This window comes from Pseudomonas mendocina (assembly GCA_037482215.1).
In the GTDB taxonomy this organism is placed as follows: Bacteria; Pseudomonadota; Gammaproteobacteria; order Pseudomonadales; family Pseudomonadaceae; genus Aquipseudomonas; species Aquipseudomonas mendocina_E.
Genome location: CP148074.1, coordinates 692058 through 748085, shown reverse-complemented (window position 1 = coordinate 748085; position 56028 = coordinate 692058). Strand labels below are relative to the sequence as shown.

Genomic DNA, 56028 nt, shown 5'->3' with positions numbered 1-56028 from the left:
GATCTGAATTCATCGTTGACCTTTTGCGGGCTCGCGGGACAGACGTTCGATTTCCTCACGGAACTCATTGAGGTCCTGAAAACGTTTATAGACTGAGGCGAAACGGATATACGCCACTTCATCGAGCTTTTGCAGCTCGGTCATCACCAACTCACCCAGCACCAGCGATTTGACTTCACGCTCGCCGGTGGCACGCAGCTGGCTCTTGATGTGGGCAATGGCCGCCTCCAGACGTTCAACACTGACCGGACGCTTTTCCAGTGCCCGCTGCATGCCAGCACGCAGCTTGTCTTCATCAAAGGGCTGACGGCTGCCGTCCTGTTTGATCAGTCGGGGCATTACCAATTCGGCAGTTTCAAAGGTGGTGAAACGCTCACCACAGGCGACACATTCACGCCGACGACGTACCTGATCACCCTCGGCAACAAGCCGCGAGTCGATCACTTTGGTGTCGTTGGCCGCGCAGAAGGGACAATACATAAAATAAGACCAGAAAGAACGGAAGCCCCCATGGTAGCGCAACCCTCTGGCAAGACAAGCCTCGGTCTTTGCGGTATATAAGCCACCGAAAAAATGTTCAGCGGACGACACCATGAAACTCGCGACACCCGCCAAATTTCTGCTCAGCAGTGCACTGTTGTGCCTGCTCAGCGCCTGCTCAAGTGATGTGCCCAAACCTGCCGAGCCGGTTGCTCCGGCCAAGATTATTAAGGAAGAGCAACCCACAGCCCTGCCTGCGCACCTGCGCGAATTGTCGGGCAGCCTGCTTAATGTCCCAGCAGCTGCCGAGGTAGAGATGGCGCTGCTCGCCGTTGATCAGCGTGGCCGCCCCCGCACGCTGCTGGGCGATATCCGCCTGCGCGGCACCGGTAATCCATTGCCGTTCAACCTGCGTTTCAACCCCGAAGCTTTTGGCCAGTTCCAAAGGGTTGAGCTGCGGGCGCGGGTCAACCAGTCCGGACGACTAATTCTACGATTGCCGCCGAAAACCATCGCACAGCCTGAGTCCCAGGTGTTAGGCGCACTGACACTGGTGCCTGCTCCGTGAGTGCACCCGCCGCTCTGCAACACGCCCTGAATAGTCTGCTGGGCGATGCAAAACTGACTGCGACCCCGTTACCCGGCACGGACATTCGTCTGTGGCTGATTGATGCGGAAAATATGGACCGCGCATTTAGCCCAGAAGAAACCCGACTGATTCTGGAAGAACCGCCCTACTGGTGCTTTTGCTGGGCCAGCGGACTGGTACTGGCTCGCTGGCTGGCCGAACGCCCTGAATGGGTGCGCGGCAAGCGCGTCCTCGACTTTGGCGCAGGCTCCGGTGTGGCGGCTATTGCGGCCGCTAAAGCGGGCGCGGCCGAAGTGGTCGCGTGCGATCTGGACCCACTGGCCATTGCCGCCAGCCGAGCCAACGCCGAACTCAATGACGTTGAGCTGAGCTACTCCGCGGACTTTTTTCAAGAAGCGGATCGCTACGACCTGATCATCGTCGCTGATGTGCTTTACGACCGAGCCAACCTGCCACTGCTGGACGAGTTCCTGAGCCGGGGTCGCGAAGCACTGGTTGCCGACTCCCGCGTGCGCAACTTCCAGCATCCGCTGTACCAGCGCCTGGATGTACTGGAGGCCAGCACATGGCCCGACTTGGCTGAGCCTGCCGAATTTCGCCATGTCAGCCTGTATCATGCGGTACGAACGTAAAACCTGCACATAACGTGACTCTCGTGCAGAAAAACCCATCCATATTCAGCAATGGCGCTCACCTCTTGTATTCGAGGTTCGCGCCCACATTTATAGTGCATCCCGTATTTCGCCCAGCCGAGACCGATCATGAGTGACAGCCCTTATATTTTTGATGTTTCCGGCAGCGCCAGCTTCGAACAACTGGTGATCGAGAACTCCTTCCACAAACCGGTGCTGGTCGATTTCTGGGCCGACTGGTGCGCCCCCTGCAAAGCGCTCATGCCGATTCTGGCGAAACTCACTGAGGAGTATCGCGGCGAGCTGCTGTTGGCAAAGGTTAACTGCGATATCGAGCAGGAAATTGTCGCCCGCTTTGGTATCCGCAGCCTGCCGACTGTGGTGCTGTTCAAGGATGGTCAGCCGGTGGACGGTTTTGCCGGTGCGCAACCGGAATCGGCTATTCGTGAGCTGCTCAAGCCACACGTCGCAGAACCGACAGCGGTAGCTGAAGACCCAATGGAAGCGGCCCAAGCGGCCTTCAATGATGGTCACTTCGCCGAGACGGAAGCCCAGCTTAAAGCCGTCCTGACTGAGAACAACGAAAACGCTGCGGCGCTGATTCTGTATGCCCGCTGCCTGGCAGAGCGTGGCGAATTGGGCGAGGCCGATGCTGTGCTCAACGCCGTCAAAGGTGACGAACATAAACAGGCCCTGGCTGGCGCCCGTGCGCAACTGACTTTCCTGCGTCAGTCAGGCGAGCTGCCTGACAGCGCTGAGCTTAAATCTCGACTGGCGCAAAACCCGGAAGACGACGAGGCCTGCTATCAGTTGGCGATCCAGCAGCTGTCCCGCCAGCAGTACGAGCCTGCGCTAGACGCACTGCTCAAATTGTTCGTACGCAACCGCAGTTACGCCGATGGTTTGCCACACAAGACGCTGTTACAGGTGTTCGAGCTACTGGGCAACGACCATCCGCTGGTGACGACCTACCGCCGCAAGTTGTACCAGGCCATTTACTAAGCGACTCAAGCAGGCGCGCCAAGCGCGCGCCTGCCTTCACCCAACCCAGCGGTATACGGGGGCATCCACCCCGGTTTCCATCTGCACCAATGGGCTGTGACGCAAGCGCACCAGCAGACGCTTGCCCGCTACCTCACCACCCGCCAATGCCGCCAACTGACTCAGCAACTGTGGCCCTTCCATGCTGCCCGCCTTGCGTAACAGTTCCTGAGTGGTTTGCCACAATGGATCATCCACTGTCGCGGCAGTCGTCTTGATGGCAGCTGACTGCGGCGGCGTGTCCAGCGCTAAATGCCCAGCCAGCTGCACCCAGTCCTGATCATCCAGTTCAACCGTTAAATCCACCGGCCACTGACCGATAGTCCCTCTTATCCGCACCATCATCACGCCCTCACAAACCGAAAGCCATGCTCCCATGCGGCTCGCATTCCGCCAAGTGCAGACTCTCTTGGAACGCGGCCTGGCACTTTTCATCCGAAGCCTAGCCGACAACAAATAAATCCTGTTATAACGTAACGATTACTTGAATCCCTCGGAGACATCCATGCGCTGCTTACTGACCGCCACCCCCTTTGCGCTACTCCCAATGACCCTGACGGCTCTCGCCCACGACCACTCGCATGAAGAGCATGGCAGCTTGGACGCCCACGTTCATGGCGTTGCCGAATTGAACGTGGCACTGGATGGTTCAACCCTCGAACTGCAACTTAAAACTCCTGCCATGAATTTTGTTGGCTTTGAGCATGAGGCAGAAAGCGAAGCGGATAAGGCTAAAGTTGCTTCGGCCAAAAATGAACTCAGTAAGCCCGTTGCGCTGTTTGGCATCTCACAAGGCCAGTGCACCCTGGCCAGCCAGGAACTTGAAAGCCCATTGTTTGAAGAGGCTCACGCGCATGAGCATGAGCATGAGCATGAGCACAGCGATCATGAAGGGCACAGCCATGCACACAATGACATCCAGGCCCATTATCAATTGAACTGCCAACAACCGGATAATTTGAAACAACTTGATCTGACAGAACTGTTCAAGCGCTTCCCAGCCACTGAGAAAATTAATGTACAACTGATCGGTCCTAATGGTCAGAAAGGCCAGGAAGTGACAGCATCCAACCCAACGCTGAGCTTCTGATTCCTCTTTTTGCAGTAGAACGACCAGGGCAACCTGGTCGCTGAGGCCATGACACAGACCCTGATTCACCTCTCCGAACTCGGCTTTGCCTGGCCTGGCCAACCCGAGCTGTTGGATATCCCAGAGTTCACCCTGCACAAGGGCGAAAGCCTGTTTCTCAAAGGCCCCAGCGGCAGCGGTAAAACCACCCTGCTAGGCCTGTTAGGCGGCGTACAAAAGCCGGGACGGGGCAGCATCCGCCTGCTGGATCAAGAGCTGAGCACGTTGCCCGCCTCACGACGGGATCGTTTTCGCGTCGATCACATCGGCTATATTTTTCAGCAGTTCAATTTGCTGCCGTTTCTCTCCGTACAAGAGAACATCGAACTGCCTTGCCACTTCTCCAAAGCCCGCGCCGAGCGTGCCCGCCAACGTTACGGCAGCGTGCATGAGGCCTGTAAAGCACTGCTGGAACATCTTGGCCTGAACAGAAGCGAGTTACTGCAGCGCAAGGCCGGTGAACTCTCCATCGGCCAGCAGCAGCGAGTTGCCGCCGCCCGAGCACTGATCGGCCAGCCAGAATTGGTGATTGCCGATGAGCCAACCTCGGCGCTTGATGCCGACACCCGCGAGGCATTCATCAACTTACTGTTTGCCGAATGCCGCAACGCAGGCTCCAGCCTGCTCTTTGTCAGCCATGATCAAAGCTTGGCCCCCCTGTTCGACCGCAACGTGTCACTGGCCGAGTTGAACCGTGCCAGCCGTAAGACGGAGGTTTAAGGCATGTACCTACTGCGCCTGGCCCTGGCCAGTCTGAGCAACCGCCGTTTTACTGCACTGCTGACGGTATTCGCCATTGCCTTGTCCGTGTGCCTGCTGCTGGCCGTAGAACGGGTGCGAACTGAGGCCCGCAGCAGCTTTGCCAATACCATCAGTGGCACAGACCTGATTGTCGGTGCGCGCTCTGGGAGCGTGAACCTGCTGCTGTATTCGGTCTTCCGAATCGGCAATGCCACCAACAATATCCGCTGGGACAGCTATCAACAGATCGCCTCGCACCCGCAGGTGAAATGGGCGATCCCCATCTCGCTCGGTGACTCCCATCGTGGCTATCGCGTGATGGGCACTAGCTCTGACTACTTCGAACACTATCGCTATGCCCGCAGCCAGCCGCTGCAGCTCAAGGAAGGCCGCCCCTTTGCTGAGGATCCCTTTGAGGTTGTGCTCGGGGCGGAAGTCGCCCAGGCGCTAAATTACCACTTGGGCAGCGAGCTGGTTCTCGCCCACGGCGTCGCCACAGTCAGTTTGGTTAAACACGACGACAAACCCTTCACCGTGGTCGGCATTCTTGAGCGCACCGGCACACCGGTGGACCGTACGTTGCACATATCCTTGGCAGGCATGGAAGCGCTGCATATCGATTGGCAAAATGGAATGCCTGCAAGGGGGGCAGCGCGAGTAAGTGCGGATCAGGCTCGTCATATGGACCTGGAGCCCAAGCAAATCACCGCCATGATGCTCGGCCTAAAGAGCAAAATTGCCACGTTTACCCTGCAAAGGCAGATCAACGAATTTCGCGGTGAACCCTTGCTGGCCATCCTTCCCGGAGTCGCCCTGCAAGAACTCTGGAGCCTGATGGGCACGGCCGAACAAGCACTGTTCGTGATCTCTCTGTTTGTGGTGCTGACCGGTTTGATCGGCATGCTCACCGCCATCCTCACCAGCCTCAATGAGCGCCGCCGGGAGATGGCCATCTTGCGCTCAGTAGGTGCCCGGCCTTGGCATATCGCCTCGCTGCTGATCGTCGAAGCCTTTGCGCTGGCACTGGCCGGCGTCGTGTTGGGATGCGCGCTGCTCTATCTCGGTATTGCGGGCGCACAGAGCTTTGTCCAATCCAACTACGGGCTGTACCTGCCCCTCAGCTTGCCAACACCCTATGAGTGGACGCTGCTCGGCGCTATTCTGCTGGCAGCCTTGCTGATGGGAGTCCTTCCGGCCTGGCGGGCGTACCGCCAATCCCTGGCGGACGGTTTGTCGATTCGTTTATGAGGCCGCTTATGCACCGCTACTTATTCATTGCGCTGACGCTGGCCTTTAGCATCCCTCAGGCCATGGCGGATGCTCGCCTGCTGAAGTGGGACGAAATGGTGCCCGCTGATGCACCGCCCCAAACCGTGGAACCCACGCCGCTACACGACCTTTCGCAACTGGCCAACGCCTTGAGCGAATCTGGGCCAGCCGCGCTGCAACAACTCCCCGATGCACCAGTGGTACAAGCCCTAGATGGCCAAGAAGTCAAACTGCCGGGCTACATCGTTCCGCTGGATGTGACAGAGGAAGGGCGTGTTACCGAGTTCCTGCTCGTGCCGTATTTCGGCGCGTGCATTCACGTTCCCCCTCCGCCTTCCAACCAGATCGTCCATGTCACCAGCGAACTGGGTGTGTTACTTGATGCGCTCTATCAGCCCTTTTGGATTGAAGGCCCTATCAAAGTGGAACGCAGCAGCAGCGAGCTCGCTGAAGCGGGCTACACGATGGACGCAGAGAAAATTTACCCCTACGAGCTGTCGTCAGAATAACTCCCGTAATGGCCTGATTTGTCGGTAAGCCCACAGCAATTTAGTACGAACGCTGCAAAAGTTAGATAGCTTGCTACTTTATTGAGTTAGATCAACTGCTACCTTCGTTCACCCTACTAATATCCAAATCAGCCAATACGAACCGATGTTTACGGGAGCTAACCATGCGTACTTCTCTTTTTACTGCCTCTTTGCTGGCTTTGGCTGTTGCCGCCCCGCTGGCACAGGCACACCAAGCGGGCGACATCATTGTGCGCGCTGGTGCTATCACCGTTGACCCACGCGAAGACAGCAGCGATATCTGGGTAGGCGCACTGCAGACTTCTGTTGCAGGTACCAAGGCAACTCTGGACAGCGACACTCAGCTGGGTCTGAACTTTGCTTACATGGTCACCGACCACGTCGGTATCGAGCTGCTGGCTGCGACCCCGTTTAGCCACAGCGTTGGCGTAAAAGGTATGCCAGGCATTTACTCTGGCCTGAATGGCAAGCTGGGCGACATCAAGCACCTGCCGCCAACCCTGAGCGTGGTTTATTACCCGCTGGACGCCAAGTCCGCCTTCCAGCCTTATGTCGGCGCAGGCATCAACTACACATGGTTCTTTGACACCGAGCTGACTGGCGCTGCTGAAGGCAAAGGCTTCAACGGTTTGGACATGCAAGACTCCTGGGGTCTGGCCTTCCAGGTTGGTGCTGACTACATGCTGACTGACAACATCATGATCAACGCCCAACTGCGTTACATCGACATCGACACCAAAGGCACCACCAGCTTCGGTGGCGAGAAAGTCAAAGTCGACGTGGACGTAGACCCGATGGTTTACATGGTTGGCCTGGGCTACAAGTTCTAAGCCACCTTTAAACAAAAAACCGGCCAAGAGCCGGTTTTTTGTTGTGTGTAGGTTTTATTAACCTTGTGCCAATAAACGGCGCAAACCTTCTGCCACTGACGTCTTTGACGGCAACTGATAGTACTCACGCAATCGTTGATTCTGCGCACGGGAATGGCGAATGTCCCCCGCTCGCGCTGGCATGTAGCTCACCTCTGGTAGAGCGCCACACAGATTGCCGATTTCCTGTAACAGTTGATTGAGGCTGACCGCCTCATTCCACCCCACATTGACTGCGCCCGTCACAACATCGGGTGCATCCACAGCTTGTAGCAACAGCTGCACCAAGTCTTCAACATAGAAGAAATCACGGGTCTGCTCGCCATCGCCAAACACCTGAATAGGCAGCCCCATCTGTGCGCGCTGAGTGAAAATACTGATAACGCCTGAATAGGGTGAACAGGGATCCTGCCTAGGGCCAAAGATATTGAAGAAGCGAAAAATCGCCGGAGTCAGGCCGTGTTCACGTCGATAAAAGTCCAGGTAGTACTCACTGGCCAATTTATCTGACGCATAAGGCGTAAGCGGTGCCTTGGCGGCATCCTCCGAAACGGCAGTGCCTTCGCCATTGTTGCCATACACCGCAGCACTGGAAGCAAACAGAACGCGTTTTACACCCTGTATACGCATGGCCTCGCACACATTGAGTGTGCCGACAAAATTACTTTGATGGGTCGCAACAGGATCATCGACAGATGCCTGAACCGAAGCGACAGCCGCTAGGTGCACCACTGCAGAGCACCCCGCCACCAACTTATCAACCAGCTGGGCATCCGCCACATCGCCCTCTACAAACCGCAAACGGGGATGATCGGCTGGCAAGTTGTCGAGCTTACCCATGGAAAGGTTGTCGAGCACACGCACGTTGCGCCCCTGCGCCAACAACGCATCAACCAGGTGAGAGCCAATAAAACCGGCACCACCGGTCACAAGAACAGTTTCAGAATCAGACATGGCGATAATAACGATCCAACAGTGCCGGCAACCCGGAGCGCCATGCGCGTGGCTTAATACCAAACGTATGGAAGATTTTCTTGCAGGCCAGCACTCCATGCTGAGGCTCTTCTGCCGCATCAGGTTGAGCACTGTGGGCTTGTGGACAGACCTCCTCAAGCAAGTTGCTACGGAAATTCCGCGCCTCGCTGATGACAGCCTGTCCCAAGGCGACAACGGTAGTCGCTTCATGACCACCGTAATGGTAGGTTCCCCAAAGCGGCGAATCGCAATCAAGCTGCTTCAAAACAGCCAGAATGACTCGCGCGGCATCATCTACCGGTGTCGGGTTGCCACGCCGGTCATCGGCCAGAAGTAAAGGTTCAGATTCAGCTGCACGGGTGAGGAAACGCCCCAACACGCCATCGACACTGTCATCCATCAACCAGCCAAAGCGAAGCAGGATATGGCGCGGGCAAATTGAACGCACCGACTGCTCGAATCGCCACAGCGCCTGCCCACGAATGCCCAGAGGTTGCGGGTCTTCCTTCTCGGAGTAAGCCGTTGCACGGCTACCATCAAAAACCCGGTAACTGGAGGGCTGGAGCAAACGAATCTCGTGGTACTGGCACAGTTCAGCCAAACGCTCTACCGCCCTCGCCTGAGCAGACAATTGCGCCTCACTGACAGAGCCGGCCTGAAACCAGTCGTAGTAATAGGCAAGATTGATCACCGCATCCGGACGCGTTTCATCCAGAAGCGCAGTCAGACTGGCCGGATCCCAACCGGTCTCGGGAGGTTTGGGCGCAAGAAAACCGATGTCCTCCTCCGCACCAAGGCGTATCAGAGCCTGCCCCAGCGAGTTACCACCACCTAGCAGCATCAGCCGCATTCGCATAAATCTAAACTCTGAAAATTAAAACAAGTAATTAAAACCTGATATTCAGCAGCCTATGGCTGACCCGTTCTAATCCCGAGCACCTTGGCATATCGGGATGGACGCTCTGAACGTCACACAACTCGGACATCAGTCAGACTCAGGGCATTAGTGCTTACATTCTACATGCTACCACTGGCTGATTTCATACCACATCCAAGCCCGCCTATTGCCTGAGGCCACATTCTTAAATAACAAGACGCAAAAGATAAAGACGGTCAAGTCACAGCACGCCCTTGAATCACTGGCCGCATTACATTCTAGGAAGATGCTTAAAGATCAGAGGCCAGCGACGCCCGCACAACGCCCACCACCTGCGCTAATTACACTCACACCGCACGACAGAAATCGCGCCCGAAAGGTGCGGTTACGTTAAACTAGCCAGTCTTGAGCAATGATGGAAAGCCCGCCACAACCAGTGATGGACTTTACATTTCCAGAACCCATACCATTGCTTCTAACAGTCACCTTGGACAATTTAATTGCCCCTTGGACAAGTAAATTGCCTCCACCCAATAGGAGAACGATATGGCCCGTGGGGTTAACAAAGTCATTCTGGTCGGCACCTGCGGCCAGGACCCGGAAACGCGCTACCTGCCTAACGGAAATGCGGTGACCAACCTGAGCCTGGCTACCAGCGAACAGTGGACTGATAAGCAAACCGGTCAACGTGTTGAAAAAACCGAGTGGCACCGCGTTGCCCTGTTCGGCAAAGTTGCTGAGATTGCCGGTGAATACCTGCGCAAAGGTTCGCAGGTATATATAGAAGGCAAACTGCAAACCCGCGAATGGGAAAAAGACGGCATCAAGCGCTACACCACCGAAATCATTGTCGACATGCAAGGCACTATGCAGTTGCTCGGCGGTCGTCCTGACAATGCTGGCGGTGACTCCGCACCACGCCAGGCTCGCCCGGCAGCCCCTGCCCGTCCACAACAGCAGGCCGCCCCGCGTCCAGCACCGCAGCCCGCCGCGCAACCTGCACCGGACTACGACAGCTTTGATGACGACATTCCGTTCTAGGGGTTACCTGAGATTATTTTGTAAAGATCAGGTCTGGAGCCCCCGCATTTGCGGGGGCTTTCGTTTATGGGCTATTGAAAACGGGAAGACATACTCAGCGCAGCGTCCATCCACACGTGTAAGTCTAGGGGCGTTATTAATCCATGAACGCCACTGAAAACAGTAGCCAGCCGTTACAGACTGGCTCCTGCTGAAGCGAAAGGATTGTCCCTGAGCCCCTACCTACGCACGATCCCGATCAAGCAAAGGCTTGAGGAAGTGACCGGTATGGGATTGGGGCATTTCGGCGACCTCTTCGGGTGTACCACTGGCGATGATCTGACCGCCTTTTGAGCCCCCCTCTGGGCCGAGATCCACCAGCCAGTCGGCCGTCTTAATGACATCCAGGTTGTGCTCAATAACCACCACCGTGTTGCCATGGTCACGCAGCCGATGGAGCACATCGAGCAACTGCTGAATATCAGAAAAATGCAAACCAGTAGTAGGCTCATCGAGGATATACAGGGTCTTGCCGGTATCCCGCTTACTCAACTCACGACTGAGCTTCACGCGCTGAGCTTCACCACCAGATAGCGTCGTCGCGGATTGCCCCAACTTGATGTAGGAAAGCCCCACATCCATCAGCGTTTGCAGTTTGCGCGCCAAGGCTGGAACCGCATCGAAGAACTCTCGCGCATCCTCAATGGTCATCTCCAGCACTTCATGGATGTTCTTGCCCTTGTATTTGATCTCCAGCGTCTCGCGGTTGTAGCGCTTGCTCTTACAGACATCGCAAGGCACGTAGATATCGGGCAGAAAGTGCATTTCGACCTTGATCAGCCCGTCGCCCTGACACGCCTCACAGCGGCCACCTTTGACGTTGAAGGAGAATCGCCCCGGCCCGTAACCACGGGAGCGCGACTCCGGCACACCGGCAAACAGCTCACGAACCGGTGTGAAGATACCGGTGTAGGTTGCCGGGTTAGAGCGCGGTGTACGACCGATAGGGCTCTGGTCGATATCAACGACTTTATCCAGATGCTGCAAGCCGTCAAAGCTGTCGTAAGGCGCGACCTCTAGCGTCGTAGCGCCGTTAAGGGCCGTGGCTGTGATCGGAAACAACGTATTGTTGATCAGCGTGGATTTACCTGACCCTGACACACCGGTAATACAGGTGAGCAGGCCGACCGGGATTTCCAAATTGACCTTTTGCAGGTTGTTGCCGCAAGCACCCTTGAGCTTAAGCAACTTTTTCTTGTCACGGGGCGTGCGCTGGGCCGGAACCGCAATCTTTTTCCTGCCGGACAGATAGGCGCCCGTTACCGAGTTGGGATCAGCCATGACCTCATCCGGCGTGCCCTGGGAGACGATCTGACCGCCATGCACACCTGCCCCCGGGCCGATATCCACAACGTAGTCAGCCAAACGAATCGCATCCTCATCGTGTTCGACCACGATAACGGTGTTGCCGATGTCCCGCAGGTGCTTGAGCGTGGCTAACAGGCGCTCGTTATCACGCTGGTGCAGACCGATACTCGGCTCATCGAGGATATACATGACGCCTACCAGGCCAGCACCAATCTGACTGGCCAGGCGGATACGCTGAGCTTCACCTCCAGACAAGGTGTCGGCACTGCGATCCAGAGTCAGGTAATCAAGGCCGACGTTGACCAAGAACTCCAAGCGCTCACGAATTTCTTTGAGAATCTTTTCGGCAATCTCGCCTTTGCGGCCTGGTAGCGTGAGGTGCGCAAAATAATCCATAACATCGCCAATGGGCATGCCAGTGACCGCTGGAAGGTTCTTCTCACCCACCCACACATGGCGGGCCTCACGGCGCAAACGCGTACCACAGCAATCCGGGCAAGGCTGCGTGCTGAGGAACTTGGCGAGTTCTTCGCGGACTGTAGTGGACTCAGTCTCGCGGTAGCGGCGCTCAAGGTTTGGAACAATGCCCTCAAACGGATGCGAGCGCTTAACGATATCACCACGGTCATTGAGGTATTTAAAGTCAACATTCTGGCTACCACTGCCGAACAGAATGCATTTTTGATGCTCAGCACTCAGCTCATCGAAGGGCACCTCAAGGCTAAAGCCGTAGTGATTGGCCAAGGAGCCCAGCATCTGGAAGTAATAGACATTACGCCTATCCCAACCGCGAATAGCCCCTTCAGCCAGCGTCAGCTCCCCGTTAACCAACCGCTTAGTATCGAAAAACTGCTTAACACCCAGGCCATCGCACGTCGGGCAAGCGCCCGCAGGGTTGTTGAAAGAAAACAGCTTGGGCTCCAGCTCACTGATGGAGTGGCCGCAGACAGGGCAAGCAAAACGAGCGGAGAAGATGATTTCGTCCCCCTCTTCGCCTTCCATTGGCGCAAGCAGTGCTAAGCCATCAGCCAACTTGATGGCCGTCTCGAAAGACTCAGCTAAGCGCTGTTGCAGGTCACTGCGTACCTTAAAGCGGTCAACGACCACATCAATGCTGTGCTTCTTCTGTTTATCGAGCTTGGGCAACTCATCGAGTTCATAGACTTTGCCGTCGACACGTGCTCGCACAAAGCCTTGCGCCCGCAGCTCATCAAACACCGCCAAGTGCTCACCCTTGCGCTCACGAATGACCGGGGCCAGCAACATCAGCTTACTGCCCTCAGGCAAAGCAAGAACCTGATCCACCATCTGGCTGACGGTTTGTGCCTCCAACGGCAAGTCGTGATCCGGGCAGCGAGGCGTGCCGGCACGAGCATAAAGCAGGCGCAAGTAATCGTAGATTTCAGTGATGGTGCCGACCGTGGAGCGCGGGTTGTGTGAGGTCGACTTCTGTTCGATGGAAATCGCCGGAGACAGCCCTTCGATCGTGTCGACATCGGGTTTTTCCATCATCGAGAGGAACTGCCGGGCATAGGCAGAAAGCGACTCTACGTAACGGCGCTGCCCCTCGGCATAGAGGGTATCGAAAGCCAGGGAGGATTTGCCTGAGCCAGACAAGCCCGTGATCACGATCAATTTGTCACGGGGAAGAGTCAGGTCGATGTTTTTCAGGTTATGGGTGCGCGCACCCCGAATCAAAATCTTGTCCACAACCACTGGCCTCGTTCGGCGTGCGGGAAAACCATCGATTATACGTTTTGTCCGGACAGCGCCGCAAAGCGCCTGCGGCATTGAATGACCTGTGGTCGCCAGCTGAATTTGCCGCAGCACGACAGCTCGCAGAGAGTGTCGAACAAGCTCTATAATCACCGGCTATTTTTCACAGGGCGTTTTAAATGCACGATCCGCACAGCGAGCGCATGAGTGGCAGCGAAACCCGCGCTGCCAGTGGTCTGGCGCTGGTCTTCTCGTTTCGTATGCTCGGCATGTTCATGGTGCTGCCAGTTCTGGCCACCTACGGCATGGACCTCAAGGGCAGCACCCCTGCCCTGATCGGACTGGCGATCGGAGCATATGGCCTGACCCAGGCTTTCCTGCAGATTCCTTTTGGCATGATCAGCGACCGTATCGGCCGCCTGCCCGTGATTTATGCAGGGCTACTGATCTTTGCTGCCGGCAGCTTGCTTGCAGCAGGCGCGGACACGATCTGGGGCGTGATTGCCGGACGTGTACTACAGGGCGCTGGCGCAATATCCGCAGCAGTAATGGCCCTACTCTCCGACCTGACCCGCGAGCAACACCGCACCAAAGCCATGGCCATGATCGGCATGAGCATAGGCCTGTCGTTTGCGGCAGCAATGGTGATCGGCCCGGTACTGACAAGAGCGTTTGGCTTATCCGGTTTATTCTTGGTCACTGCGGCCATGGCCCTTCTTGGCATCTTAATCATAGCGTTTATGGTGCCTAGCGCCCCTGAACTAACTCGCCACCGTGAGTCTGGTGTCAGTAGCCAAGCATTATTGCCCTCGCTAAAGAACCCTGACTTGCTGCGCCTGAACTTCGGCATCTTTGCCCTTCACGCCATTCTCATGGCTAGCTTTGTGGCGATCCCACTAGCCCTTGTTGAATTAGGCGGACTGCCCAAGGAAGAACACTGGTGGGTCTACCTGACCGCCCTGCTTGTCGGCTTTTTCGGCATGGTGCCGTTCATCATTTATGGCGAAAAAAAGCGCCGCATGAAGCAGACGGTGTTCGCAGCGGTACTGGTTATCTTGCTCTGCGAACTGTTCTTCTGGTGGTTCGGGAACAGCCTGCGGGCATTAGTGCTGGGTTTGGTGGTGTTTTTTACGGCCTTCAACTTGCTTGAAGCCTCTTTACCGTCATTGATCAGTAAAGTAGCGCCAGCTGCAGGCAAGGGCACTGCAATGGGCGTGTATTCCACCAGCCAGTTCCTCGGAGCAGCCTTGGGCGGAATCATTGGTGGTTGGCTGTATCAACACATTGGCTTAGCAGGTGTATTCGCAGGATGTGCAGCGCTTTGCCTAATCTGGCTATCACTAGCCTTTACCATGCGTGAGCCACCGTATGTAACAAGCATGCGTTTTCCACTTTCAATGGAGCAGTCACAAGACGCCGGATTGGTCGCACGCATACTGGCAGCCCCCGGTGTTTCGGAAGCAGTTGCTATACCCGCTGAAGGTGCGATTTACATCAAGGTGGACTCTAAGCAGCAAGACCGCACTAGTCTTCAACAACTACTGGATCAAACTGATTAGAACCCAGATACAACTTTGAAGGGGTGGGGCGCGTACGGCCGCAAGGGGCTTCCATGCATTAGGCTGAGAGCAATACCGTACGCTCTCAGCTCAGCATAAATCACTACACAACAAAACCCTGAGTTCAGTGGCTTATAGGCGGTCGTGATAAAACAGACGGCACGGCAGCTAGCAATAAGCAGACACTAAAGGTTAGTCCACTACATCTGATTTTGCAGATAGTTCTCAAGACCGACCTTATTGATCAGATCCAGCTGGATCTCGAGCCAGTAGGCATGATCTTCCTCGGTATCCTTGAGCTGCAGTAGCAACATATCCCTCGACTGAAAATCCTGATGCTGTTCACACAGGGCGATCCCCTTACGCAGTGCATCACGAACGTGATATTCCAACTGCAAATCCAGCTTCAGCATCTCAGGGACACTCTGCCCGTAGGTGAAGCTGTCCGGCACCATATCTGGCGCCCCCTCGAGAAACAGAATGCGCTTCAGGATCGCGTCAGCATGCTGGGTCTCTTCTTCCATTTCATGATTGATACGCTCATAGAGCTTCGTGAAGCCCCAATCCTCGTACAGACGCGAGTGAATAAAGTACTGATCGCGGGCGGCCAACTCGCCTTTGAGTAGTACTTTGAGGTACTCAATCACCTCAGTATGCCCCTTCATGATGACTCCTTAGCAACGATTTGATCCCTAACCTGTTTAGTACTGTAGCAAAACAGGATTACACAGCACGGCCCCTGGTCAAACCAGTACCCGCCAACTCCGAGGCGAAACTTAACGCGAAACACAATCGCGCCAAGAACGCTTATCAAACACCTTGAAAGCAAAAAACCGGGCCTATGGCCCGGTTTTTCATACAACCTACAACTTACTCTGCAGCTTCTACTGTGCCGCCGACCGGACGGTCAACCAGCTCAACATAAGCCATAGGAGCGTTGTCGCCAGCGCGGAAGCCGCACTTGAGGATACGCAGGTAACCGCCCTGACGGGTGGCATAGCGCTTGCCCAGGTCGTTGAACAGTTTACCGACGATTGCTTTCGAACGGGTACGATCGAAAGCCAGACGACGGTTAGCAACGCTGTCTTCTTTAGCCAAAGTGATCAGCGGCTCAGCAACGCGACGCAGTTCTTTAGCTTTCGGCAGAGTAGTTTTGATCAGCTCATGCTCGAACAGCGAAACCGCCATGTTCTGGAACATGGCCTTGCGGTGTGCGCTGGTGCGGCTGAGGTGACGGCCACTTTTACGATGACGCATGGTTCAATTCCTTACCAAACTCACGTTCGGTGATGATGACGATCAGGCAGTAGCCTTATCGTCTTTCTTCAGACTTGCCGGCGGCCAGTTGTCGAGGCGCATACCGAGGGACAGACCACGAGAGGCCAGAACATCCTTGATCTCAGTCAGGGATTTCTTGCCCAGGTTCGGGGTTTTCAACAGTTCTACTTCAGTGCGCTGAATCAGATCACCAATGTAGTAAATGTTTTCTGCCTTGAGGCAGTTAGCCGAACGTACAGTCAGTTCCAGGTCATCAACCGGACGCAACAGAATAGGATCGATCTCATCTTCCTGCTCGATAACAACTGGTTCGCTGTCACCTTTCAGGTCAACGAACGCAGCCAGTTGCTGCTGCAGAATGGTGGCGGCGCGGCGGATAGCCTCTTCCGGATCCAGAGTACCGTTGGTCTCCAGGTCGATCACCAGTTTGTCCAGGTTAGTGCGCTGCTCGACACGAGCGTTTTCCACCACGTAAGAAACACGGCGTACCGGGCTGAAAGAAGCGTCCAGCTGCAAGCGACCGATGCTGCGGCTTTCATCTTCATCGCTCTGACGAGCGTCAGCCGGCTCATAGCCGCGACCACGAGCTACAGTGAGCTTCATGTTCAGCGAGCCAGTGCTGGCCAAGTTTGCAATAACGTGGTCGCCATTGACGATTTCGACATCGTGATCCAGCTGAATATCGGCAGCGGTAACTACACCCGAGCCCTTCTTCGCCAGAGTCAGAGTCACTTCGTCACGACCGTGCAGTTTGACAGCCAGACCTTTCAGGTTGAGCAGGATCTCAATAACGTCTTCCTGAACACCTTCGATAGCACTGTACTCATGGAGTACGCCATCAATCTCGGCCTCGACTACTGCACAGCCAGGCATGGAGGACAACAGGATGCGACGCAGCGCGTTGCCCAGGGTATGGCCAAAACCACGCTCGAGAGGCTCAAGCGTAATTTTCGCGCGGGTCGGACTGACCACCTGCACATCAATGTGACGGGGGGTCAGGAACTCATTTACCGAAATCTGCATGGATGCACCTATTTTCTAGCCCTTACTTGGAGTAGAGCTCGACAATCAGGCTTTCGTTGATGTCAGCGGAGAGATCACTGCGAGCCGGAACGCTTTTGAAAACGCCAGACTTTTTGTCAGTGTCAACTTCGACCCATTCAACGCGGCCACGCTGGGCACACAGCTCAAGAGCCTGAGCGATACGCAGCTGATTCTTCGATTTCTCACGAACTGCAACAACGTCACCAGCTTTAACTTGGTAGGACGGAATGTTTACAGTCTTGCCGTTTACTGTGATCGACTTGTGCGATACCAGCTGACGGGATTCAGCGCGAGTAGCACCAAAGCCCATACGATAAACGACGTTATCCAGACGGCACTCAAGGAGTTGCAGCAGGTTTTCACCAGTAGCGCCTTTTTGACCGGCAGCTTGCTTGTAGTAACCGCTGAACTGACGCTCAAGAACGCCATAGATGCGACGGACTTTCTGTTTCTCACGCAGCTGGGTGCCGTAGTCGGACTGACGGCCACGGCGCTGACCGTGGATACCTGGGGCTGCTTCGATGTTGCACTTAGATTCCAGAGCGCGTACGCCACTCTTCAGGAACAGATCAGTGCCTTCACGACGAGACAGTTTGCATTTGGGACCAATGTAACGAGCCATTTCTCACTGTCTCCTGATTACACGCGACGCTTCTTCGAAGGACGGCACCCGTTATGCGGGATTGGCGTCACATCGGTGATGCTGGCGATCTTGTAGCCGCAGCCGTTCAATGCACGGACAGCAGACTCGCGACCTGGACCTGGGCCCTTGACGTTAACGTCGAGGTTTTTCAGGCCATATTCCAGCGCAGCTTGACCAGCACGCTCAGCAGCCACCTGGGCAGCGAACGGGGTGCTTTTACGCGAACCGCGGAAACCCGAACCACCGGAGGTAGCCCAGGACAGAGCGTTGCCCTGACGGTCAGTGATGGTCACGATAGTGTTGTTGAAAGAAGCGTGGATGTGGGCGATGCCATCAACCACCGTCTTTTTGACTTTTTTACGAGTACGAGCAGCAGGTTTTGCCATGACTAGATTCCTGTCGATGCGCGAATGCGATTACTTGCGGATCGGCTTGCGCGGACCCTTACGGGTACGAGCATTGGTCTTGGTGCGCTGACCGCGAACCGGAAGACCACGACGATGACGCAGACCACGGTAGCAACCCAGGTCCATCAAGCGCTTGATTTTCATGTTTACTTCACGACGCAGGTCGCCTTCGGTATTAACCTTGGCTACTTCGCCACGCAGCTGCTCAATCTGCTCGTCAGAGAGATCTTTGATTTTTGCCGCCGGGTTTACACCGGTAGCAGCACAGATTTTCTGTGCAGTGGTGCGACCAACACCATAGATGTAGGTCAGCGAGATAACAGTGTGCTTGTTATCCGGAATGTTAACGCCTGCAATACGGGCCATTCAGTGGAACTCCAATTGACAGCTACCTACGCCCCGGAAGCCAAGAAATAGGGCGCGAGATATTAACGCTGTAAAAACAAATAATCAACCCGGCAGCACACTAGCTGCCGGGCTTAAACGCTTTTATCACACTCAGCCTTGGCGCTGCTTGTGACGCGGTTCTGCGCTGCAGATCACTCGCACGACACCTTCGCGACGAATGATTTTGCAGTTGCGGCACAGTTTTTTCACCGATGCACGAACTTTCATTACCAACTCCTCGAACCTTATGGACACATCAGCGGAGCATGCCGCCGCCGTAGCCCTTCAGGTTAGCTTTCTTCATCAGGGATTCGTACTGGTGCGAAACGAGGTGCGATTGTACTTGGGACATAAAGTCCATCACAACCACAACTACGATCAGCAGCGAAGTCCCGCCAAGATAGAACGGTACGTTGGCAGCCACCACCAGGAACTGGGGCAGCAAGCATACGGCCGTCATGTACAGAGCACCGAACATGGTCAAGCGGGTCAACACGCCATCAATATAGCGCGCCGATTGCTCGCCGGGACGGATACCCGGAATAAAGGCACCGGACTTCTTCAGGTTTTCCGCTACGTCTTTCGGGTTGAACATCAACGCTGTATAGAAGAAACAGAAGAACACGATCCCTATACTAAACAGCAGAATGTTCAACGGCTGACCAGGAGCGATAGCCTGTGAAATATCCTGCAGCCAGCCCATACCTTCGGACTGACCAAACCAGGCACCCAGCGAAGCCGGGAACAACAGAAGGCTGCTGGCGAAAATGGCAGGAATTACACCCGCCATATTCACCTTCAACGGCAAGTGGCTGGTCTGCGCAGCGAAGACCTTACGACCTTGCTGACGCTTAGCGTAATGCACCGCAATGCGACGCTGACCGCGCTCAATGAACACCACAAAACCGATAATCGCTACTGCCAGCAGACCGATGGCAATCAGGGCGAAAATATTGATATCACCCTGGCGCGCAGACTCAAAGGACTGCCCGATTGCCGACGGCAGACCGGCTACGATGCCCGCAAAAATCAGCATCGAAATACCGTTGCCAACACCACGCTCAGTGATTTGCTCACCCAGCCACATCATAAACATCGCGCCTGCCACGAAAGTGGTAACCGCCACGAAGTGGAAGCCGAAATCAACTGAAAACGCTACGCCCTGACTCGCCAAGCCAACGGACATACCGATAGCTTGTACAACAGCCAGAACGAGGGTGCCGTAGCGGGTGTACTGGCTGATCTTACGACGGCCAGCTTCACCTTCCTTCTTCAACTGCTCCAGCTGCGGGCTGACAGCGGTCATGAGCTGCATGATGATCGACGCCGAAATATACGGCATGATCCCCAGTGCAAAAATACTCATACGCTCCAGCGCGCCGCCGGAAAACATGTTGAAAAGGCTAAGAATGGTCCCCTCATTCTGTCTGAACAGATCCGCCAGACGGTCAGGGTTAATTCCTGGAACTGGGATGTGCGCACCAATTCGATAGACGATGATCGCCATCAACAGAAAGCGCAAACGAGCCCAGAGCTCGGATAACCCGCCATTGCTGAGCGCTGAGAGAGCACCTTGCTTAGCCATTTATTCCTCGAACTTACCGCCAGCTGCTTCGATAGCCGCACGCGCACCCTTGGTGGCTGCGATACCTTTCAGGGTGACCGCCTGAGTAACTTCACCGGACAGCATCACTTTGACGCGCTGTACGTTTTGGTTGATCAGGTTGGCATCCTTCAGCGACTGCAGAGTAACAACGCCGCCTTCGATCTTGTTCAGCTCGGAAGTACGCACTTCTGCGCGATCCATAGCTTTCAGAGATACGAAACCGAACTTAGGCAGACGACGGTGCAGAGGCTGTTGACCACCCTCGAAGCCCGGAGCAATAGAGCCACCGGAACGGGAGGTCTGACCTTTGTGACCACGGCCACCAGTCTTACCCAGACCGCTACCGATACCACGGCCCGGACGGTGCTTCTCGCGACGGGAACCCGGCGCAGGACTCAAATCGTTCAGGTACATGTATTAACCCTCCACACGGAGAAGGTAGTAAGCCTTGTTGATCATTCCGCGGTTTTCCGGAGTATCCAGAACCTCAACGGTATGATTGATGCGACGCAGGCCAAGACCTTTGACGCAGGCTTTATGGTTAGCCAGACGGCCATTGGTGCTCTTGATCAGAGTCACTTTGATGGTGTTAGCCATGATCAGAGAATCTCCTCGACGCTCTTGCCACGCTTGGCTGCAACGGAAGCCGGCGACTGCATGGACTTCAGACCATTGAATGTGGCGTAAACCACGTTCACTGGGTTAGTCGAGCCGTAGCACTTGGCCAGAACGTTCTGCACACCAGCCACTTCCAGAACAGCACGCATAGCGCCACCAGCGATGATGCCGGTACCTTCGGAAGCAGGCTGCATGAACACTTTAGAAGCGCCATGAGCAGACTTCATTGCGTACTGCAGGGTTGTGCCGTTGAGGTCAACCTGAATCATGTTGCGGCGAGCAGCTTCCATCGCTTTCTGGATAGCAGCAGGTACTTCGCGGGACTTACCACGGCCGAAACCTACGCGACCTTTACCATCACCCACTACAGTCAGCGCAGTGAAAGTGAAGATACGGCCACCCTTAACGGTTTTGGCTACGCGGTTAACCTGTACCAGCTTCTCGATATAGCCTTCGTCGCGCTTTTGGTCGTTATTTGCCATAACTTAGAACTCCAGCCCGCCTTCACGAGCAGCATCAGCCAGCGCCTTAACGCGGCCGTGGTACTTGAAGCCAGAACGGTCGAATGCAACCTGAGTCACACCAGCGGCTTTCGCGCGCTCTGCAACCAGCTCACCAACTTTCTTGGCCGCGTCAACGTTGCCAGTGGCGCCGTCACGCAGTGCTTTGTCCAAGGTAGAGGCACTGGCCAGAACCTTGCCGCCGTCGGCCGAAATGACCTGGGCGTAGATATGCTGCGAAGAGCGGTACACGCACAGACGCACGGTTTCGAGTTCGTGCATTTTCAGGCGTGCTTTGCGAGCGCGACGCAGTCGAGTAACTTTTTTGTCGGTCATTTGCTATGCCCTACTTCTTCTTGGCTTCTTTACGGCGGACGACTTCGTCTGCGTAACGAACACCTTTGCCCTTGTAAGGTTCAGGACGACGGAAGTCACGGATTTCCGCTGCGACCTGACCAACCAGTTGCTTGTCGATACCCTTGAGCACGATTTCAGTCTGGTTCGGGGTTTCAGCAACAACACCTTCCGGCAACTCATAGTCGATCGGATGGGAGAAGCCGAGAGCGAGGTTCAGCACTTGACCTTTAGCTTGGGCCTTGTAACCAACACCTACCAGCTGCAGCTTACGCTCGAAGCCAGCGCTAACACCGATCACCATGTTGTTGACCAGAGCGCGAGTGGTACCGGCCATCGCACGAGTCTGCTGGTCGCCATTGCGAGCAGCAAAACGCAGCTCACCAGCTTCCTGCACGATCTCTACGGACGAGTGAACATTCAGTTCCAGAGTACCCTTGGCACCCTTAACCGAAAGCTGCTGACCGGCGAGTTTAACTTCAACGCCTGCTGGCAGCTTAACGGGGTTCTTAGCAACGCGAGACATGCTTATCCCCCCTTAGAACACTGTGCAAAGCACTTCGCCGCCGACACCGGCAGCGCGCGCAGCGCGGTCCGTCATCACACCTTTGTTGGTGGAGACGATGGAAACACCGAGACCGCCACGTACTTTCGGCAGTTCTTCGACGGATTTGTATTGGCGAAGGCCTGGACGGCTCACGCGCTTAACTTCTTCGATAACCGGACGGCCTTCGAAGTACTTCAGCTCGATGGACAGCTGCGGCTTAACTTCACCGCTGATCTGATAACCCGCAATATAACCTTCGTCTTTGAGAACTTTGGCTACAGCCACCTTCAGAGTGGAAGACGGCATGCTTACGACGGACTTTTCAGCCATCTGGGCATTACGGATACGAGTTAGCATGTCCGCTAACGGGTCCTGCATACTCATGGGCTAGACGCTCCTGATACAAAAAGAATTAGCCTTTCGGCTACAGTCGCTGAATTTGAGGGACAATTACCCCAGGCTCAGGCGAGCCGAGCATTCTAGAGACTGATCAAAAATGAATCAAGCCCCAATTGGGGCTTGATTCGCAGATAAAACAAAGCCGGCGCTAGGCCGGCTTTGTTTTTTGTTACCAGCTGGCTTTAACCAGACCTGGTACATCACCACGCATTGCAGCTTCGCGCAGCTTGATACGGGACAGACCGAACTTGCGGAATACGCCGTGCGGACGACCAGTAACGCGGCAGCGGTTACGCAGGCGGGATGCGCTAGCATCACGCGGCTGCTTCTGCAGTGCGATTTGTGCAGCCCAACGCTCTTCAGGAGTTGCATTCTGATTGGCGATGGTAGCTTTCAGCTCGGCACGCTTTTTAGCGTACTTGGCTACCGTTTGCTGACGCTTCAGCTCGCGGTTTTTCATGCTGGTTTTAGCCATGTTCCAAACTCCAATCAGTTGCGGAACGGGAATTTGAAAGCACGCAGCAGAGCGCGACCTTCATCATCCGTACGAGCGGTGGTGGTCAGAGTGATGTCCAGACCACGCAGAGCATCGATCTTGTCGTAGTCAATTTCCGGGAAGATGATCTGCTCTTTCACGCCCATGCTGTAGTTGCCACGACCGTCGAAGGACTTGGCATTCAGGCCGCGGAAGTCACGTACGCGCGGCAGGGAGATGGACAGCAGACGATCCAGGAACTCGTACATACGCTCACGGCGCAGAGTCACTTTGACGCCAATCGGCCAACCTTCACGAACCTTGAAGCCTGCAATCGACTTACGGGCATGAGTCACAACGACTTTCTGACCGGTGATCTTTTCCAGGTCGGCAACAGCGTTCTCGATGACTTTCTTGTCACCGATAGCTTCGCCCAGGCCCATGTTCAGGGTGATCTTGGTGATGCGCGGAACTTCCATCACGTTGGCGAGCTTAAGTTCTTCCTTAAGCTTCGGCGCGATTTCTTTCCGGTAAATCTCTTTTAGTCGTGCCATGGTCTTCTACCTAGCAGTGTTCAAGCATCAACCGCTTTTTGGGTCGACTTGAAGACACGAATTTTTTTACCGTCTTCAACTTTGAAACCAACGCGATCAGCCTTGTTAGTTTCGCTGTTGAAAATGGCCACGTTAGAAGCGTGCAGTGGCGCTTCTTTCTCGACGATACCGCCCTGAACGCCCGACATTGGGTTCGGCTTGGTATGGCGTTTCACCAGGTTAACCCCACCGACGACCAGACGGTCGTCAGCGAGAACCTTGAGAACCTTGCCACGCTTACCTTTGTCTTTGCCGGCGATCACGATGATCTCGTCGTCACGACGAATCTTTTGCATGTCGGATCTCCTTACAGCACTTCAGGTGCGAGCGAGACGATCTTCATGAACTTCTCAGAGCGAAGTTCACGAGTCACCGGCCCAAAAATACGGGTGCCGATCGGCTCTTGCTTGTTGTTCAGCAGAACAGCAGCGTTGCCATCAAAGCGAATGATCGAGCCATCCGGACGGCGAACGCCGTGACGGGTACGGACTACAACAGCAGTCATTACTTGGCCTTTTTTCACCTTACCGCGTGGAATTGCTTCCTTTACGGTAACTTTGATGATGTCGCCGATGCCGGCATAGCGGCGATGCGAGCCACCCAGCACCTTGATGCACATAACGCGACGAGCACCGCTGTTATCAGCGACGTCGAGCATGGATTGAGTCTGAATCATATAATTTCTCCGACCCCTAGTCCTTAGACTTCCACTGCGCGTTCGATGATTTCAACCAGAGCCCAAGACTTAGTCTTGGCCAGCGGACGGGTTTCACGGATGGAAACCTTGTCGCCGATCTTGCTCTGATTGTTCTCGTCGTGCGCGTGCAGCTTGGTCGAACGCTTAACGTATTTACCGTAGATCGGGTGCTTAACGCGACGCTCGATCAGTACGGTGATGGTCTTGTCCATCTTGTCGCTGACAACACGGCCGGTCAGCGTACGGACTGTTTTTTCGGCTTCAGCCATGATCACTTACCTGCCTGCTGGTTGAGCACAGTTTTCACACGAGCGATATCGCGTTTAACTTGCGAGAGCAGGTGAGACTGCCCCAACTGGCCAGTTGCTTTCTGCATACGCAGATTGAACTGGTCGCGCAGCAGGCCGAGCAGTTGCTCGTTCAGCTGCTGTGCTGATTTTTCACGAAGTTCATTCGCTTTCATCACATCACCGTCCGCTTAACAAAGGTGGTGGCGAGCGGCAGCTTTGCAGCAGCCAGGGCGAAAGCCTCACGCGCCAGCTCTTCGGAAACACCCTCGATTTCATACAGGACTTTGCCTGGCTGAATCTGGGCAACCCAATATTCCACGCCACCCTTACCTTTACCCATCCGCACTTCGAGAGGCTTCTTGGTTACCGGCTTGTCAGGGAACACGCGAATCCAGATTTTCCCGCCACGTTTAACGTGACGAGTCAGAGCACGACGAGCGGACTCGATCTGGCGGGCGGTGAGACGACCGCGGGAAACAGACTTCAGCGCGAACTCGCCGAAGCTCACTTTGCTACCGCGCTGAGCCAGACCACGGTTGTGGCCTGTCATCTGCTTGCGGAACTTCGTACGCTTTGGTTGCAACATTTGGCGTACCCCTTACTTAGCAGCTTTTTTACGAGGAGCAGGTGCTTGCGGCTTCAGCTCTTCATGGCGACCACCAATTACTTCGCCTTTGAAGATCCAAACCTTGACACCGATCACACCGTAAGTGGTGTGAGCCTCGTACGTGGCATAGTCGATATCGGCACGCAGGGTGTGCAGCGGCACACGACCTTCGCGATACCATTCAGTACGTGCGATTTCCGCACCACCGAGACGACCGCTCACCTGGATTTTGATGCCCTTGGCACCGATACGCATGGCGTTCTGTACAGCGCGCTTCATAGCGCGACGGAACATTACGCGGCGCTCCAGCTGCTGAGCTACGCTCTGAGCAACCAGCATACCGTCGAGCTCCGGCTTGCGGATCTCTTCGATATTGATGTGCACAGGCACACCCATTTGCTTGGTCAGGTCCTGACGCAGTTTCTCAACATCTTCACCTTTCTTGCCAATCACAATACCTGGACGAGCGGTGTGGATGGTGATGCGTGCAGTTTGCGCCGGACGAGCAATGTCGATGCGGCTTACGGACGCGCTTTTTAGTTTGTCTTGGAGATACTCACGCACTTTCAAATCTGCGAACAGATAGTCCGCGTAAGTGCGACCGTCTGCGTACCAGACGGAGGTATGATCCTTGACGATTCCCAGGCGAATGCCAGTGGGATGTACTTTCTGACCCATCTGATCGACTCCGTTACTTGTCCGCAACCTTGACAGTGATATGGCAAGACCGCTTGACGATGCGATCAGCGCGGCCTTTGGCACGCGGCATGATGCGCTTCAGCGAACGCCCCTCGTTGACGAAAACGGTGCTGACTTTCAGGTCATCAACGTCTGCGCCTTCGTTGTGCTCGGCGTTGGCTACAGCCGACTCCAGCACTTTCTTCATGATCTCGGCTGCTTTCTTACTGCTGAAAGCAAGCAGGTTGAGCGCTTCGCCCACCTTCTTCCCGCGGATCTGGTCGGCGACCAAGCGGGCTTTCTGGGCGGAGATTCGAGCGCCCGACAACTTAGCGGCTACTTCCATTTCCTCACCCCTTAACGCTTGGCTTTCTTGTCAGCCACGTGACCACGATAGGTACGAGTGCCGGCAAATTCGCCCAGTTTATGACCAACCATGTCTTCGTTCACGAGAACTGGGACATGCTGACGGCCGTTGTGTACAGCGATAGTCAGACCGACCATCTGCGGCAGGATCATAGAACGACGCGACCAGGTCTTAACTGGTTTACGATCATTCTTTTCCACCGCCACTTCGATCTTCTTCAGTAGGTGAAGATCAATAAAAGGACCTTTTTTCAGAGAACGTGGCACTGTCGTATCCCTCTATTTACTTGCGACGACGGACGATCATGTTATCGGTGCGCTTGTTCGCACGAGTCTTCGCGCCCTTAGTCGGGAAGCCCCATGGAGACACCGGATGACGACCACCAGAGGTACGACCTTCACCACCACCATGTGGGTGGTCAACCGGGTTCATGGCAACACCACGAACGGTTGGGCGAACGCCACGCCAGCGTTTAGCACCAGCTTTACCCAGCGAACGCAGGCTGTGCTCGGAGTTCGAGACCTCACCCAGAGTCGCACGGCACTCAGCCAGTACTTTACGCATCTCACCGGAACGCAGACGCAGAGTAACGTAGACGCCTTCACGAGCGATCAGCTGAGCAGAAGCACCAGCGGAACGTGCGACCTGAGCACCTTTACCCGGCTTCAGCTCGATACCGTGAACAGTGCTACCAACTGGAATGTTACGCAGCTGCAGGCTGTTACCTGGTTTGATCGGAGCCATGATGCCAGCAATCAGCTGGTCGCCAGCACTCACACCTTTCGGCGCGATGATGTAGCGACGCTCGCCATCGGCATATTTCAGCAGAGCGATGTGCGCAGTACGGTTCGGATCGTATTCGATACGCTCGACAGTGGCTGGGATGCCATCTTTGTCATTGCGACGGAAATCGACCAGACGGTAATGCTGCTTGTGACCACCACCAACGTGACGGGTAGTGATACGACCGTTGTTGTTACGACCGCCAGATTTCGACTTCTTCTCGAGCAGCGGAGCGTACGGAGCGCCTTTGTGCAGCTCCTGATTGACCACCTTGACCACAAAACGGCGGCCAGCGGAAGTCGGTTTGCATTTAACGATAGCCATGATGCACCCCTTCCTTACTCAGCACTGCTGGCGAAATCGAGATCTTGGCCTGGCTGAAGGGAGATGATCGCCTTCTTCCAGTCGTTGCGCTTGCCCAGGCCACGAGCTGTACGCTTGGTCTTACCCAGAACATTCTGAGTAGTGACGCGCTCAACTTTGACGCCGAACAGGCTTTCAACAGCCTTCTTGATTTCCAGCTTGGTTGCGTCAGTCGCAACCTTGAAAACAAACTGACTTTTCTTGTCAGCGAGAACTGTGGCCTTCTCGGAGATGTGCGGGCCAAGCAGCACTTTAAATACGCGTTCCTGGTTCATCCCAGCAGCTCCTCGAATTTCTTCACGGCAGAAACGGTGACCAGCACCTTTTCATACGCGATCAGGCTGACCGGATCAGAACCCTGAACATCACGTACATCGACGTGCGGCAGGTTGCGTGCAGCCAGGTACAGATTCTCATCAACAGAATCCGAAACGATCAGTACGTCATTCAGACCCAGACCGTTCAGTTTGCTCAGCAGCTCTTTAGTTTTCGGCGCTTGTACGCTGAAATCTTCAACAACCACCAGACGATCGCTACGAACCAGTTCAGACAGGATCGAACGGACAGCCGCGCGATACATCTTCTTGTTCAGCTTTTGATCGTGATTCTGCGGACGTGCTGCGAAAGTCACACCACCGCCACGCCAGATCGGACCACGAGTAGTACCAGCACGAGCACGGCCAGTACCCTTCTGACGCCATGGGCGCTTACCGCCACCTGCTACGTCGGAACGGGACTTCTGCTGCTTGCTGCCCTGACGACCACCTGCCATGTAGGCAACAACTGCTTGGTGAACCAGGGTCTCGTTGTATGCGCCGCCGAAAGTGGCTTCAGATACTTCGATCGATTGAGCGCCATTTACATTTAATTGCATGTCAGCTTCCCCTTAACCGCGAGCCTTGACTGCCGGACGCACAACCACGTTGCCGCCAGTAGCGCCAGGTACGGCACCCTTGATCAGCAGGAGGTTACGCTCAGCATCGACGCGCACAACTTCCAGGGACTGCACAGTCACACGCTCAGCACCCAAGTGGCCGGACATTTTCTTGCCCTTGAATACGCGACCTGGAGTCTGGCACTGGCCGATAGAACCCGGAACGCGGTGAGACACGGAGTTACCGTGGGTATTGTCTTGGCCGCGGAAGTTCCAACGCTTGATGGTACCGGCAAAGCCTTTACCTTTGGACTGACCGGTGACATCCACCAGCTGACCAGCTTGGAAAATTTCAGCGTTGATCAGATCACCCGCCTGGTATTCGCCTTCTTCAAGACGAAACTCCAGAACAGAACGACCTGCCGCGACATTCGCCTTAGCGAAGTGACCGGCTTGCGCCTTGCTGACACGAGAAGCACGACGCTCACCGACAGTGACCTGCACTGCGCGATAGCCATCGGACTCTTCAGTTTTGAACTGAGTGACGCGATTCGGCTCGATCTCAATGACCGTAACCGGAATGGAGACACCTTCTTCGGTGAAAATGCGGGTCATGCCGCACTTACGACCGACTACACCAATAGTCATGTTTAAACCTCATGAGTGTACGGGGCTTTCACCCGCTATGGCCGCCCATTTCAGAGCGTTACACGACGAAAACCTTACGGTTTTAGCCGAGGCTGATCTGCACTTCCACGCCTGCCGCAAGGTCGAGCTTCATCAGCGCATCAACGGTTTTATCCGTTGGCTGGACAATGTCCAAAACGCGCTTATGAGTACGGATCTCATACTGATCACGCGCGTCTTTGTTGACGTGCGGGGAAGTCAGTACTGTGAACCGCTCTTTGCGAGTAGGCAGAGGAATCGGACCACGCACCTGAGCACCAGTACGTTTCGCGGTTTCCACGATTTCCTGGGTTGATTGATCGATCAGGCGATGGTCAAAAGCCTTCAACCGAATACGGATTTGTTGGTTTTGCATTTTGACCTCAGATTCCAAGCTGCTATTCCCAACGGACGGAATACGCCCGTTAAAAGGAGGCGTGATTCTATAGACGCTCCCGGAAAGTGTCAACCCAATAAAAAAGCCCCCGCAAGCGGGGGCTTTTCAAATCATCTGGTTATCTCGAAAAGAGATTACTCAATGATTTTGGCAACAACGCCAGCACCAACGGTACGGCCGCCTTCGCGGATGGCGAAACGCAGACCTTCTTCCATTGCGATGGTTTTGATCAGAGTGACAGTCATCTGAATGTTGTCACCTGGCATTACCATCTCAACGCCTTCCGGCAGTTCGCAGTTACCAGTTACGTCAGTAGTACGGAAGTAGAACTGAGGACGGTAGCCTTTGAAGAAAGGAGTATGACGACCACCTTCTTCTTTGCTCAGTACGTAAACTTCTGCAGTGAACTTGGTGTGAGGCTTAACAGAACCCGGCTTAACCAGAACCTGACCACGCTCAACTTCGTCACGCTTAGTACCACGCAGCAGAACGCCACAGTTCTCACCAGCACGGCCTTCGTCCAGCAGCTTGCGGAACATTTCAACGCCGGTGCAAGTGGTCTTGGTGGTGTCACGCAGACCAACGATTTCGATCTCTTCCTGTACCTTAACGATACCACGCTCGATACGACCAGTTACTACAGTACCGCGACCAGAGATGGAGAATACGTCTTCGATCGGCATCAGGAACGGCTTGTCGATAGCACGCTCAGGCTCTGGGATGTAGCTGTCCAAAGTCTCAACCAGCTTCTTAACAGCGGAAGTGCCGAGACCGTTCTCGTCTTCGCCGTTTAGAGCCATCAGAGCGGAACCGATGATGATCGGAGTGTCGTCACCTGGGAAATCGTAAGTGCTGAGCAGGTCACGCACTTCCATCTCAACCAGTTCCAGCAGCTCAGCGTCATCAACCATGTCAGCCTTGTTCAGGAACACGACGATGTACGGTACACCTACCTGACGGGACAGCAGGATGTGCTCACGAGTCTGAGGCATCGGACCATCAGCAGCCGAGCAAACCAGGATCGCGCCGTCCATCTGGGCAGCACCAGTGATCATGTTTTTTACGTAGTCGGCGTGCCCCGGGCAGTCAACGTGCGCGTAGTGACGAATAGTGGAATCGTACTCTACGTGCGCAGTGTTGATGGTGATACCACGAGCTTTCTCTTCCGGAGCGCTGTCGATCTTGTCGAAGTCAACACGAGCCGAACCGAATACTTCGGAGCAGACGCGAGTCAGAGCAGCGGTCAGAGTGGTTTTACCGTGGTCAACGTGACCGATGGTGCCTACGTTGACGTGCGGTTTGCTACGTTCAAATTTTTCTTTAGCCACGACAATTAACTCCTTGCCTAAAGGGCTGAATCAGCCTTGTTTTTTAACCAGAGCTTCGACGATGTTTGCCGGAGCTTCGGAGTATTTAGAGAATTCCATGGAGTAGCTTGCGCGACCCTGAGACATGGAACGAACGTCGGTTGCGTAACCGAACATCTCACCCAGCGGAACCTCAGCACGGATAACTTTACCGGAAACCGAGTCTTCCATACCCTGGATCAGACCACGACGACGGTTCAGGTCACCCATCACGTCACCCATGTAGTCCTCAGGGGTTACAACCTCGACCTTCATGATCGGCTCGAGAACAACACCACCGCCTTTCTGAGCGAGCTGCTTGGTCGCCATAGAAGCTGCGATTTTGAACGCCATTTCGTTGGAGTCAACGTCATGGTAAGAACCATCAAACACGGTAGCCTTCAGGCCGATCAGAGGATAACCGGCGACAACGCCGTTTTTCATCTGCTCTTCGATACCCTTCTGAATGGCTGGGATGTATTCCTTCGGAACCACACCACCAACCACTTCGTTGGCGAATTCGAGACCTTCCTGACCTTCGTCCGCCGGAGCGAAGCGAATCCAGCAATGACCGAACTGACCACGACCACCGGACTGACGAACGAATTTACCTTCGATTTCGCAGCTCTTAGTGATCTTCTCGCGGTAGGAAACCTGAGGCTTACCAATGTTGGCCTCAACGTTGAACTCACGACGCATACGGTCAACGATGATATCCAGGTGAAGCTCACCCATACCGGAAATAATGGTCTGACCGGTTTCTTCGTCAGTCTTGACACGGAAGGACGGGTCTTCCTGAGCCAGACGACCCAGAGCAATACCCATCTTCTCTTGGTCAGCCTTAGTTTTCGGCTCTACAGCTACCGAAATTACCGGCTCAGGGAAATCCATACGCTCGAGGATAATCGGCTTGTCGATATCGCACAGGGTGTCACCAGTGGTCACATCCTTCATACCGATCAGAGCAGCGATGTCACCAGCGCGCACTTCTTTGATCTCTTCACGCTGGTTAGCGTGCATCTGCACCATACGGCCGACACGCTCTTTCTTGCCTTTTACCGAGTTGATCACGGAGTCGCCGCTAGTGAGAACACCGGAATACACACGAGTAAAGGTCAGAGTACCAACGAATGGGTCAGTTGCGATTTTGAATGCCAGCGCAGCAAACGGCGCGTCATCATCAGCCGCACGCTCGTCTTTAGGAGCGTCATCACCTTCCTCGATATGGTCCGGATGAATACCCTGGATTGCAGGGATATCAGTCGGAGCTGGCAGGAAGTCGATAACAGCGTCCAGAACAAGCGGTACACCCTTGTTCTTGAAGGAGGAGCCCAGGACAGCCGGAACGATTTCACAAGCAATGGTGCGCTGACGCAGACCAGCCTTGATCTCTTCCAGAGTCAAGTCACCCTCTTCAAGGTACTTGTTCATCAGCTCTTCGTTGGCTTCAGCAGCAGCTTCAACCAGGTTAGAGCGATACTCCTCAGCCAGATCAACCAGATCAGCCGGGATTTCTTCCTCACGGAAGGTAGTACCCTTGTCATCATCGTTCCAATAGATAGCCTTCATGCGGAGCAGGTCAACCTGACCAACGAAGTTCTCTTCGGAACCAATCTGCAGCTGCAGCGGAACAGGAGTGTGACCCAGGCGCTTCTTGATCTGCTCAACTACACGCAGGAAGTTTGCACCCTGACGGTCCATCTTGTTCACGTAAACGATACGCGGAACACCGTACTTGTTAGCCTGACGCCACACAGTCTCAGACTGCGGCTCAACGCCCGAAGTACCACAGAACACTACGACTGCACCGTCAAGTACGCGCAGGGAGCGCTCTACTTCGATGGTGAAGTCTACGTGACCGGGGGTATCGATAACGTTTACACGGTGGTTTTTGTATTGCTTCTGCGAACCCTGCCAGAAAGCAGTTACAGCAGCAGAAGTAATGGTAATACCGCGCTCTTGCTCCTGAACCATCCAGTCGGTGGTCGAAGCACCATCATGGGTCTCACCCATTTTATGGTTTACACCAGTATAGAACAGCACGCGTTCTGTAGTGGTGGTTTTACCAGCATCTACGTGCGCACAGATACCGATGTTACGGTACAGATTAATAGGTGTTGTACGAGCCATAAAGCCCTCGCAAAGTTAGTAGCGCTGGAATTAGAAGCGGTAGTGCGAGAACGCCTTGTTGGCCTCAGCCATACGATGCACGTCTTCACGTTTCTTGACTGCAGCACCTTTGCCTTCAGCAGCATCCAGCAGCTCACCAGCCAAACGCAGAGCCATAGATTTCTCGCCACGCTTACGTGCGAAATCTACCAGCCAGCGCATGGCAAGAGCATTACGGCGGGACGGACGAACTTCGACCGGAACCTGGTAAGTGGCACCACCAACACGGCGCGACTTTACTTCGACCAGCGGAGCGATGGCGTCGAGAGCTTTCTCGAAGATTTCCAGGGGATCGCTGTTCTTACGCTCTTTAACCTTATCCAGGGCGCCATAAACGATACGCTCGGCAACGGCTTTCTTACCGCTCTCCATCACGTGGTTCATGAACTTGGCCAGGATTTGGCTTCCGTATTTTGGATCGTCAAGCACTTCGCGCTTGGCTGCTACACGACGTCTTGGCATTTGATAAGCCCTCAAACGGTCTTCAGGTTAGCCCGGGACTGCATCTTGCGATGACTTGCCCGACCTTACTCTTATCGACTCAGATAAATAAAAACTCGCAATTCGCTACAAAACGCCGATTACTTCGGACGCTTAGTACCGTACTTCGAACGACCTTGTTTACGGTCTTTAACACCGGAGGTATCCAGCGAACCGCGAACGGTGTGGTAACGCACACCTGGCAAGTCTTTTACACGACCGCCGCGAATCAGTACGACGCTGTGCTCTTGCAGGTTGTGGCCTTCACCACCGATGTACGAGGAAACCTCGAAACCGTTGGTCAGGCGTACACGGCAAACTTTACGCAGTGCCGAGTTAGGTTTTTTCGGCGTAGTGGTATACACACGGGTGCACACACCACGACGCTGCGGGCAGTTCTGCAGCGCAGGCACGTCGGATTTATCGACGATACGCTTACGCGGCTGACGTACCAGCTGGTTGATAGTTGCCATCTTTAGCTCCACTGTTGTCTTTCGACGCTATTGCCCTACTAAACAAAATGGCAGAGCACATGCCCTGCCAAATTTAGGGGTGCATGAGTCTAAAGAGACTCACCGCCCCAGTCAAGACAAAGCCCCACTGCACAGACAGCGGGGCTTTGAACTTAATTGTCGCTGGAGTTCAGCGCTTCAGTCAGTGCTGCTTCCACTTCACTGGCGCTTACACGCACAGGCTGGGCAGCTTCACGCTTGCGCTTGCGCTCGCTGTGATATGCCAGACCGGTACCAGCCGGAATCAGACGACCTACTACCACGTTCTCTTTCAGACCACGCAGGTAGTCACGCTTACCAGTCACTGCCGCCTCAGTCAGAACGCGGGTGGTTTCCTGGAAGGAAGCCGCCGAGATGAAGGACTCAGTCGACAAGGATGCCTTCGTAATACCCAGCAAAACGCGGGTGTACTTAGCAGGGAACTTGTCTTCTTCTGCCAGACGCTCGTTCTCACCCAGCACAGCGGTCAGTTCAACCTGATCGCCCTTGATGAATGAAGAGTCACCCGACTCAGTCACCTCAACCTTGCGCAGCATCTGGCGCAAAATGGTTTCGATGTGCTTGTCGTTGATCTTAACGCCTTGCAGACGGTAAACGTCCTGAATCTCATTGACGATGTACTTCGCCAACGCACTCACACCCAGCAGTCGCAGAATGTCGTGCGGATCGCTCGGACCGTCAGAGATAACCTCACCCTTGTTAACCTGTTCACCTTCGAACACGTTCAGGTGACGCCATTTCGGAATCAGCTCCTCATACGGCTCGCTACCATCGGTCGGCGTAATCACCAGACGACGCTTGCCCTTTGTCTCCTTACCGAAGGAGATGGTGCCGCTGATCTCAGCCAGAATCGACGCTTCTTTCGGGCGACGGGCTTCGAACAGGTCAGCAACGCGAGGCAGACCACCGGTGATGTCACGGGTCTTCGAGGTTTCCTGAGGAATACGAGCGATTACATCACCCACACCCAGTTGAGCCCCGTTGGCCACGTTGACCAGTGCGTTAGAAGGCAGGAAGTACTGAGCAGGCACATCGGTACCTGGCAGCATCAGATCCTTACCGTTCTCGTCGACCATTTTCACAGCCGGACGAATTTCTTTACCTGCGGCCGGACGATCCTTCGGATCCAACACCTCAATGTTGGTCAGACCAGTGAGTTCGTCTGTCTGACGCTTGATGGTGATGCCGTCTTCCATGCCCACATAGGTCACGGTACCTTTCATTTCGGTAACGATCGGGTGGGTGTGCGGATCCCATTTGGCAACGATGGCGCCCGGATCGACCTTCTGGCCTTCCTTAACGGAAATCACTGCACCGTATGGCAGCTTGTAGCGCTCACGCTCACGACCAAACTCATCAGCGATAGCCAACTCACCAGAACGAGAAACGGCCACCAGTGCACCATCAGCACGCTCTACATACTTCAGGTTGAGCAGACGCACAGCGCCGCCGTTTTTCACCTGAACGCTGTCCGCTGCCGAGGTACGGCTTGCCGCACCACCGATGTGGAACGTACGCATCGTCAGCTGTGTACCCGGCTCACCGATCGACTGAGCAGCGATTACGCCCACAGCTTCACCGATGTTGATCTGGTGACCACGTGCAAGGTCGCGACCGTAGCACTTGGCGCAGATGCCGTAACGGGTTTCACAGGTGATCGGAGAGCGCACGACCACTTCGTCGATGCTGTTTACTTCGATGAACTCGACCCACTTCTCGTCGATCAGAGTGCCAGCAGGTACGATGACTTCATCAGTACCTGGCTTGAACACGTCCTTAGCAATCACACGACCCAGTACGCGCTCGCCCAACGGCTCTACTACGTCACCACCTTCAATGTGAGGTGTCATCAGCAGGCCATGCTCGGTACCGCAATCAATGGCGGTTACAACGAGATCTTGAGCAACGTCTACCAGACGGCGAGTCAGGTAACCGGAGTTAGCTGTTTTCAACGCGGTATCGGCCAGACCTTTACGAGCACCGTGCGTCGAGATGAAGTACTGCAGAACCGACAGACCTTCACGGAAGTTCGCCGTAATCGGCGTTTCAATGATGGAGCCGTCTGGCTTGGCCATAAGACCACGCATACCAGCCAACTGACGAATCTGTGCAGCAGAACCCCGCGCACCGGAGTCAGCCATCATGTACATCGAGTTGAAAGACTCTTGCTCGACAGTTTTGCCTTCGCGATCCACTACCTTCTCTTTCGAGAGGTTAGCCATCATCGCTTTAGACACTTCATCGTTAGCTTTGGACCAGAGGTCGATCACCTTGTTGTACTTCTCGCCCTGGGTTACCAGGCCTGAAGCGTACTGGGATTCGATCTCTTTAACTTCCTCAGTGGCGGAGTCAATGATCCGAGCTTTCTCTTCCGGAATAACGAAGTCATTCACGCCAATAGAAACGCCGGAAATAGTCGAGTAAGCAAAACCGGTGTACATCAACTGGTCAGCAAAGATGACGGTATCTTTCAGACCTACAGTGCGGTAGCACTGGTTGATCAGCTTGGAGATCGCCTTCTTCTTCATTGGCTGGTTAACGACGTCGAAAGACATACCAGCTGGAACAACTTGGAACAGGAGCGCACGGCCGACAGTGGTGTCGACGATACGAGTGTTCTTAGTCAGCGAACCGTCTTTTTCTTTAACGGTTTCGTTGATGCGCACTTTTACGCGGGCGTGCAGGGATGCTTCACCAGCGCGGAACACGCGGTCAACTTCCTGCAGGTCAGCAAACACGCGACCTTCACCCTTAGCGTTGATAGCCTCACGGGTCATGTAGTACAGACCCAGTACAACGTCCTGAGAAGGAACGATGATTGGCTCACCGTTGGCTGGCGACAGGATGTTGTTTGTCGACATCATCAGCGCACGGGCTTCGAGCTGAGCTTCGAGTGTCAGAGGCACGTGAACAGCCATCTGGTCACCGTCGAAGTCGGCGTTATACGCCGCGCAGACCAGTGGGTGCAGCTGAATCGCTTTACCTTCGATCAGTACCGGCTCAAACGCCTGAATACCCAGACGGTGCAGGGTTGGTGCACGGTTCAGCAGTACGGGGTGTTCGCGAATCACTTCAGCAAGAACGTCCCAAACCTCTGGCAGCTCACGCTCCACCATCTTCTTCGCAGCTTTGATGGTAGTCGCCAAACCGCGGGCTTCGAGCTTGCCAAAAATGAACGGCTTGAACAGCTCAAGAGCCATTTTCTTCGGCAGACCGCACTGGTGCAGGCGCAGAGTAGGGCCTACGGTAATCACGGAACGACCGGAGTAGTCCACGCGCTTACCCAGCAGGTTCTGACGGAAGCGGCCTTGCTTACCTTTGATCATGTCAGCCAGGGACTTCAGCGGACGCTTGTTCGAGCCAGTGATGGCGCGACCGCGACGGCCGTTGTCCAGCAGGGCGTCAACCGCCTCCTGAAGCATGCGCTTCTCGTTGCGCACGATAATGTCAGGCGCAGACAGATCCAGCAGACGCTTCAGACGGTTGTTACGGTTAATCACGCGGCGATACAGATCGTTCAGATCGGAAGTCGCGAAACGACCACCATCCAACGGTACCAGCGGACGCAGATCTGGTGGCAGAACCGGCAGAACAGTCAGCACCATCCACTCAGGCAGGTTGCCGGAGTCTTTGAATGCTTCCATCAGCTTCAGACGCTTGGACAGCTTCTTGATCTTGGTCTCGGAATTAGTTTGCGGAATTTCTTCACGCAGACGACCAATCTCGTGCTCCAGATCGATAGCGTGCAACAGCTCGCGAACAGCCTCGGCACCCATGCGGGCGTCGAAGTCGTCACCGAACTCTTCGAGCGCTTCGAAGTACTGCTCGTCGTTGAGCAGCTGACCTTTTTCCAGCGTGGTCATACCCGGGTCGATAACAACGTAACTCTCGAAGTAGAGTACGCGCTCGATATCACGCAGGGTCATGTCCATCAGCAGGCCGATACGGCTCGGCAGGGACTTCAAGAACCAGATGTGGGCTACCGGAGAAGCCAGTTCGATGTGCGCCATGCGCTCACGACGAACTTTGGCCAGCGCAACTTCAACGCCGCACTTCTCACAGATCACACCACGGTGCTTCAGGCGCTTGTACTTACCGCACAGGCACTCGTAATCCTTAACTGGGCCAAAGATTTTGGCGCAGAACAGGCCGTCACGCTCAGGCTTGAACGTACGGTAGTTGATGGTTTCCGGCTTTTTAACTTCACCGAACGACCACGAACGGATCATCTCAGGCGACGCCAGTCCGATACGGATAGCGTCAAACTCTTCGACTTGACCCTGGTTTTTCAGCAAATTCAGTAGGTCTTTCAAGGCCTTTCCTCCTGGCGGAGCAGAGAGCGGGCGTTGCCGCCGCGCTCTCGATTCGCGTCACGTGTTATTCGGTTTCCAGATCGATGTCGATACCCAGAGAACGGATCTCTTTGATCAACACGTTGAAGGACTCAGGCATGCCCGGCTCCATACGGTGATCACCGTCCACGATGTTTTTGTACATCTTGGTACGGCCGTTCACGTCATCCGACTTCACGGTCAGCATTTCCTGCAGGGTGTAGGCTGCGCCATACGCCTCCAGTGCCCAGACCTCCATCTCACCGAAGCGCTGACCACCGAACTGCGCCTTACCACCCAGCGGCTGCTGGGTAACCAGGCTGTAAGAACCAGTAGAACGAGCATGCATCTTGTCGTCTACCAGGTGGTTCAGCTTCAGCATGTACATGTAACCAACGGTGGTCGGACGCTCAAACTGGTTACCAGTACGACCGTCGATCAAGCGCATCTGACCGCTTTCAGGCAGATCAGCCAGCTTCAGCATGGCCTTGATTTCGCTTTCTTTAGCACCGTCGAATACCGGAGTAGCCATCGGTACACCGCCACGCAGGTTGTGCGCCAAGTCCAGGATTTCCTGATCGCTCAGGCTATCCAGACTTTCCTGACGACCGCCGATCTCGTTATAGATCTCATGCAGGAACTTACGCAGTTCAGCGACCTTACGCTGCTCTTCGAGCATACGGTTGATCTTCTCGCCCAACCCTTTAGCCGCGAGGCCCAGGTGGGTTTCAAGAATCTGACCGACGTTCATACGCGAAGGTACGCCCAGTGGGTTCAGTACGATATCGACCGGAGTACCGTTGACGTCATGCGGCATGTCTTCAACTGGCATGATCACCGAGACCACACCCTTGTTACCGTGACGGCCGGCCATCTTGTCACCCGGCTGGATGCGACGACGGATTGCCAGGTAGACCTTAACAATCTTCAGTACGCCCGGAGCCAGGTCATCGCCTTGCTGCAGCTTGCGCTTCTTGTCTTCGAACTTGTCGTCGAGCAACTGACGGCGATCAGAAATGTAGGCCTGTGCCTTTTCCAATTGCTCATTCAGTGCATCGTCGGCCATACGCAGCTTGAACCACTGGCCACGCTCAAGACCATCAAGGAACTCTTCAGTAACCTCAGCGCCTTTCTTCAGGCCAGCACCACCTTCGGCTTTCTTGCCTACCAGCGCGGCACGCAGACGCTCGAAGGTTGCACCTTCAACGATGCGGAACTCTTCGTTCAGGTCCTTGCGGATTTCGTCGAGCTGCTGCTTCTCGATAGCCAGAGCACGGCTGTCACGCTCCACGCCATCACGGGTAAATACCTGCACGTCGATAACGGTACCTTTGGTGCCAGTCGGCACACGCAGGGAGGTGTCCTTAACATCGGACGCCTTCTCACCGAAGATCGCACGCAGCAGTTTTTCTTCCGGAGTGAGTTGGGTCTCGCCTTTCGGAGTGACCTTACCAACCAGAATGTCGCCTGGGCCAACTTCAGCACCGACGTAAACAATACCGGCTTCGTCCAGCTTGTTCAGAGCCGACTCACCTACGTTCGGGATATCGGAGGTGATTTCTTCCGAACCGAGTTTGGTGTCACGAGCCACACAGGTCAGTTCCTGAATGTGGATCGTAGTAAAGCGGTCTTCTTGAACAACGCGCTCAGAGAGGCAGATGGAGTCTTCGAAGTTGAAGCCGTTCCACGGCATGAACGCAACGCGCATGTTCTGACCCAAAGCCAGTTCACCCATATCGGTGGACGGACCATCTGCCAGAATGTCGCTACGACTTACCTTGTCACCTTTACGAACCAGCGGACGCTGGTTGATGCAAGTGTTCTGGTTAGAACGGGTGTATTTGGTCAGGTTATAGATGTCGACACCCGCTTCGCCGGTTTCAACTTCATCATTATTAACACGGACCACGATACGGCTAGCGTCAACCGAATCGATCACACCACCGCGGCGAGCAACTACGCAAACACCGGAGTCACGGGCTACGTTGCGCTCCATACCGGTACCTACCAGCGGCTTGTCAGCTCGCAGTGTCGGTACAGCTTGGCGCTGCATGTTGGAACCCATCAATGCGCGGTTGGCGTCATCGTGCTCCAGGAACGGAATCAGCGAGGCTGCAACAGAGACTACCTGCTTGGGCGAAACGTCCATCAGGGTTACATCTTCAGGCGCCTTAACGGTGAATTCGTTCAGGTGACGTACAGCTACCAGCTCGTCGATCAACTGACCTTTATCGTTCATGGTCGCCGAAGCCTGAGCGATCACATGATCAGCCTCTTCGATGGCGGACAGGAACACGATTTCGTCAGTGACCAAACCCTCTTTAACAACGCGGTACGGGCTTTCGAGGAAGCCGTACTGGTTAGTGCGTGCGTAGGCAGCCAGAGAGTTGATCAAACCAATGTTCGGACCTTCAGGGGTCTCAATTGGGCACACACGACCATAGTGAGTCGGGTGTACGTCACGAACCTCGAAGCCGGCACGTTCACGGGTCAGACCGCCTGGGCCAAGTGCCGAAACACGGCGCTTGTGAGTAATCTCAGAAAGCGGGTTGTTCTGGTCCATGAACTGAGACAGCTGGCTGGAACCGAAGAACTCTTTAACGGCCGCAGCAACTGGCTTGGCGTTAATCAGGTCTTGCGGCATCAGGCCTTCGCTTTCTGCCATGGACAGACGCTCTTTGACTGCACGCTCAACACGCACCAGACCTACGCGGAACTGGTTTTCAGCCATCTCGCCAACACAACGCACACGACGGTTACCCAAGTGGTCGATATCGTCAACGATGCCTTTACCGTTACGGATATCAACCAGCGTTTTGAGCACGTCGACAATGTCTTCGCGACTCAGTACGCCTGGGCCTTCGATCTCAGTACGACCGATGCGGCGGTTGAATTTCATACGACCAACAGCAGACAGGTCGTAACGCTCAGCACTGAAGAACAGGTTGTTGAACAGTGTCTCAGCTGCGTCCTTGGTTGGCGGCTCGCCTGGGCGCATCATGCGATAGATCTCAACCAGCGCTTCCAATTGGTTGGTTGTGCTGTCGATCTTGAGCGTGTCAGAAATGAACGGGCCGCAATCGATATCGTTGGTGTACAACGTCTCAATCCGAACGACCTGAGCCTTAACAATCTTGGCAAGGGTTTCAACGTTCAGCTCAGTGTTGCACTCAACGATGATCTCGCCAGTAGCCGGGTGCACGATTGCCTTCGCAGTTGTGCGACCCAGCAGGTAATCAATTGGAACTTCCAGCTCTTTGATGCCGGCCTTATCCAACTGATTGATATGACGTGCCGTGATACGACGACCCTGCTCAACAATGACCTTGCCCTTCTCATCTTTGATATCGAAGGCAGCAATTTCACCGCGCAGACGCTGAGGTACCAACTCCAGATTCAGGGTCTCGCCCTTAACGTGGAAGACGTTGGTTGCATAGAAAGCCTCAAGCACTTCTTCAGTGCTGTAGCCCAGTGCACGCAGCAGAACAGACGCCGGCAGTTTACGACGACGGTCGATACGGACGAAAACAGCATCCTTAGGATCGAACTCGAAGTCCAGCCAGGAACCACGGTACGGAATGATACGAGCGGAATACAGCAATTTGCCCGAGCTGTGAGTCTTGCCACGGTCGTGGTCGAAGAATACACCAGGAGAACGGTGCAGCTGGGACACGATAACACGCTCGGTACCGTTAATAACGAAGGTACCGTTCTCGGTCATCAGGGGGATTTCCCCCATGTAAACTTCTTGCTCTTTAATGTCCTTGATCGCTTTGTTCGACGATTCTTTGTCGAAAATGATCAGACGGACTTTTACACGCAGCGGGACGGCAAATGTTACGCCGCGCAGCACACATTCTTTGACATCAAAAGCCGGCTCGCCCAAGCGATAACCGACATACTCCAGAGCAGCATTGCCGGAATAGCTGATAATCGGGAAAACAGACTTGAAGGCCGCATGCAGGCCAATGTCGCGGAACTGGTCCTTGGTCGCCCCTGCCTGCAGAAATTCGCGGTACGAATCCAGCTGGATGGCCAGGAGATACGGCACATCCATGACATCCGGCAACTTGCTAAAGTCCTTGCGGATACGTTTTTTCTCAGTGTATGAGTAAGCCATCAGCGTTCCCCAGCTTGGTCACCTGCCTAGTAGGCCACTCCGACGGGAGTTGCCAGAAACTCTTGCAAACCCTTAGTTTGCGCCGCCACATCGGGCGGGATTTCCCAGAACCAGGCCAACCACTGAATGGTCGACCTAGAACGGAAAAAGGCCGGTGGCAAAAGCCACCAGCCATCAGCCTTACGCGAGTCGCTTCGGCTGCAGACGCAAGGTCGTCTCTTACTTGAGCTCGACTTTGGCGCCAGCTTCTTCCAAAGCAGCTTTTGCTTTCTCAGCAGCTTCTTTAGCAACGCCTTCCAGAATAGTAGCCGGAGCGCCGTCAACAGCAGCTTTAGCTTCTTTCAGGCCCAGGCCAGTCAGTTCACGAACAGCCTTGATCACGTTCACTTTCTTATCGCCAGCTTCAGCCAGGATAACGTTGAACTCAGTTTGCTCTTCAGCAGCGGCAGCAGCCGGGCCAGCAACAGCAACGGTAGCAGCAGCAGCGGAAACGCCGAACTTCTCTTCCATTGCCTTGATCAGCTCAACGATTTCCAGAACGGTTTTCTGACCGATCGCTTCGATGATTTCTTCGTTAGACAGAGCCATGACTCTAATTCCTGTATTGGGGGACAGCCTTCGCGGCCATCAAATTAAACAAATAAGATTGAAAGAGGTTATGCAGCCAACTTAGGCAGCAGCGCCTTCTTTCTGGTCGCGAACAGCTGCCAGAGTACGAACGAACTTGCTGGTAGCGCCTTGTATAACGCTCATCAGCTGAGAAATTGCTTCGTCGTAAGTCGGCAGGCTTGCCAGCACGTCGATCTGATTGGCTGCGAGGAACTGACCCTCGAATGCAGCTGCTTTGATCTCGAACTTATCCTGACCCTTAGCGAACTCTTTGAAGATACGAGCAGCAGCGCCCGGATGTTCGTTGGAGAATGCAATCAGGGTCGGGCCTTTGAACGCGTCGTTGAGGATATCGTACTGAGTACCTTCAACAGCGCGCTTGAGCAGGGTGTTACGTACTACACGTACGTAAACGCCAGCTTCGCGGGCCTCTTTACGGAGTCCGGTCATAGCACCTACAGACACGCCACGGGCATCAGCCACGACAGCGGAAAGGGCAGCTTTGGCAGCCTCGTTGACTTCAGCGACGATGGCCTTCTTGTCTTCGAGTTTAATTGCCACGGGTTTACTCCTGGTTTTTACCGTTTCATCTGGCCGAAGCCGGATGTCGTTTTGGTGTCTGATTCGGTAACGAATCGGGAGCACCATCTGCGTAGGCATTTCTTTTAAGGCTTACACCACCTACGGTCTTGGATAGCCCCCGCCAGGCAGGGACCCCAAACCTTGGCTGGTGAGGTTGCCCTCACCAGCGCTGTATTACGCGTCGAGCGAGCTCTGGTCGATAACCAGACCTGGGCCCATAGTGGTGCTCAGGGTGATGCGCTTGACGTAAACACCTTTCGAAGTCGAAGGCTTCAGACGCTTGAGGTCTGCAACCAGGGCTTCAACGTTCTGCTTCAGCTTCTCAGCTTCAAAACCGACTTTACCCACGGAACCGTGGATGATGCCGTTTTTGTCGGTACGGAAGCGAACCTGACCGGCTTTAGCGTTTTTAACCGCAGTAGCAACGTCAGGAGTCACAGTACCAACTTTCGGGTTCGGCATCAGGCCGCGAGGACCCAGGACCTGACCCAGCTGACCCACAACGCGCATTGCGTCAGGGGAAGCGATCACGACGTCGTAGTTCAACTCGCCTGCTTTCATTTCAGCAGCCAGGTCGTCCATACCTACGCGGTCAGCACCGGCAGCCAGAGCAGCTTCAGCGCCCGGACCTTGGGTGAAAACTGCAACACGTACGGTCTTACCAGAGCCATTCGGCAGAACGGTTGCACCGCGAACTACCTGGTCAGATTTACGCGGATCAACGCCGAGGTTGATAGCGATATCGAAAGACTCAGAGAATTTGACAGCCGACAGCTCGGCCAGCAGAGAGGCTGCTTCAACAAAGTTGTAAGCCTTACCAGCTTCAACTTTCTCAGCGATTGCCTTCTGACGCTTAGTCAACTTAGCCATTACACACCCTCCACGTTCAAGCCCATGCTGCGAGCAGAGCCAGCGATGGTACGCACAGCCGATTCCAGATCAGCAGCGGTAAGATCCGCTTGCTTGGTCTTGGCGATCTCTTCCAGCTGAGCACGAGTAACGGTGCCGACCTTGACGGTGTTCGGACGAGCCGAGCCGCTGGTCAGGCCTGCAGCTTTCTTGAGCAGAACAGCGGCAGGGGTGCTTTTGGTTTCAAAAGTGAAGCTACGGTCACTGTATACAGTGATAATCACTGGAGTCGGCAGACCCGGCTCAAGGCCTTGAGTCTTAGCGTTGAACGCTTTGCAGAATTCCATGATGTTCACACCGTGCTGACCCAGAGCTGGACCAACGGGTGGCGACGGGTTGGCTTGACCAGCCTTAACTTGCAGCTTGATGTAAGCTGAGATTTTCTTAGCCATGAGCTACTCCAGTTTTGGGTTCTAACGCCTAACGGCTCCCCATTTTTCAATGCAATTATCCCAAGGACGACAAAACCCCGCAGCCCAGGACTGCGGGGTATGGGATGCTTATGTCAGTTATGCCTTCTCGACCTGACTGAACTCCAGCTCGACCGGTGTAGCACGACCAAAAATCGTAACTGCAACCTGAATTCGGCTTTTCTCGTAATTAACTTCTTCAACTACGCCACTGAAGTCCGCAAACGGCCCATCAATGACACGAACCATCTCACCCGGCTCGAACAGCGTCTTCGGCTTAGGTTTGTCGCCACTGTCAGCAACACGACGAAGAATTGCTTCAGCCTCACGCTCAGTAATAGGAGCAGGCTTATCAGCAGTACCACCGATAAAGCCCATTACTCGCGGGGTATCTTTAATCAAGTGCCAAGTCGCTTCACTCATTTCCATTTGGACTAACACATAGCCCGGAAAGAATTTGCGCTCACTCTTACGCTTCTGGCCATTCCGCATCTCAACAACCTCTTCGGTTGGAACGAGGATTTCACCAAAAACGTCTTCCATTCCTGCAAGCTTCACACGCTCAATCAAAGAGCGCATTACATGCTTCTCGTAACCCGAGTAAGCATGCACAACGTACCAACGCTTAGCCACGGGACACCTTTAACCGACGATCAACGAAACAAGCCAACCCAGCAGCGAATCAAGCCCCCACAAAACGAGAGCCATCACCAGCACAACCGCAACTACAATAAGCGTTGTCTGCGTGGTTTCCTGACGAGTTGGCCAAACGACCTTACGAATCTCAACACGTGCTTCTTTGGAGAGAACCCAGAAGGCCTTTCCTTTTGCAGTCTGTAGAGCCACTACAGCAGCAAGAACAGCAATAACCAGAAGACCAAGAACCCGATAAAAAACAGGCTCTGAAGAGAAGTACTGATTACCAACAACACCGACCACTACTAATGCAGCAACCAAAAGCCACTTCAGCAGATCAAATCGCGAATCGCTGGCTTCAGCCTTAACATTCATCTACTAGCACCCTGTGAGAAGACATGCCAAATTCTTAGAAAATGGCAGGTCAGGAGGGAATCGAACCCCCAACCTACGGTTTTGGAGACCGTCGCTCTGCCAATTGAGCTACTGACCTAGAAACTGAATCAGGCCGACCATTATGACGGCCTGACTGAATGAGATCAATCTTTTATTCGATGATCTTTGCTACAACACCAGCACCAACGGTACGACCGCCTTCGCGGATAGCGAAACGCAGACCTTCTTCCATTGCGATGGTTTTGATCAGAGTGACAGTCATCTGAATGTTGTCACCTGGCATTACCATCTCAACGCCTTCCGGCAGTTCGCAGTTACCAGTTACGTCAGTAGTACGGAAGTAGAACTGAGGACGGTAGCCTTTGAAGAAAGGAGTATGACGACCACCTTCTTCTTTGCTCAGCACGTAAACTTCTGCAGTGAACTTGGTGTGAGGCTTAACAGAACCCGGCTTAACCAGAACCTGACCACGCTCAACTTCATCACGCTTAGTACCACGCAGCAGAACGCCACAGTTCTCACCAGCACGGCCTTCGTCCAGCAGCTTGCGGAACATTTCAACGCCGGTGCAAGTGGTCTTGGTGGTGTCACGCAGACCAACGATTTCGATCTCTTCCTGTACCTTAACGATACCACGCTCGATACGACCAGTTACTACAGTACCGCGACCAGAGATGGAGAATACGTCTTCGATCGGCATCAGGAACGGCTTGTCGATAGCACGCTCAGGCTCTGGGATGTAGCTGTCCAGAGTCTCAACCAGCTTCTTAACAGCGGAAGTGCCGAGACCGTTCTCGTCTTCGCCGTTCAGTGCCATCAGAGCGGAACCGATGATGATCGGAGTGTCGTCACCTGGGAAATCGTAAGTGCTGAGCAGGTCACGCACTTCCATCTCAACCAGTTCCAGCAGCTCAGCGTCATCAACCATGTCAGCCTTGTTCAGGAACACGACGATGTACGGTACACCTACCTGACGGGACAGCAGGATGTGCTCACGAGTCTGAGGCATCGGACCATCAGCAGCCGAGCAAACCAGGATCGCGCCGTCCATCTGGGCAGCACCAGTGATCATGTTTTTTACGTAGTCGGCGTGACCCGGGCAGTCAACGTGCGCGTAGTGACGAATAGTGGAATCGTACTCTACGTGCGCAGTGTTGATGGTGATACCACGAGCCTTCTCTTCCGGAGCGCTGTCGATCTTATCGAAGTCAACACGAGCCGAACCGAATACCTCGGAGCAGACGCGAGTCAGAGCAGCGGTCAGAGTGGTTTTACCGTGGTCAACGTGACCGATGGTGCCGACGTTGACGTGCGGCTTGCTACGCTCAAACTTTTCTTTAGCCATCTTGGCTGCCTCCGAGAGAAGAAAGGATCAAGTATCACCGCCATAAAACAAAGGCAGATACTCACATATCTGCCTTTGTAGAATGGAGCTCATGAGCGGACTTGAACCGCTGACCTCACCCTTACCAAGGGTGTGCTCTACCAACTGAGCTACATGAGCAAACACATTACCAGAACAACAAACTTGGAGCGGGTAGCGGGAATCGAACCCGCATCATCAGCTTGGAAGGCTGAGGTTCTACCACTAAACTATACCCGCGGAGCCTGCAGCTCTCGCTTAAATCTGGTGGAGGGAGAAGGATTCGAACCTTCGAAGTCTATGACGTCAGATTTACAGTCTGATCCCTTTGGCCACTCGGGTATCCCTCCAGATGGGGCGGCATTTTATCTTCTGCCAGCCTGCTGTCAAGCAATTTCTCATTTAAAATCTTGAGGTTAGCTAATTTGACAGCAGCTCCTCAAATCAGCCTTTAGAGCCAGCCTGCGAAGCGGGCGCCATTCTATGCAATCTAGTGCCCCGTTGCAATCCCTTTACAAGGCATTAATTGCTGCTCTAACCCTTTGAAGTTAAAAGCCAAACGACTAACTAATGCCTCATCAGCCAGACGCCTGCTTTCAGGCTCAATTTGCACCCAATAACTTCTGTGTGCCCGCGGCAACTCACGCAACAGCGGCTCATATCCTGCAGCGCGTAATCGTTCCATTACACTTTCAGCAGCAGCCATACGAGGAAATATGCCGAGCGAAATACCATTCACCAACTCCCCTTGACCAATAATGTAACTATCGATTTTCCTCGCCTGTAACTCTCTCAATTGACGCAACGATGCCTGTCTGGACGCTAACGGAGGCATATACACCCAATAGTCCACACCTGCCGCGGCGTCCAGCGTCTCGACCCGCGCCCCAACCCCCAAACTTAATAACTGCTGCTCTAATGGAGCAGCTTGACTGGCCTCTTCAAATCGACCAAGAAACATACAGACAGCTTCCTCGTGCTCCTTTTTTATCGCACCAGGTTTACGCAAGGACGCACTGGACTCACTCAGCAATTTAATATCACCGCGATCAGCTGGCTGCATTGCCAGCGGAGCTATTTCGGTAGCACGCATTGGCGCTTGCTGCTGATGCCAGACATAATAAAAAACGTTCAAAACCAGTAACCACAAAAACATCCAGCGCATGCGCACCTCACACTGTCGGGCAAGCTATCGCCAGGCCGATAAAGACCAGATCCGGCACCACTCGAGCACTTGGCGCGACTGATGTAACTAACGCAGCATCCCCCCCCGTCAGGAACACATCAAAGTCCTGCTGCCATAAATCTGCGGCCATTGCTATTTGCCCAGAAACAAATCCTTGCAACATAAGCACACAGCCCCGTTCAACTGCCTCTGCCGTAGATCGGCCGGGAGCCACATCCTTCAACGCCAATGAAGCCTCGAGGGCGTCATATCGCGTCCGCCGAGTGTGCGTTCGTAATTGGGTTCGCATAAGCGGAACACCTGGGCATATGAAGCCCCCAAGGTGTTGTCCGTCAGCTCCCACAAAGTCCGAGGTAACAGCAGTCCCCAAATCGATGACCAGACAAGCCCTTTGCGCTAATGAGTAAGCACCGACCATGGCAACCCAGCGATCTAATCCCAATCGCTCAAACTGTTCGTACCCATTAGTCACGCCACCTAACTCTCTAGCAGGCGAGACAACACTGCAGGTAACAGCGAATGTATTTTCTAGGGTGGCCACCAACGCAGCGGTTTCATCATCACTGCGCACACTGACAAGGCGACACTGGCTCAGACCAACGGAACGCAGCCTTATAACATCAACCAGCGCCTCATCATTATCTACAACACCCCACCCAACGGAAGCCATGCTCGCATTGAGTAAACGCCATTTGATAAAACTGTTGCCACAATCCAACTCAAGAATCATCGCGCAACCTCAAACTTAACTCACCACCACTGAAGCTACGCTCAACTCCATCGATACTCAGTTTAATCGCCCCTGATGAACCAACACCTAACACCACACCCTCAATGGGATCAGCTCCCGACGTAAGAGACACCAAGCGCCCTTGCCAAAGATGATGCTCTTCCCACTCCTCGCGCAGTGATGAAAACCCACCCTTCATCTGCCGCTCCAAGTAGTAAGCCAAGTGCTTATTAAGCGACAGAATTAACTCATTTCGATCTAGCGGAGCCCCTAGCTCAGAACGCAATGACGTCCAAGGCTGGCCGATACCTTCACTTTCACTAGGGAGCATATTCACGTTCAAGCCAATACCAATGACCACGTGACACAAATCTGCAGGATCTCCAGATAGCTCAAGCAGGATGCCTGACAGTTTTTTATTCCCTATCAGCAGATCATTGGGCCATTTTAAACCCGCGCTATTTAGCCCCAACTCTCGCACCAACCGTAACAAGGCTAGCGCCACGACGAGACTCAAGCCCTCCAGCTGACGCATACCGCCATCTATTGGAATGACCAGGCTGTAATAGATATTTTGCCCAAAAGGACTTACCCACTCCCGACCACGACGTCCACGCCCGTGGGTCTGCTGCTCGGAAACCACGTAGAAAGGAGATTCGCCCTTCTCCACCAAAAGGCGCATTGCCTCCGCATTGGTAGAGCCAACTGTGGTCCTGACATGCGCAGGCCAGACGGCGTGGTCATTCAGCACAGCCTCATCAAGCAAGCGCATAGGGTAGGCCAAACGGTAGCCACGCCCCTTAATTGAATGCAAAGGTACAGCAAGCTCAGTCTGTAATGTCTTCAGCTGCTTCCACACAGCAGCTCTGCTGACACCCAGCGCCGCCCCCAACTCCTCACCGGAATGGAACTGACCATCTTCAAGCAGCTTTAACAATGCGAGCATGTATGACCCACCAAACAAAGAGGCACGCATGATAACGAGGCGACCTGTAGTTGCCTACAAGCTGCTAGTGGTTAGCGTTTATTCGCAGGCAAAGTAAAACCCCCGACCAGTTACCTGATCGGGGGTTTCGGTATAGGTGCTTGACGATGACCTACTCTCACATGGAGAAACTCCACACTACCATCGGCGATGCATCGTTTCACTTCTGAGTTCGGGATGGGATCAGGTGGTTCCAATGCTCTATGGTCGTCAAGCGATTCAGCTGGGATATCGCGGTTAAGGCGCTATCCCGAATTGGGTATGTGATTGCTTTGTAGTTTCTGCAAATTTTCGGATTGTTGTCGACTTCAACCGTCTGACACCACAAATTGTTTGGGTGTTATATGGTCAAGCCTCACGGGCAATTAGTACTGGTTAGCTCAACGCCTCACAACGCTTACACACCCAGCCTATCAACGTCGTAGTCTTCGACGGCCCTTTAGGGAGCTCAAGGCTCCAGTGAGATCTCATCTTGAGGCAAGTTTCCCGCTTAGATGCTTTCAGCGGTTATCTCTTCCGAACATAGCTACCCGGCAATGCCACTGGCGTGACAACCGGAACACCAGAGGTTCGTCCACTCCGGTCCTCTCGTACTAGGAGCAGCCCCTCTCAAATCTCAAACGTCCACGGCAGATAGGGACCGAACTGTCTCACGACGTTCTAAACCCAGCTCGCGTACCACTTTAAATGGCGAACAGCCATACCCTTGGGACCGGCTTCAGCCCCAGGATGTGATGAGCCGACATCGAGGTGCCAAACACCGCCGTCGATATGAACTCTTGGGCGGTATCAGCCTGTTATCCCCGGAGTACCTTTTATCCGTTGAGCGATGGCCCTTCCATACAGAACCACCGGATCACTAAGACCTACTTTCGTACCTGCTCGACGTGTCTGTCTCGCAGTCAAGCGCGCTTTTGCCTTTATACTCTACGACCGATTTCCGACCGGTCTGAGCGCACCTTCGTACTCCTCCGTTACTCTTTGGGAGGAGACCGCCCCAGTCAAACTACCCACCATACACTGTCCTCGATCCGGATGACGGACCAGAGTTAGAACCTCAAGGTTACCAGGGTGGTATTTCAAGGATGGCTCCACGCGAACTGGCGTCCACGCTTCAAAGCCTCCCACCTATCCTACACAAGTAAACTCAAAGTCCAGTGCAAAGCTATAGTAAAGGTTCACGGGGTCTTTCCGTCTAGCCGCGGATACACTGCATCTTCACAGCGATTTCAATTTCACTGAGTCTCGGGTGGAGACAGCGCCGCCATCGTTACGCCATTCGTGCAGGTCGGAACTTACCCGACAAGGAATTTCGCTACCTTAGGACCGTTATAGTTACGGCCGCCGTTTACCGGGGCTTCGATCAAGAGCTTCGCTTGCGCTAACCCCATCAATTAACCTTCCGGCACCGGGCAGGCGTCACACCCTATACGTCCACTTTCGTGTTTGCAGAGTGCTGTGTTTTTAATAAACAGTCGCAGCGGCCTGGTATCTTCGACCGGCGTGGGCTTACGTAGTAAATACTTCACCCTCACCGGCGCACCTTCTCCCGAAGTTACGGTGCCATTTTGCCTAGTTCCTTCACCCGAGTTCTCTCAAGCGCCTTGGTATTCTCTACCTAACCACCTGTGTCGGTTTGGGGTACGGTTCCTAATTACCTGAAGCTTAGAAGCTTTTCCTGGAAGCATGGCATCAACCACTTCGTCATCTAAAAGATAACTCGTCATCAGTTCTCGGCCTTGAACGCCCGGATTTACCTAAGCATTCAGCCTACAACCTTAAACACGGACAACCAACGCCGTGCTGGCCTAGCCTTCTCCGTCCCTCCATCGCAGTAATTAGAAGTACGGGAATATTAACCCGTTTCCCATCGACTACGCATTTCTGCCTCGCCTTAGGGGCCGACTCACCCTGCGTCGATTAACGTTGCGCAGGAAACCTTGGTCTTTCGGCGTGCGAGTTTTTCACTCGCATTGTCGTTACTCATGTCAGCATTCGCACTTCTGATACCTCCAGCAAGCTTCTCAACTCACCTTCACAGGCTTACAGAACGCTCCTCTACCGCTCAACTTACGTTGAACCCGTAGCTTCGGTGTATGGTTTGAGCCCCGTTACATCTTCCGCGCAGGCCGACTCGACTAGTGAGCTATTACGCTTTCTTTAAAGGATGGCTGCTTCTAAGCCAACCTCCTAGCTGTCTAAGCCTTCCCACATCGTTTCCCACTTAACCATAACTTTGGGACCTTAGCTGACGGTCTGGGTTGTTTCCCTTTTCACGACGGACGTTAGCACCCGCCGTGTGTCTCCCGTGCTGACACTTGCTGGTATTCGGAGTTTGCATCGGTTTGGTAAGTCGGGATGACCCCTAGCCGAAACAGTGCTCTACCCCCAGCAGTGATACACGAGGCGCTACCTAAATAGCTTTCGAGGAGAACCAGCTATCTCCGAGCTTGATTAGCCTTTCACTCCGATCCACAGGTCATCCGCTAACTTTTCAACGGTAGTCGGTTCGGTCCTCCAGTCAGTGTTACCTAACCTTCAACCTGCCCATGGATAGATCGCCCGGTTTCGGGTCTATACCCAGCGACTAAACGCCCTATTAAGACTCGCTTTCGCTACGCCTCCCCTATTCGGTTAAGCTTGCCACTGAATATAAGTCGCTGACCCATTATACAAAAGGTACGCAGTCACCTAACAAAGTAGGCTCCCACTGCTTGTACGCATACGGTTTCAGGTTCTATTTCACTCCCTCTCCGGGGTTCTTTTCGCCTTTCCCTCACGGTACTGGTTCACTATCGGTCAGTCAGTAGTATTTAGCCTTGGAGGATGGTCCCCCCATATTCAGACAAAGTTTCTCGTGCTCCGTCCTACTCGATTTCATTGATAAGAGATTTTCGTATACGGGGCTATCACCCACTATGGCGGCACTTTCCAGAGCCTTCTACTAATCTCAAATCAACTTAAGGGCTAGTCCCCGTTCGCTCGCCACTACTAAGGGAATCTCGGTTGATTTCTTTTCCTCAGGGTACTTAGATGTTTCAGTTCCCCTGGTTCGCCTCTTACACCTATGTATTCAGTGCAAGATACTCAGCTTATGCTGAGTGGGTTCCCCCATTCAGAGATCTCCGGATCAAAGTCTGTTTGCCGACTCCCGGAGCTTATCGCAGGCTACAACGTCTTTCATCGCCTCTGACTGCCAAGGCATCCACCGTATGCGCTTCTTCACTTGACCATATAACCCCAAGCAATCTGGTTACTGTCTCAAACGTGAAGACGACATTCGCCGAAAATTTGCAATTGAGAACTACAAATTTTGCCTTGACCAAACTAATCACCAGTGAAAGTAATTAGTCAGTCACTTCTATCACATACCCAAATTTTTAAAGAACGATTCTTCTAGCCAAAGACCAGAAATCAACATTTCATGCTAAGCATAAATGTTCATTTCTGAACTCTAGTAGAGAGTGGTGGAGCCAAGCGGGATCGAACCGCTGACCTCCTGCGTGCAAGGCAGGCGCTCTCCCAGCTGAGCTATGGCCCCAATGTCTTGAAGCCTGCGCCCCATGAACATTGGTGGGTCTGGGCAGATTCGAACTGCCGACCTCACCCTTATCAGGGGTGCGCTCTAACCAACTGAGCTACAGACCCAATCGTCTTCTGCAATGAATCAAGCAATTCGTGTGGGAGCTTATGAGAAAGCTGATGTCGTCGATTAAGGAGGTGATCCAGCCGCAGGTTCCCCTACGGCTACCTTGTTACGACTTCACCCCAGTCATGAATCACACCGTGGTAACCGTCCTCCCGAAGGTTAGACTAGCTACTTCTGGTGCAACCCACTCCCATGGTGTGACGGGCGGTGTGTACAAGGCCCGGGAACGTATTCACCGTGACATTCTGATTCACGATTACTAGCGATTCCGACTTCACGCAGTCGAGTTGCAGACTGCGATCCGGACTACGATCGGTTTTATGGGATTAGCTCCACCTCGCGGCTTGGCAACCCTTTGTACCGACCATTGTAGCACGTGTGTAGCCCTGGCCGTAAGGGCCATGATGACTTGACGTCATCCCCACCTTCCTCCGGTTTGTCACCGGCAGTCTCCTTAGAGTTCCCACCCGAGGTGCTGGTAACTAAGGACAAGGGTTGCGCTCGTTACGGGACTTAACCCAACATCTCACGACACGAGCTGACGACAGCCATGCAGCACCTGTGTCTGAGTTCCCGAAGGCACCAATCTATCTCTAGAAAGTTCTCAGCATGTCAAGGCCAGGTAAGGTTCTTCGCGTTGCTTCGAATTAAACCACATGCTCCACCGCTTGTGCGGGCCCCCGTCAATTCATTTGAGTTTTAACCTTGCGGCCGTACTCCCCAGGCGGTCAACTTAATGCGTTAGCTGCGCCACTAAAATCTCAAGGATTCCAACGGCTAGTTGACATCGTTTACGGCGTGGACTACCAGGGTATCTAATCCTGTTTGCTCCCCACGCTTTCGCACCTCAGTGTCAGTATCAGTCCAGGTAGTCGCCTTCGCCACTGGTGTTCCTTCCTATATCTACGCATTTCACCGCTACACAGGAAATTCCACTACCCTCTACCGTACTCTAGCTCGGCAGTTATGAAAGCAGTTCCCAGGTTGAGCCCGGGGCTTTCACTTCCATCTTACCGAACCACCTACGCGCGCTTTACGCCCAGTAATTCCGATTAACGCTTGCACCCTTCGTATTACCGCGGCTGCTGGCACGAAGTTAGCCGGTGCTTATTCTGTCGGTAACGTCAAAACAGCAAAGTATTAATTTACTGCCCTTCCTCCCAACTTAAAGTGCTTTACAATCCGAAGACCTTCTTCACACACGCGGCATGGCTGGATCAGGCTTTCGCCCATTGTCCAATATTCCCCACTGCTGCCTCCCGTAGGAGTCTGGACCGTGTCTCAGTTCCAGTGTGACTGATCATCCTCTCAGACCAGTTACGGATCGTAGCCTTGGTGAGCCATTACCTCACCAACTAGCTAATCCGACCTAGGCTCATCTAATGGCGCGAGGCCCGAAGGTCCCCGCTTTCTCCCGTAGGACGTATGCGGTATTAGCGTTCCTTTCGGAACGTTATCCCCCACCACCAGGCAGATTCCTAGGCATTACTCACCCGTCCGCCGCTAAATCCAGGAGCAAGCTCCCTTCATCCGCTCGACTTGCATGTGTTAGGCCTGCCGCCAGCGTTCAATCTGAGCCATGATCAAACTCTTCAGTTCAATACTGCTTGGGTTTTGAGAAAACCCTAAACTTGGCTCAGCAATCGCAAAAAACTCTCGAATTCACGAGTGTTACTTGTGATGCTGATAATCATTTGACTAACAGTCTTAACTCACAAGCACCCACACGAATTGCTTGATTCAGTTGTTAAAGAACGGTTGGTTAAGTCTTTCGTCTCAACCGAGGCGCGCATTCTACAGCAGCCTCATTTCGCGTCAAGCTATTTTTCGAAGAATTTTTCTTTCTACTCAATGACTTACAAGTGACGCTCAACCACTAGGTTTTGCCTTTAGCAAAACATGGTGCTTGTACAAATAGGAAACCCCGATCAGTTGCCTGATCGGGGGTTTCGGTATAGGTGCTTGACGATGACCTACTCTCACATGGAGAAACTCCACACTACCATCGGCGATGCATCGTTTCACTTCTGAGTTCGGGATGGGATCAGGTGGTTCCAATGCTCTATGGTCGTCAAGCGATTCAGCTGGGATATCGCGGTTAAGGCGCTATCCCGAATTGGGTATGTGATTGCTTTGTAGTTTCTGCAAATTTTCGGATTGTTGTCGACTTCAACCGTCTGACACCACAAATTGTTTGGGTGTTATATGGTCAAGCCTCACGGGCAATTAGTACTGGTTAGCTCAACG

61 protein-coding genes, 6 tRNA genes and 5 rRNA genes (2 of these 72 running past the window's edge) are annotated in these 56028 nt (G+C 54.1%); 10 read left to right on the top strand and 62 right to left on the bottom strand.

All coding sequences use genetic code 11. The features are described 5' to 3' along the window. Together ribD and nrdR are read right to left on the bottom strand one after the other, a co-directional pair. Window positions 1–13, bottom strand: the start of a protein-coding gene (ribD, locus tag WG219_03345) for a bifunctional diaminohydroxyphosphoribosylaminopyrimidine deaminase/5-amino-6-(5-phosphoribosylamino)uracil reductase RibD (GenBank protein WXL26527.1). Its footprint begins 1103 nt before the window's first position; the window shows 13 of its 1116 coding nt (coding positions 1–13); its start codon is at window positions 11–13; the stop codon falls past the left edge of the window. Further along, window positions 10–480 carry a transcriptional regulator NrdR gene (gene nrdR / locus WG219_03340; protein WXL26526.1) on the bottom strand — a complete coding sequence of 157 codons (471 nt, stop codon included), beginning with the start codon at window positions 478–480 and terminating at the stop codon, window positions 10–12. Before nrdR ends, ribD begins: the two co-directional genes overlap by 4 nt. 112 nt (window positions 481–592) lie before the next feature. On the opposite strand from nrdR, the gene WG219_03335 reads away from it, so the two are divergent. From WG219_03335 to trxA, 3 genes are all read left to right on the top strand, one after another. Then, window positions 593–1048 carry a YbaY family lipoprotein gene (locus tag WG219_03335; GenBank protein WXL26525.1) on the top strand — a complete coding sequence of 152 codons (456 nt, stop codon included), beginning with the start codon at window positions 593–595 and terminating at the stop codon, window positions 1046–1048. Further along, entirely contained in the window at window positions 1045–1701 is a 657-nt protein-coding gene (locus WG219_03330; protein ID WXL26524.1) for a 50S ribosomal protein L11 methyltransferase, read from the top strand. The genes WG219_03335 and WG219_03330 overlap by 4 nt, the downstream gene beginning before the upstream one ends. Window positions 1702–1830: 129 nt before the next feature. Then, window positions 1831–2703, top strand: coding sequence for a thioredoxin (trxA, locus tag WG219_03325; protein ID WXL26523.1), 873 nt, complete (start codon window positions 1831–1833; stop codon window positions 2701–2703). Between the two features lie 36 nt (window positions 2704–2739). Here the strand turns inward: trxA and WG219_03320 are convergent, their stop codons facing one another. Beyond that, window positions 2740–3084: a hypothetical protein gene (locus WG219_03320; GenBank protein ID WXL27927.1), complete on the bottom strand. Its 345-nt coding sequence runs from the start codon at window positions 3082–3084 to the stop codon at window positions 2740–2742. 163 nt (window positions 3085–3247) lie between these two features. Between WG219_03320 and WG219_03315 the strand changes: the two genes are divergently transcribed. The 5 genes from WG219_03315 to WG219_03295 all read left to right on the top strand — a co-directional run bounded on the left by WG219_03315 (window position 3248) and on the right by WG219_03295 (window position 7241). Beyond that, entirely contained in the window at window positions 3248–3832 is a 585-nt protein-coding gene (locus WG219_03315; GenBank protein ID WXL26522.1) for a DUF2796 domain-containing protein, read from the top strand. 48 nt (window positions 3833–3880) lie between these two features. Continuing rightward, window positions 3881–4591, top strand: a complete 711-nt coding sequence (locus tag WG219_03310; GenBank protein WXL26521.1) for an ABC transporter ATP-binding protein — start codon at window positions 3881–3883, stop codon at window positions 4589–4591. 3 nt (window positions 4592–4594) lie between these two features. Continuing rightward, window positions 4595–5860: an ABC transporter permease gene (locus WG219_03305; GenBank protein ID WXL26520.1), complete on the top strand. Its 1266-nt coding sequence runs from the start codon at window positions 4595–4597 to the stop codon at window positions 5858–5860. Window positions 5861–5868: 8 nt separating this feature from the next. Then, window positions 5869–6390, top strand: a complete 522-nt coding sequence (locus WG219_03300; protein WXL26519.1) for a DUF3299 domain-containing protein — start codon at window positions 5869–5871, stop codon at window positions 6388–6390. A 164-nt stretch (window positions 6391–6554) separates the two neighbouring features. Next, window positions 6555–7241: an OmpW family outer membrane protein gene (locus WG219_03295; GenBank protein WXL26518.1), complete on the top strand. Its 687-nt coding sequence runs from the start codon at window positions 6555–6557 to the stop codon at window positions 7239–7241. A gap of 57 nt (window positions 7242–7298) precedes the next feature. Here WG219_03295 and WG219_03290 read toward each other — a convergent pair whose 3' ends face one another. Both WG219_03290 and WG219_03285 read right to left on the bottom strand, forming a co-directional pair. Then, complete coding sequence (locus WG219_03290; protein ID WXL26517.1) at window positions 7299–8234, bottom strand: NAD-dependent epimerase/dehydratase family protein; 936 nt, start codon at window positions 8232–8234, stop codon at window positions 7299–7301. Then, complete coding sequence (locus tag WG219_03285; protein ID WXL26516.1) at window positions 8227–9111, bottom strand: sugar nucleotide-binding protein; 885 nt, start codon at window positions 9109–9111, stop codon at window positions 8227–8229. The genes WG219_03290 and WG219_03285 overlap by 8 nt, the downstream gene beginning before the upstream one ends. A 567-nt stretch (window positions 9112–9678) precedes the next feature. On the opposite strand from WG219_03285, the gene WG219_03280 reads away from it, so the two are divergent. Further along, window positions 9679–10173: a single-stranded DNA-binding protein gene (locus WG219_03280; GenBank protein ID WXL26515.1), complete on the top strand. Its 495-nt coding sequence runs from the start codon at window positions 9679–9681 to the stop codon at window positions 10171–10173. A 222-nt stretch (window positions 10174–10395) separates the two neighbouring features. On the opposite strand, the gene uvrA is transcribed toward WG219_03280, so the two are convergent. Continuing rightward, on the bottom strand, window positions 10396–13230 hold the full coding sequence (gene uvrA, locus WG219_03275; GenBank protein ID WXL26514.1) for an excinuclease ABC subunit UvrA: 2835 nt from the start codon (window positions 13228–13230) through the stop codon (window positions 10396–10398). Between the two features lie 185 nt (window positions 13231–13415). On the opposite strand from uvrA, the gene WG219_03270 reads away from it, so the two are divergent. Further along, window positions 13416–14795 carry an MFS transporter gene (locus WG219_03270; GenBank protein WXL26513.1) on the top strand — a complete coding sequence of 460 codons (1380 nt, stop codon included), beginning with the start codon at window positions 13416–13418 and terminating at the stop codon, window positions 14793–14795. A 200-nt stretch (window positions 14796–14995) separates the two neighbouring features. On the opposite strand, the gene bfr is transcribed toward WG219_03270, so the two are convergent. The 56 genes from bfr to WG219_02990 form a co-directional block, all read right to left on the bottom strand. Next, window positions 14996–15460: a bacterioferritin gene (bfr, locus tag WG219_03265; GenBank protein ID WXL26512.1), complete on the bottom strand. Its 465-nt coding sequence runs from the start codon at window positions 15458–15460 to the stop codon at window positions 14996–14998. Window positions 15461–15665: 205 nt separating this feature from the next. After that, a complete protein-coding gene (rplQ, locus tag WG219_03260; protein WXL26511.1) occupies window positions 15666–16052 on the bottom strand; it encodes a 50S ribosomal protein L17 in 387 nt (128 codons plus the stop codon). A gap of 42 nt (window positions 16053–16094) precedes the next feature. Then, window positions 16095–17096: a DNA-directed RNA polymerase subunit alpha gene (rpoA, locus tag WG219_03255; GenBank protein WXL26510.1), complete on the bottom strand. Its 1002-nt coding sequence runs from the start codon at window positions 17094–17096 to the stop codon at window positions 16095–16097. A 22-nt stretch (window positions 17097–17118) separates the two neighbouring features. Next, window positions 17119–17739, bottom strand: coding sequence for a 30S ribosomal protein S4 (gene rpsD / locus WG219_03250; GenBank protein WXL26509.1), 621 nt, complete (start codon window positions 17737–17739; stop codon window positions 17119–17121). A 17-nt stretch (window positions 17740–17756) separates the two neighbouring features. After that, the gene (gene rpsK, locus WG219_03245) at window positions 17757–18146 is read right to left on the bottom strand and encodes a 30S ribosomal protein S11 (GenBank protein ID WXL26508.1); all 390 of its coding nucleotides are present in this window, start codon (window positions 18144–18146) and stop codon (window positions 17757–17759) included. A gap of 30 nt (window positions 18147–18176) precedes the next feature. Beyond that, complete coding sequence (gene rpsM / locus WG219_03240) at window positions 18177–18533, bottom strand: 30S ribosomal protein S13 (protein WXL26507.1); 357 nt, start codon at window positions 18531–18533, stop codon at window positions 18177–18179. Between the two features lie 132 nt (window positions 18534–18665). Beyond that, window positions 18666–18782: a 50S ribosomal protein L36 gene (gene rpmJ, locus WG219_03235; GenBank protein ID WXL26506.1), complete on the bottom strand. Its 117-nt coding sequence runs from the start codon at window positions 18780–18782 to the stop codon at window positions 18666–18668. A 28-nt stretch (window positions 18783–18810) separates the two neighbouring features. Continuing rightward, a complete protein-coding gene (secY, locus tag WG219_03230) occupies window positions 18811–20139 on the bottom strand; it encodes a preprotein translocase subunit SecY (protein WXL26505.1) in 1329 nt (442 codons plus the stop codon). Next, on the bottom strand, window positions 20140–20574 hold the full coding sequence (gene rplO / locus WG219_03225) for a 50S ribosomal protein L15 (GenBank protein WXL26504.1): 435 nt from the start codon (window positions 20572–20574) through the stop codon (window positions 20140–20142). It abuts the gene before it with no gap. Between the two features lie 3 nt (window positions 20575–20577). After that, window positions 20578–20757 (bottom strand): 50S ribosomal protein L30, encoded by a 180-nt coding sequence (gene rpmD / locus WG219_03220; GenBank protein ID WXL26503.1) that lies wholly within the window; start codon window positions 20755–20757, stop codon window positions 20578–20580. Between the two features lie 2 nt (window positions 20758–20759). After that, window positions 20760–21260: a 30S ribosomal protein S5 gene (gene rpsE / locus WG219_03215; protein ID WXL26502.1), complete on the bottom strand. Its 501-nt coding sequence runs from the start codon at window positions 21258–21260 to the stop codon at window positions 20760–20762. 3 nt (window positions 21261–21263) lie between these two features. After that, the gene (gene rplR / locus WG219_03210; protein WXL26501.1) at window positions 21264–21614 is read right to left on the bottom strand and encodes a 50S ribosomal protein L18; all 351 of its coding nucleotides are present in this window, start codon (window positions 21612–21614) and stop codon (window positions 21264–21266) included. A gap of 10 nt (window positions 21615–21624) precedes the next feature. Further along, on the bottom strand, window positions 21625–22158 hold the full coding sequence (gene rplF, locus WG219_03205) for a 50S ribosomal protein L6 (protein ID WXL26500.1): 534 nt from the start codon (window positions 22156–22158) through the stop codon (window positions 21625–21627). Window positions 22159–22170: 12 nt separating this feature from the next. Further along, window positions 22171–22563: a 30S ribosomal protein S8 gene (gene rpsH, locus WG219_03200; GenBank protein ID WXL26499.1), complete on the bottom strand. Its 393-nt coding sequence runs from the start codon at window positions 22561–22563 to the stop codon at window positions 22171–22173. Window positions 22564–22747: 184 nt separating this feature from the next. Beyond that, entirely contained in the window at window positions 22748–23053 is a 306-nt protein-coding gene (gene rpsN, locus WG219_03195; protein WXL26498.1) for a 30S ribosomal protein S14, read from the bottom strand. A gap of 14 nt (window positions 23054–23067) precedes the next feature. Beyond that, complete coding sequence (gene rplE / locus WG219_03190) at window positions 23068–23607, bottom strand: 50S ribosomal protein L5 (protein ID WXL26497.1); 540 nt, start codon at window positions 23605–23607, stop codon at window positions 23068–23070. A 20-nt stretch (window positions 23608–23627) separates the two neighbouring features. Next, a complete protein-coding gene (gene rplX, locus WG219_03185) occupies window positions 23628–23942 on the bottom strand; it encodes a 50S ribosomal protein L24 (GenBank protein ID WXL26496.1) in 315 nt (104 codons plus the stop codon). Between the two features lie 11 nt (window positions 23943–23953). After that, window positions 23954–24322, bottom strand: coding sequence for a 50S ribosomal protein L14 (rplN, locus tag WG219_03180; protein WXL26495.1), 369 nt, complete (start codon window positions 24320–24322; stop codon window positions 23954–23956). A gap of 23 nt (window positions 24323–24345) precedes the next feature. After that, window positions 24346–24612 carry a 30S ribosomal protein S17 gene (gene rpsQ, locus WG219_03175; protein ID WXL26494.1) on the bottom strand — a complete coding sequence of 89 codons (267 nt, stop codon included), beginning with the start codon at window positions 24610–24612 and terminating at the stop codon, window positions 24346–24348. A 2-nt stretch (window positions 24613–24614) separates the two neighbouring features. Then, complete coding sequence (rpmC, locus tag WG219_03170; GenBank protein ID WXL26493.1) at window positions 24615–24806, bottom strand: 50S ribosomal protein L29; 192 nt, start codon at window positions 24804–24806, stop codon at window positions 24615–24617. Beyond that, window positions 24806–25219 (bottom strand): 50S ribosomal protein L16, encoded by a 414-nt coding sequence (gene rplP / locus WG219_03165; protein WXL26492.1) that lies wholly within the window; start codon window positions 25217–25219, stop codon window positions 24806–24808. Before rplP ends, rpmC begins: the two co-directional genes overlap by 1 nt. Window positions 25220–25231: 12 nt before the next feature. Then, complete coding sequence (rpsC, locus tag WG219_03160) at window positions 25232–25918, bottom strand: 30S ribosomal protein S3 (GenBank protein ID WXL26491.1); 687 nt, start codon at window positions 25916–25918, stop codon at window positions 25232–25234. Window positions 25919–25931: 13 nt separating this feature from the next. After that, window positions 25932–26264 (bottom strand): 50S ribosomal protein L22, encoded by a 333-nt coding sequence (gene rplV / locus WG219_03155; GenBank protein ID WXL26490.1) that lies wholly within the window; start codon window positions 26262–26264, stop codon window positions 25932–25934. An 11-nt stretch (window positions 26265–26275) separates the two neighbouring features. Beyond that, complete coding sequence (rpsS, locus tag WG219_03150) at window positions 26276–26551, bottom strand: 30S ribosomal protein S19 (protein ID WXL26489.1); 276 nt, start codon at window positions 26549–26551, stop codon at window positions 26276–26278. Between the two features lie 16 nt (window positions 26552–26567). Continuing rightward, complete coding sequence (gene rplB, locus WG219_03145; protein ID WXL26488.1) at window positions 26568–27392, bottom strand: 50S ribosomal protein L2; 825 nt, start codon at window positions 27390–27392, stop codon at window positions 26568–26570. A 14-nt stretch (window positions 27393–27406) separates the two neighbouring features. Further along, on the bottom strand, window positions 27407–27706 hold the full coding sequence (rplW, locus tag WG219_03140) for a 50S ribosomal protein L23 (protein WXL26487.1): 300 nt from the start codon (window positions 27704–27706) through the stop codon (window positions 27407–27409). Next, entirely contained in the window at window positions 27703–28305 is a 603-nt protein-coding gene (gene rplD, locus WG219_03135) for a 50S ribosomal protein L4 (protein WXL26486.1), read from the bottom strand. Before rplD ends, rplW begins: the two co-directional genes overlap by 4 nt. A gap of 12 nt (window positions 28306–28317) precedes the next feature. Beyond that, window positions 28318–28953: a 50S ribosomal protein L3 gene (gene rplC, locus WG219_03130; protein ID WXL26485.1), complete on the bottom strand. Its 636-nt coding sequence runs from the start codon at window positions 28951–28953 to the stop codon at window positions 28318–28320. 82 nt (window positions 28954–29035) lie between these two features. Then, complete coding sequence (gene rpsJ, locus WG219_03125; GenBank protein WXL26484.1) at window positions 29036–29347, bottom strand: 30S ribosomal protein S10; 312 nt, start codon at window positions 29345–29347, stop codon at window positions 29036–29038. 155 nt (window positions 29348–29502) lie between these two features. After that, the gene (tuf, locus tag WG219_03120; protein WXL26483.1) at window positions 29503–30696 is read right to left on the bottom strand and encodes an elongation factor Tu; all 1194 of its coding nucleotides are present in this window, start codon (window positions 30694–30696) and stop codon (window positions 29503–29505) included. Window positions 30697–30726: 30 nt separating this feature from the next. Continuing rightward, window positions 30727–32844: an elongation factor G gene (fusA, locus tag WG219_03115; GenBank protein WXL26482.1), complete on the bottom strand. Its 2118-nt coding sequence runs from the start codon at window positions 32842–32844 to the stop codon at window positions 30727–30729. A gap of 30 nt (window positions 32845–32874) precedes the next feature. After that, window positions 32875–33345 (bottom strand): 30S ribosomal protein S7, encoded by a 471-nt coding sequence (gene rpsG, locus WG219_03110; GenBank protein ID WXL26481.1) that lies wholly within the window; start codon window positions 33343–33345, stop codon window positions 32875–32877. Between the two features lie 119 nt (window positions 33346–33464). Then, window positions 33465–33836, bottom strand: coding sequence for a 30S ribosomal protein S12 (gene rpsL / locus WG219_03105; GenBank protein WXL26480.1), 372 nt, complete (start codon window positions 33834–33836; stop codon window positions 33465–33467). Window positions 33837–33988: 152 nt separating this feature from the next. Next, the gene (rpoC, locus tag WG219_03100) at window positions 33989–38188 is read right to left on the bottom strand and encodes a DNA-directed RNA polymerase subunit beta' (GenBank protein ID WXL26479.1); all 4200 of its coding nucleotides are present in this window, start codon (window positions 38186–38188) and stop codon (window positions 33989–33991) included. A gap of 64 nt (window positions 38189–38252) precedes the next feature. Beyond that, a complete protein-coding gene (gene rpoB, locus WG219_03095) occupies window positions 38253–42326 on the bottom strand; it encodes a DNA-directed RNA polymerase subunit beta (GenBank protein WXL26478.1) in 4074 nt (1357 codons plus the stop codon). Between the two features lie 219 nt (window positions 42327–42545). Then, window positions 42546–42914 carry a 50S ribosomal protein L7/L12 gene (gene rplL / locus WG219_03090; GenBank protein ID WXL26477.1) on the bottom strand — a complete coding sequence of 123 codons (369 nt, stop codon included), beginning with the start codon at window positions 42912–42914 and terminating at the stop codon, window positions 42546–42548. 81 nt (window positions 42915–42995) lie between these two features. After that, on the bottom strand, window positions 42996–43496 hold the full coding sequence (rplJ, locus tag WG219_03085) for a 50S ribosomal protein L10 (protein WXL26476.1): 501 nt from the start codon (window positions 43494–43496) through the stop codon (window positions 42996–42998). A gap of 195 nt (window positions 43497–43691) precedes the next feature. Next, window positions 43692–44387, bottom strand: coding sequence for a 50S ribosomal protein L1 (gene rplA, locus WG219_03080; GenBank protein ID WXL26475.1), 696 nt, complete (start codon window positions 44385–44387; stop codon window positions 43692–43694). Beyond that, complete coding sequence (gene rplK, locus WG219_03075) at window positions 44387–44818, bottom strand: 50S ribosomal protein L11 (protein ID WXL26474.1); 432 nt, start codon at window positions 44816–44818, stop codon at window positions 44387–44389. Before rplK ends, rplA begins: the two co-directional genes overlap by 1 nt. Window positions 44819–44935: 117 nt before the next feature. Then, entirely contained in the window at window positions 44936–45469 is a 534-nt protein-coding gene (nusG, locus tag WG219_03070; protein WXL26473.1) for a transcription termination/antitermination protein NusG, read from the bottom strand. Between the two features lie 9 nt (window positions 45470–45478). Continuing rightward, complete coding sequence (secE, locus tag WG219_03065; GenBank protein ID WXL26472.1) at window positions 45479–45847, bottom strand: preprotein translocase subunit SecE; 369 nt, start codon at window positions 45845–45847, stop codon at window positions 45479–45481. A gap of 42 nt (window positions 45848–45889) precedes the next feature. After that, window positions 45890–45965, bottom strand: a tRNA-Trp gene (locus WG219_03060). A gap of 54 nt (window positions 45966–46019) precedes the next feature. Continuing rightward, the gene (gene tuf, locus WG219_03055) at window positions 46020–47213 is read right to left on the bottom strand and encodes an elongation factor Tu (protein WXL26471.1); all 1194 of its coding nucleotides are present in this window, start codon (window positions 47211–47213) and stop codon (window positions 46020–46022) included. Between the two features lie 83 nt (window positions 47214–47296). Next, window positions 47297–47372 (bottom strand) — tRNA-Thr (locus WG219_03050). A gap of 25 nt (window positions 47373–47397) precedes the next feature. Beyond that, a tRNA-Gly gene (locus WG219_03045) sits at window positions 47398–47471 on the bottom strand. Window positions 47472–47496: 25 nt separating this feature from the next. Further along, a tRNA-Tyr gene (locus WG219_03040) sits at window positions 47497–47581 on the bottom strand. A gap of 140 nt (window positions 47582–47721) precedes the next feature. Beyond that, window positions 47722–48396, bottom strand: coding sequence for an SPOR domain-containing protein (locus WG219_03035; GenBank protein WXL26470.1), 675 nt, complete (start codon window positions 48394–48396; stop codon window positions 47722–47724). Window positions 48397–48403: 7 nt separating this feature from the next. Further along, on the bottom strand, window positions 48404–49147 hold the full coding sequence (locus WG219_03030) for a pantothenate kinase (protein WXL26469.1): 744 nt from the start codon (window positions 49145–49147) through the stop codon (window positions 48404–48406). Further along, a complete protein-coding gene (gene birA / locus WG219_03025) occupies window positions 49137–50093 on the bottom strand; it encodes a bifunctional biotin--[acetyl-CoA-carboxylase] ligase/biotin operon repressor BirA (protein WXL26468.1) in 957 nt (318 codons plus the stop codon). The genes WG219_03030 and birA overlap by 11 nt, the downstream gene beginning before the upstream one ends. A 138-nt stretch (window positions 50094–50231) precedes the next feature. After that, a 5S ribosomal RNA gene (gene rrf, locus WG219_03020) occupies window positions 50232–50347 on the bottom strand. 129 nt (window positions 50348–50476) lie between these two features. Next, window positions 50477–53364: ribosomal RNA gene (locus tag WG219_03015) — 23S ribosomal RNA — on the bottom strand. Window positions 53365–53597: 233 nt separating this feature from the next. Then, window positions 53598–53673 (bottom strand) — tRNA-Ala (locus tag WG219_03010). A gap of 30 nt (window positions 53674–53703) precedes the next feature. Further along, window positions 53704–53780, bottom strand: a tRNA-Ile gene (locus WG219_03005). Between the two features lie 65 nt (window positions 53781–53845). Next, window positions 53846–55380 (bottom strand): 16S ribosomal RNA (locus WG219_03000). A 361-nt stretch (window positions 55381–55741) separates the two neighbouring features. Continuing rightward, window positions 55742–55857, bottom strand: a 5S ribosomal RNA gene (gene rrf, locus WG219_02995). 129 nt (window positions 55858–55986) lie between these two features. Then, a 23S ribosomal RNA gene (locus tag WG219_02990) occupies window positions 55987–56028 on the bottom strand; it runs 2847 nt beyond the window's last position. Together the 16S, 23S and 5S rRNA genes with 2 tRNA genes alongside form the textbook arrangement of a ribosomal RNA operon.

What these genes read in the sequence shown, in the direction of transcription:
- nrdR (WXL26526.1), bottom strand. Translation starts at nt 480, where the DNA reads ATGTATTGTCCCTTCTGCGCGGCCAACGACACCAAAGTGATCGACTCG.
- WG219_03335 (WXL26525.1), top strand. Translation starts at nt 593, where the DNA reads ATGAAACTCGCGACACCCGCCAAATTTCTGCTCAGCAGTGCACTGTTG.
- trxA (WXL26523.1), top strand. Translation starts at nt 1,831, where the DNA reads ATGAGTGACAGCCCTTATATTTTTGATGTTTCCGGCAGCGCCAGCTTC.
- WG219_03320 (WXL27927.1), bottom strand. Translation starts at nt 3,084, where the DNA reads ATGGTGCGGATAAGAGGGACTATCGGTCAGTGGCCGGTGGATTTAACG.
- WG219_03315 (WXL26522.1), top strand. Translation starts at nt 3,248, where the DNA reads ATGCGCTGCTTACTGACCGCCACCCCCTTTGCGCTACTCCCAATGACC.
- WG219_03310 (WXL26521.1), top strand. Translation starts at nt 3,881, where the DNA reads ATGACACAGACCCTGATTCACCTCTCCGAACTCGGCTTTGCCTGGCCT.
- WG219_03305 (WXL26520.1), top strand. Translation starts at nt 4,595, where the DNA reads ATGTACCTACTGCGCCTGGCCCTGGCCAGTCTGAGCAACCGCCGTTTT.
- WG219_03300 (WXL26519.1), top strand. Translation starts at nt 5,869, where the DNA reads ATGCACCGCTACTTATTCATTGCGCTGACGCTGGCCTTTAGCATCCCT.
- WG219_03295 (WXL26518.1), top strand. Translation starts at nt 6,555, where the DNA reads ATGCGTACTTCTCTTTTTACTGCCTCTTTGCTGGCTTTGGCTGTTGCC.
- WG219_03290 (WXL26517.1), bottom strand. Translation starts at nt 8,234, where the DNA reads ATGTCTGATTCTGAAACTGTTCTTGTGACCGGTGGTGCCGGTTTTATT.
- WG219_03285 (WXL26516.1), bottom strand. Translation starts at nt 9,111, where the DNA reads ATGCGAATGCGGCTGATGCTGCTAGGTGGTGGTAACTCGCTGGGGCAG.
- WG219_03280 (WXL26515.1), top strand. Translation starts at nt 9,679, where the DNA reads ATGGCCCGTGGGGTTAACAAAGTCATTCTGGTCGGCACCTGCGGCCAG.
- WG219_03270 (WXL26513.1), top strand. Translation starts at nt 13,416, where the DNA reads ATGCACGATCCGCACAGCGAGCGCATGAGTGGCAGCGAAACCCGCGCT.
- bfr (WXL26512.1), bottom strand. Translation starts at nt 15,460, where the DNA reads ATGAAGGGGCATACTGAGGTGATTGAGTACCTCAAAGTACTACTCAAA.
- rplQ (WXL26511.1), bottom strand. Translation starts at nt 16,052, where the DNA reads ATGCGTCATCGTAAAAGTGGCCGTCACCTCAGCCGCACCAGCGCACAC.
- rpoA (WXL26510.1), bottom strand. Translation starts at nt 17,096, where the DNA reads ATGCAGATTTCGGTAAATGAGTTCCTGACCCCCCGTCACATTGATGTG.
- rpsD (WXL26509.1), bottom strand. Translation starts at nt 17,739, where the DNA reads ATGGCTCGTTACATTGGTCCCAAATGCAAACTGTCTCGTCGTGAAGGC.
- rpsK (WXL26508.1), bottom strand. Translation starts at nt 18,146, where the DNA reads ATGGCAAAACCTGCTGCTCGTACTCGTAAAAAAGTCAAAAAGACGGTG.
- rpsM (WXL26507.1), bottom strand. Translation starts at nt 18,533, where the DNA reads ATGGCCCGTATTGCAGGCGTTAACATTCCGGATAACAAGCACACTGTT.
- rpmJ (WXL26506.1), bottom strand. Translation starts at nt 18,782, where the DNA reads ATGAAAGTTCGTGCATCGGTGAAAAAACTGTGCCGCAACTGCAAAATC.
- secY (WXL26505.1), bottom strand. Translation starts at nt 20,139, where the DNA reads ATGGCTAAGCAAGGTGCTCTCTCAGCGCTCAGCAATGGCGGGTTATCC.
- rplO (WXL26504.1), bottom strand. Translation starts at nt 20,574, where the DNA reads ATGTACCTGAACGATTTGAGTCCTGCGCCGGGTTCCCGTCGCGAGAAG.
- rpmD (WXL26503.1), bottom strand. Translation starts at nt 20,757, where the DNA reads ATGGCTAACACCATCAAAGTGACTCTGATCAAGAGCACCAATGGCCGT.
- rpsE (WXL26502.1), bottom strand. Translation starts at nt 21,260, where the DNA reads ATGGCAAATAACGACCAAAAGCGCGACGAAGGCTATATCGAGAAGCTG.
- rplR (WXL26501.1), bottom strand. Translation starts at nt 21,614, where the DNA reads ATGACCGACAAAAAAGTTACTCGACTGCGTCGCGCTCGCAAAGCACGC.
- rplF (WXL26500.1), bottom strand. Translation starts at nt 22,158, where the DNA reads ATGTCTCGCGTTGCTAAGAACCCCGTTAAGCTGCCAGCAGGCGTTGAA.
- rpsH (WXL26499.1), bottom strand. Translation starts at nt 22,563, where the DNA reads ATGAGTATGCAGGACCCGTTAGCGGACATGCTAACTCGTATCCGTAAT.
- rpsN (WXL26498.1), bottom strand. Translation starts at nt 23,053, where the DNA reads ATGGCTAAAACCAGCATGAAAAACCGCGAGCTGAAGCGTCAGCAAACG.
- rplE (WXL26497.1), bottom strand. Translation starts at nt 23,607, where the DNA reads ATGGCACGACTAAAAGAGATTTACCGGAAAGAAATCGCGCCGAAGCTT.
- rplX (WXL26496.1), bottom strand. Translation starts at nt 23,942, where the DNA reads ATGCAAAAGATTCGTCGTGACGACGAGATCATCGTGATCGCCGGCAAA.
- rplN (WXL26495.1), bottom strand. Translation starts at nt 24,322, where the DNA reads ATGATTCAGACTCAATCCATGCTCGACGTCGCTGATAACAGCGGTGCT.
- rpsQ (WXL26494.1), bottom strand. Translation starts at nt 24,612, where the DNA reads ATGGCTGAAGCCGAAAAAACAGTCCGTACGCTGACCGGCCGTGTTGTC.
- rpmC (WXL26493.1), bottom strand. Translation starts at nt 24,806, where the DNA reads ATGAAAGCGAATGAACTTCGTGAAAAATCAGCACAGCAGCTGAACGAG.
- rplP (WXL26492.1), bottom strand. Translation starts at nt 25,219, where the DNA reads ATGTTGCAACCAAAGCGTACGAAGTTCCGCAAGCAGATGACAGGCCAC.
- rpsC (WXL26491.1), bottom strand. Translation starts at nt 25,918, where the DNA reads ATGGGTCAGAAAGTACATCCCACTGGCATTCGCCTGGGAATCGTCAAG.
- rplV (WXL26490.1), bottom strand. Translation starts at nt 26,264, where the DNA reads ATGGAAGTAGCCGCTAAGTTGTCGGGCGCTCGAATCTCCGCCCAGAAA.
- rplB (WXL26488.1), bottom strand. Translation starts at nt 27,392, where the DNA reads ATGGCTATCGTTAAATGCAAACCGACTTCCGCTGGCCGCCGTTTTGTG.
- rplW (WXL26487.1), bottom strand. Translation starts at nt 27,706, where the DNA reads ATGAACCAGGAACGCGTATTTAAAGTGCTGCTTGGCCCGCACATCTCC.
- rplD (WXL26486.1), bottom strand. Translation starts at nt 28,305, where the DNA reads ATGCAATTAAATGTAAATGGCGCTCAATCGATCGAAGTATCTGAAGCC.
- rplC (WXL26485.1), bottom strand. Translation starts at nt 28,953, where the DNA reads ATGACTATTGGTGTAGTCGGTCGTAAGTGCGGCATGACCCGCATTTTC.
- rpsJ (WXL26484.1), bottom strand. Translation starts at nt 29,347, where the DNA reads ATGCAAAACCAACAAATCCGTATTCGGTTGAAGGCTTTTGACCATCGC.
- fusA (WXL26482.1), bottom strand. Translation starts at nt 32,844, where the DNA reads ATGGCTCGTACAACACCTATTAATCTGTACCGTAACATCGGTATCTGT.
- rpsG (WXL26481.1), bottom strand. Translation starts at nt 33,345, where the DNA reads ATGCCAAGACGTCGTGTAGCAGCCAAGCGCGAAGTGCTTGACGATCCA.
- rpsL (WXL26480.1), bottom strand. Translation starts at nt 33,836, where the DNA reads ATGGCAACTATCAACCAGCTGGTACGTCAGCCGCGTAAGCGTATCGTC.
- rpoB (WXL26478.1), bottom strand. Translation starts at nt 42,326, where the DNA reads ATGGCTTACTCATACACTGAGAAAAAACGTATCCGCAAGGACTTTAGC.
- rplL (WXL26477.1), bottom strand. Translation starts at nt 42,914, where the DNA reads ATGGCTCTGTCTAACGAAGAAATCATCGAAGCGATCGGTCAGAAAACC.
- rplA (WXL26475.1), bottom strand. Translation starts at nt 44,387, where the DNA reads ATGGCTAAGTTGACTAAGCGTCAGAAGGCAATCGCTGAGAAAGTTGAA.
- rplK (WXL26474.1), bottom strand. Translation starts at nt 44,818, where the DNA reads ATGGCTAAGAAAATCTCAGCTTACATCAAGCTGCAAGTTAAGGCTGGT.
- secE (WXL26472.1), bottom strand. Translation starts at nt 45,847, where the DNA reads ATGAATGTTAAGGCTGAAGCCAGCGATTCGCGATTTGATCTGCTGAAG.
- tuf (WXL26471.1), bottom strand. Translation starts at nt 47,213, where the DNA reads ATGGCTAAAGAAAAGTTTGAGCGTAGCAAGCCGCACGTCAACGTCGGC.
- WG219_03035 (WXL26470.1), bottom strand. Translation starts at nt 48,396, where the DNA reads ATGCGCTGGATGTTTTTGTGGTTACTGGTTTTGAACGTTTTTTATTAT.
- WG219_03030 (WXL26469.1), bottom strand. Translation starts at nt 49,147, where the DNA reads ATGATTCTTGAGTTGGATTGTGGCAACAGTTTTATCAAATGGCGTTTA.
- birA (WXL26468.1), bottom strand. Translation starts at nt 50,093, where the DNA reads ATGCTCGCATTGTTAAAGCTGCTTGAAGATGGTCAGTTCCATTCCGGT.